Origin of the sequence: Jannaschia sp. GRR-S6-38, from assembly GCF_029853695.1 — a bacterium.
Classification (GTDB): domain Bacteria; phylum Pseudomonadota; class Alphaproteobacteria; order Rhodobacterales; family Rhodobacteraceae; genus Jannaschia; species Jannaschia ovalis.
This window is the reverse complement of the sequence record NZ_CP122537.1, coordinates 2,180,439-2,232,675: the sequence shown is the minus strand read 5'-3', so window position 1 is coordinate 2,232,675 and position 52,237 is coordinate 2,180,439. Positions and strand designations below refer to the sequence as shown.

Below are 52,237 nucleotides of genomic sequence, written 5' to 3'. Positions count from 1 at the left end.
CTGGATCTCGGCCAGGATGCCCAGCTCCTCCAGCAGCCACAGCACGCGAAACGACCGCGAGCCGGGGACGTGATGCAGCCGCACGGGGCCGCCGCTCGCGCCGTCGCTCATGCGTCCTCCTCCATCCGGATCAGCGCCGCGCCGGCCTCGACCTGTGCGCCCGCCTCGGCCAGCACCTCGGCCACCACGCCGTCGCGCGGGGCGGTCAGCGTGTGCTCCATCTTCATCGCTTCCAGCACGGCCATCCGGTCACCCGCCGCAACGGTCTGGCCGGCCGTCACGAAGACCGATTTCACCAGGCCCGGCATCGGCGCCTCGACGGTGCCCGCCGCGGCCCCCGCGGCGCGCGCGACGTCCAGCGGATCGGGTCGCCCGAAGGTGAAGGCGTCGTCCCAGAAGACATGCACCGCCCCCGGCCCGGCCACCACCTGCGCAGGGACCGCGCGGCCGTCGATCCGCCAGCCCTCCGCGCCGCCGGTCACCTCCAGCACGCCCTCGCCCGCGTCCACGCGCCAATTCCCGTGCCCGAGGCCCGTCACCCGGATCTCGACCGGGTCGCCGCGCCAGTCCAGCCGCGCGGTCCAGACCAGGGGCGCCCAGAGGTGGAAGCCGCCCCGCGCGCCGCCCGCGTCCAGCCCCAGCGCCCCGAGTGCGGCCAGAGCGCGTACGGCGTCCGACGGCTCGGGCCGGGCGGCCAGCGTCTCGACCTCGCGATCGATCAGCCCGGTATCGACCTCGCCCGCCGCGAAGCCCTCGTGGCGCGCGAGCCGCCGCAGGAAGGCGAGGTTCGTGACCGTGCCCGCCACCCGGGTGCGCGCCAGCGCCCGTTCCAGCGCCAGGAGCGCCGTGGCGCGGGTCGGGCCGTGGAGCACGAGCTTGGCGATCATCGGATCGTACCACGGGCTGATCGTGTCGCCCGCGCGCACCCCCGTCTCGGCCCGCGCCCCGGGAGCGAACTCCAGATGGGTCAGCGTGCCGGTCTGCGGCAGGAACCCCGCCGCCGCGTCCTCGGCATAGAGCCGGGCCTCGAAGGAATGGCCGCGGATCGACAAGTCCTCCTGCCGCGCGGGCAGCGGCTCGCCGCTCGCCACTCGCAGCTGCCATTCCACGAGGTCCACCCCGGTGATCGCCTCGGTCACCGGATGCTCGACCTGCAGCCGCGTGTTCATCTCCATGAAGTAGAACCGATTCGCCCGCAGCCCGTCCGAGGCATCGACGATGAACTCCACCGTGCCCGCGCCGGCATAGCCGATCGCCTCGGCGGCGCGGACGGCGGCGGCGCCCATCGCCGCGCGCATCTCGGGCGTCATGCCCGGGGCGGGCGCCTCCTCGATGACCTTCTGGTGGCGGCGCTGCAGCGAGCAGTCGCGCTCGAACAGGTGCAGCGCCGTCTCGCCGTCGCCGAAGACCTGCACCTCGATATGGCGGGGCGTCGCCACAAATTTCTCGATCAAGACGGTGTCGTTGCCGAAGGCCTTCTTCGCCTCCGAGCGCGCGGCCCCCAGCGCGTCGTAGAATTCGGCCTCGCGATCGACGCGGCGCATCCCCTTGCCGCCGCCGCCCGCCACGGCCTTGATCAGCACCGGCCAGCCGATCCGGGCGGCCTCCTGCGCGAGGCGTACATCGGCCTGGTCGCGTCCGTGATAGCCCGGCACGACCGGCACGCCCGCCTCCTCCATCAGCGCCTTGGCCGCGTCCTTCAGGCCCATCGCGCGGATCGCATCGGCCGAGGGGCCGATGAAGACCAGCCCCGCCGCCGCGACCGCCGCGACGAAATCGGGGTTCTCCGACAGGAAGCCGTAGCCCGGGTGGATCGCCTCCGCTCCGGTGGCCCGGGCGGCCGCGATGATCGCATCGCCGCGCAGGTAGCTGTCGGCCGGCGCCGCGCCGCCCAGCGACACCGCCTCGTCGGCCATTTCGACATGGCGCGCATCCGCGTCGATATCGGAATGGACGGCGACGGTGGCCACGCCGAGGCGGCGGCAGGTGTCGATCACCCGACAGGCGATCTCGCCGCGATTGGCGATCAGGATCTTGCGGAACATTCTCTTCCCTCTCCGTCACTGGCTGTGCGGATTTCGATTGCCCGACCCTCGCATCCAACGGGGGCGGCACCTTCAACCTTCGGCAATGGTGTCGGACGGACAGGCCGTCCGGTCAGGCAATCCCGCAGACGGGCCCCTTCATCGTCGACGACGACGATCCGAGCCTCGGTGTCATCAAACCGCGCGATCTCTCTGGCAACCGGGACGTTCCGAAGGTCTTCGGCCGGCTTCAAGGCCCGGCCGGTCGTCTCGCCCATCGGTTTGTCGGGAAACGCGACCAGCAAAAGCCGGTCCGGCGCATCGCCCAGCCTGGAGGCATCCAGGACGATCCCACCTACGGGCCGGTCGGGATCGGGTTCACCAGGGCGGATCACGGCTGTTTCTCCGCGTAATCCTCGACCACCCGAAACCGCTCGCACATGATCTTCATGTCCTCCGACCACCCGCCGGTCCGCTCGAAATAGGCGCGATAGGCGTCCCGCCAGTGCGCCAGATCGCGGAACTCGCCCTGCGCGGCAACGAAATCCTCGTCCATCTCTGACCAGCGCCGGGTCGAGACCTCGACCGTCTCGATCATGACCGCCGGGCGTCCATCCCATTCCAGAGCCACGTCGCGCCGCCCCACTTCGGGCCAGGCATCGCCATTCTCCCCGTAGTGGCGCGCGGCTTCGCAGGTCGCGGTTTTCACGCCGCTTCTGACCAGGCCGAGGATCTCGTCGCTGAGCGCCTTGCTGTCGCCGAAGCGGAAGGTCTCGGCCTCGGGATTGGCGTCGATGATCTCTTGCAAGCTGCGGCTCATGGAGCGGTGCTTCCCTCTCTGCTCTGCCAATATCCCCGCCGGAGGCGGATCCGCGCCCGCCCGGTCACGGCGTCCGATCCATCACGTCGCGCACGGCCTGCGGCAGGGGCCAGGCCTCGGGGTCGCCGCCCTCGGGGGCGAGTTCGGGATGCAGGCGCAGCGTCAGGTCGCGCAGCGCCGCGTCGGTGGCCGATTGCACGCGCGCGATCTCCGCCTCCAGCGTCGCGGCCGCGTCGGGCGGGGGCGTCGCCCCGCTTCGCCCGACCAACAGGCCCGACGCGCCCAGCAGCGCGCTGAGCGCCAGGCCCGCGGGCGTGGCGCGCAGCGCGATCAGCGTGCCCGAGGCGGCGAGCGTCAGCACCAGGCCCAGCCCCTTCCGGGCCTGCGCGTCCTCGGCCAGCGGCCCGCCGGCGGCGAGCTGCGCGCGCGCCGCCTCGACCTCGGCGGCGACGATCCGGCGCAGCGTGGCGCGCAGCCCGGCCGGGTCCAGATCGTCGCGTCCGGTCCAGACCAGCAGGCGCGGCGCGCCCCTCCGCGTCGCCTCCACGAAGCCCGCGAAATCGAAGATTGTCTCGTAGTAATCGGGGCGGTCGTCGGGATGGATCAGCCAGACGGGCACCTGCAGGCCGGTCCGGCCCGGGACGCGGGGGACGCGGGTGGGCGACGGGCCCCAGGGCGACTGCGCGCCGGTCACATCCGGAACACGCCGAACCGCGTGTCCTTCTGCGGGGCGTTCACCGCCGCGCGCAGGCTCAGCGCCAGCACGTCGCGCGACTTGCGCGGGTCGACGATGCCGTCATCCCAAAGCCGCGCCGAGGCATAGAGCGGGTGCGACTGCCGCGCGAACATCTCCTCGGTGGGGCGCCGGAACGCCGCCTCGGCCTCGGCGCTCCAATCCTCGCCCGCCCGCTCCATCGCGTCGCGCTTGACGGTGGCGAGCACGCCGGCGGCCTGCGCACCGCCCATCACCGAGATGCGGCTATTGGGCCAGGTCCACAGGAAATTCGGCTGATAGGCCCGCCCGGCCATGCCGTAATTGCCCGCCCCGAAACTGCCGCCCACCAGCATCGTGACCTTCGGGACGGCGGTGGTGGCGACGGCGGTGACCATCTTGGCGCCGTGGCGGGCGATGCCCTCGTTCTCGTATTTGCGGCCGACCATGAAGCCGGTGATGTTCTGCAGGAACACCAGCGGGATGTCGCGCTGTGAGCAGAGCTCGATGAAATGCGCGCCCTTCTGCGCCGCCTCCGAGAACAGCACGCCATTGTTGGCGATCAGGCCGACGGTGCGGCCCTCGATCGCGGCGAAGCCGGTGACCAGCGTCTCGCCGAACCGGGCCTTGAACTCGTCGAAGCGCGAGCCGTCGACCAGCCGGGCGATCACCTCGCGGATATCGTAAGGGGTGCGAAGATCGGCCGGCACCACGTCGAGAAGCTCCTCCGGGTCGTAGGCGGGCGGCTCGAAGCCAGCCGAATTTTCGGCGAGACTTCGCGCGCCCAGGCTCGCGACCGCGTCGCGCGCCAGCGCCAGCGCGTGGGCGTCGTCCTCGGCCAGATAATCGGCCACGCCCGACAGCCGGGTGTGCACGTCGCCGCCGCCCAGATCCTCGGCCGTCACCACCTCGCCCGTTGCGGCCTTCACGAGGGGCGGGCCGGCCAGGAAGATCGTGCCCTGCGCGCGCACGATGATCGACACGTCCGACATGGCGGGGACATAGGCGCCGCCCGCCGTGCAGGAGCCCATGACCACCGCGATCTGCGCGATGCCCTTCGCCGACATGCGCGCCTGATTGTAGAAGATCCGCCCGAAATGGTCGCGGTCGGGGAAGACCTCGTCCTGGTTGGGCAGGTTCGCCCCGCCCGAATCGACCAGGTAGATGCAGGGCAGGTGGCACTCCTCGGCGATCTCCTGGGCGCGCAGGTGCTTCTTGACGGTAATCGGGTAATAGGTGCCGCCCTTCACGGTCGCGTCGTTGCAGACCACCATGACCTGCCGGCCATGCACCAGCCCCACGCCCGCGATCGCGCCGCCGCCCGGCGCCGCGCCGTCATACATGCCGTGCCCGGCGAAGGTTCCGACCTCCAGGAAGGGCGAGCCGGGATCGAGCAGGTTCGCCACCCGTTCGCGCGGCAGCATCTTGCCGCGCGAGACATGGCGCGCACGCGCCTTCTCGCCCCCGCCGGCGGTCGCGACCTGCGCGGCCTCGGCGATTTCGGCCAGCGCGGCGAGATGCGCCTCCCGGTTGGCGCGGGCCTGTTCGGAGCCGGTCACGAGCGCGGAGGTCAGCTTCATCGGGCGGGGGTCCCTTCGATCGGGGCGGCGGGGCCGCGGCTTGCGGAATGCGGGCGGGTCATCGGCGGGAGATCTCCTCCAGCTCGCGCTCGAGCCGCAGGGCCTGTTCGCCGGTCAGCCGCATCAGGCAATCGGCGCTGGCCGGGCCGCCGCCGGTGCCGCCGCCCCATTGCGAGCGGGCATAAGCGCAGGCGGCGTCGCGATAGGGGATCCAGGCGCGCTGCATGTCGCGCAGCGCGTCGGCCATCGAGGGCGGGTTGCCGCCGGCGGACCGCATCTCGGCATCGGTCGCGGCATGCGCGGCGCGGAGCGTGCCGTAGGCGGCGTTCAGCCGGTCGTCCCAGTATTGCAGCTCGGAATAGAGGCAGGCGCCCATGCCGACCGTCGTCTCCCCGCCCGGCGTGTCCGCCACGCAGGCCCCGGCGGAGAGGCCGATGCAATCCGCGCGATCCCGTGGCGCGGTCGCGGCCAGGCAGGCTTCGGTCGCGGCCGGGGCGAAGATCACGTCCTGCGCCGCCGCCGGACCGGCGGCCAGCGCGGCGAGGAGGAGGGCGCGGATCATACGCGGTGCTCCGGGTTGGGCAGGCTCGGGTCGCAGCCCTCGGCCTGCCAGACGCGGCGATCGTTGCCGTGGTTCGGGATCCCGCCCTTCAGCATCTTCGCCAGGTGCATGCAATTCCAGGCCATGATGGTGGCGTTTCGCGCGGTGAAATCATTGTCGAACCCCACGCGCTTGCCGTCGACCGTGTCGCCATAGGAGGGGCCGGGCCCGGCCTCGCCGATCCAGCCGCAATCGGCCTGCGGCGGGATGGTGTAGCCCAGATGGCTGAGCGCGTAGCACAGCGTCATGGCGGCGTGCTTTACGCCATCCTCGTTGCCGGTGACCACGCAGCCGCCGACGCGGCCATAGTAGACCGACTGGCCCCGGTCGTTGAGCTGGCCCGACATGCCGTAGAGACGTTCGATCAGGACCCGGCAGACCGACGATTCCTCGCCCAGCCAGAGCGGCGTGCCGACGATCAGGATGTCGGCGGCCCGCACCCGGTCCCAAAGCGCGGGCCAGTCGTCGCGCTCCCAGCCGTGCGCGGTCATGTCGGGCTGCACCCCGAAGGCGACCTGGTGGTCGAGCATGTGCAGCCGGTCCACGGACACGCCCGCCCGCGCCATCAGCGTGCCGACCTGGCCCAGCAGGATGTCGGTGTGGCTGTCGGCGCTTCGCCGCTTCAGCGAGGTGTTCACCAGGAGCGCCGTGAGGCCCGTGTAATCGGGCGCGTCGCCGCCGCAGGTGGCCGCGGCCTTGGGGTGCAGATCCATCACATGCCCTCCGTCATCTGACGCAGGACGATAACACGCTCGGCGGTCATGTCGCCGACGCAGGACGCGGCCGCGAGGCTGCGCATCGAGCCCGAGCCCCAGGCGGCGTATTCCAGCCGGCATTGCGCGTCGCGAAAGGCGATCCAGGCGCGCTGCGCGGCGAGCAGCGCATCGGCGCGGTCCGAGAAGGCGTCGCCGAAGATCTCCGCCTCGGTAGCATCGGCGGCGCGGGCCCAGTCGCGGTGCCGCGGCCAGTCGGCGTTGAGCAGCTCGTCCCAGAGCGCGCCCTCCATCGCCGTGCATTCGGTCATGCCGAGCTGGGTCATCCCGCCCTCCGCCCCGTCCATGCAGGCCCGGGCCGCCAGCCCCTTGCAGGCGATCAGCGCGGTGGCGTCGGCGGCGCCCGCGACGCAGGCGTCGAAGCCGCCGCGCCAGGGCGCCGGGTCGAGGTTCTGCGCGCCAGCCGGGGCGGCCAGGCCCAAAAGCAGCCCGCAAAGCAGGCCGCGCAGGGCCGGCTGGCCCGTCACTGGTGCAGCTCCTTCTTCACCTCGGCCAGTTCGCGGTCGAGGAAGAAAGAAATGAGCGAGCGGATCACCACCAGCAGGCCCAGGAAGACGAGGTCCGACATGGCGAGGCTCAGCGCGGTGTGGATAATGTCGGAGACGATCAGCAACTCCAGCCCCGCGAGGATGTAGCGGCCCAGTTCGACCCGCTCGCGGTTCACGCCGCGCACGCGGATCGCGTCGTCGCGCGAGATCTCGGCCTTCAGGAAGCCCAGAACGAAGCGGATCCCGCCCACCAGCAGGATCAGGCAGGCGAAGATGTCGATCCCCGCCGCCGCGTATTCCAGCGCCAGCACCAGCCAGTCGACCTGTCCGTGCAGGATCGAATCCTCGCGCACGTAGTCGAGGAACCCGGAGCTGTCCGCGGCGGCCTCCATGTCAGCCCATCGCGCCCATCAATTCGCGGCCCACCAGCATGCGGCGGATCTCGGAGGTGCCGGCGCCGATCTCCATGAGCTTCGCGTCGCGGAAGATGCGGCTGACGGGCGTGTCGTTCATGAACCCCGCCCCGCCCATCGCCTGCACCGCCTGGTGGGCGACCTTCATCCCCTCCTCGGAGGCGTAGAGCACGCAGGCCGCCGCATCCTGACGCGTGACCTCGCCCCGGTCGCAGGCCTTGGCGACCTCGTAGACATAGGCGCGGGCGGAGTTCATCGCCGTGTACATGTCGGCGATCTTGCCCTGCATCAGCTGGAAGGACCCGATGGGCTGCCCGAACTGCCGGCGCTCGGCCATGTAGGGCATGATCTCGTCGAGGCAGGCGGCCATGATGCCGGTGCCGATGCCCGACAGGACGACGCGCTCGTAATCGAGGCCCGACATCAGCACGCGGACGCCGCCGCCTTCCTCGCCCAGCACGTTCTCGAACGGGACCTCGACATCGTCGAAGATCAGCTCGGCCGTGTTCGAGCCGCGCATCCCCAGCTTGTCGAAATGCGAACTGGTCGTGAAACCGGTCATCGTCTTCTCGATCAGGAAGGCGGTGATGCCCTTCGAGCCCGCCTCCGGATCGGTCTTGGCATAGACCACCAGCGTGTCGGCATCGGGGCCGTTGGTGATCCAGTATTTCGTGCCGCTCAGCCGGTAGTGGTCGTTGCGCTTCTCGGCGCGCAGCTTCATCGAGACCACGTCCGAGCCCGAGCCCGCCTCGGACATGGCCAGCGCACCCACATTGGTGCCGGCGATGAGGCCCGGCAGGTATTTCGCCTTCTGTGCCGCGTCGCCGTTCAGCGCGATCTGGTTGACGCAGAGATTGGAATGCGCCCCGTAGCTCAGCGAGACCGAGGCGGAGGCGCGGGCGATCTCCTCCACGGCGACAACATGGGCCAGGTAGCCCATCCCCGCGCCGCCATCGGCCTCGGGCACGGTGATGCCCAGAAGGCCCAGCTCGCCCATTTCGGGCCAGAGCTCGGGCGGGAAATGGTTCGAGCGATCGATCTCGGCCGCCATCGGCTTGACGCGGTCCTGCGCCCAGCGGTGGACCATCTCGCGCAGGGCGTTCACGTCCTCGCCCAGATCGAACTGCATGCTGGCGTTGAACATCCGGGAGCCTCCGCAGGAATTGAACACTTGTTCAGTAAATAGCCGAGGCCGCGGCGCGCGTCCAGCGCCCTGCCGGCCCGGAGAGGGGGCGGCGACGCGGCCCGGGTCGGGTTTCCCCGCCTTGACCCAGCGTCACGCCCGGCGCAGCCTCGAAGCACCTGCCTGCCAGCGGAGGGCCCCATGTCCAACTACTACGTCGCCTTCTACCGCGGCCGCGGCCGCTTCGCCGATTTCGCGACCCGGGTGGCCACCCGGTCGCCCTTCTCGCATTGCGAGCTGATCTACAGCGACACCGTGCCGCGCCGCGGGGACAGCGTGATCTGCATCTCGAGCTCGGGGCGCGACGGCGGCGTGCGGATCAAGGAGATCATGCTCGAAGATCCGAAATGGGACATCTACGCCGTGCCCTGGGCCGCCGAGGACACCTGGGCGCGCGCCGAGGCGAAGCTGGGCCAGCCCTACGAGCTCTGGACGATGCTGGTGAACCAGTTCTTCAACTTCCGCCGGCACGACCGCGGCAAGTGGTTCTGCTCCGAGCTGATCGCCCACGCGCTGGGCCTGTCGATGCCGCATGCGAAATCGCCGGGCGACCTCCTGCGCGCGATCCACGACCACCGCGGCACCTGGCGCGCGGCGCTCGACCGCGCGCGCGACGAACCTGTGCGCGCCGACCCCGATGACGAGGATCTGGGCGCGCTGACCTGAGACGGGGTGACTTGAGGCGGTGACGCGCCGCCTTGCCGTTCACGCCAGATGCGCCGCCGCCTCCTCGCGCACGATCCGGGCGATCTGCGCGCAATCGTCGAGGTCGAAGGTTAGCGGCACCCGCATGTCCAGAAGCCCCGCCAGCACCGCGTCCGTCCGCGGCAGCGCCTGGGGGTCGACATAGCCCCAGTGGCGATGCGCCGAGGTGAAGCCATGCGCCTGCGGGGCGCCGAACCATTTCCAGTCCACGCCCCGATCCGCGCAGCCCGCGACGAAGCCCGGGACCCGGCCCGGGTCGCGCGCCCGCAGCTGGATCGAGGAGCCGACATAGGCCTCCGCCTGCGGGCGCGGGATGGTCGCGAGCCCCGGCGCGTCGCGGAACCCCGCCTCCAGCGCGCGGTAGCGGCTGTTCCAGCGCTCCACCTGATCCGCCAGCCGGGCGAGCTGCGGCCGCAGGATCGCGGCGCGCAATTCGTCCATCCGCCCCGACACGTTGGGCGTCACGGCCTTGTGGCGCGCGAAGACCGTCTCGGGCGGCGCGGTGCCGTTGCGCGCATAGAGCATGTAGCTGCCCGACATCAGAACCATCTTCGCGGCGAGATCGGCATCGTCGGTGACGATGAGCCCGCCCTCGCCCGAATTGAGATGCTTGTAGGTCTGGGTCGAGAAGCAGCCGATCCGCCCCCAGCGCCCCGAGGGCCGCCCCGCCCAGGCCGCGCCCATCGTATGCGCGCAATCCTCGACCAGCGTGATGCCCTTCGCGGCGCACAGCGCGACCAGCGCCTCCATGTCGGCGATATGGCCGCGCATATGCGACAGCAGCAGGACCTTCGCCCGGTCCGCCTTGGCGGCCAGGTCGTCGAGGTCCAGCACCAGCCCCTCGGTCACCTCGACCAGCACCGGCCGCGCGCCCAGGGCGGCGATGGCGCCGGGCACCGGGGCCAGGGTGAAGGCGTTGGTCAGCACCGGGTCGCCCGGCCCCACGCCCAGCGCCCGCAGCGCGCAGCCCATCGCGTAGCCGCCCGAGGCGACGGCCACGCAATGCGCCGCATCGGTGGCGGCGGCGAACTCGGCCTCCAGCGCGGCGACCTCGCTGGGATCCGCGCCGTAGCGGTGCAACGCACCCGAGCGCATCACCGCGACGGCCGCCGCGATGGCATCCTCGGGGATCGGCTCCTGCCGGGTGAAGGGCTTCTCAAAACGCTCCATGCGGCCAGCTAGGGGGGCGGTCTGGACCGGGTCAACGGGGCGTGCATGAGTCCAGCGGCCCCGCGCGATCCGCTGGACGCGCCGCGCGCGTGCTGTAGGTGAAGGGCGTTCCGAGCCGGAGGCCACGCCCATGCAGATCATCCAGTCCCTGTCCGAAATCTCCGGCCGCTACCGCGCGCTCTTCGTCGATCTCTGGGGCTGCGTGCATGACGGCGTGCACCCCTTTCCCGGCGCGGTCGAGGCGCTGAAGGCATATCGCGCGACCGGCGGCAAGGTGGTGCTGGTCACCAACTCGCCCCGGCCCCGCGACGGCGTCGCAGAACAGATCGCCGGGATCGGCGTGCCCGCCGACGCCTATGACGCCATCGCCACCTCGGGCGATTCGGCGCGGCTCGCGATGTACCAGGGCGCGGTCGGCACCCGGGTCTGGCACATGGGCTATGCCGACGAGAGCGACGACGGCTTCTTCACCCCGCCCGCGATCCTCGACGACCCGCTGGCGATCGAGCGGGTGCCCCTGGAGCGCGCCGAGGGCATCGTCTGCACCGGGCCCGCCGACCCCTATGCCGACCCGTCCGAGATGCGGCCGCAATTCCTGGCCGCGAAGACCCGGGGACTGAAGCTGCTCTGCGCAAATCCCGATATCGTGGTCGATCGCGGCGGGCGGCGCGAATGGTGCGCGGGCGCCTATGCGCAGCTCTATACCGAGATGGGCGGCGAGAGCCTCTATTTCGGCAAGCCGCACCCGCCGATCTACGATCTCGCCCGCCGGCGGCTGGCCGCGATCGCCGATGTGGGCGACGCCTCGATCCTGGCCATCGGCGACGGGCCGCAGACCGACGCGGCGGGCGCGATGGGCGAGGATCTGGACCTTCTCTTCATCTCGGGCGGCCTCGGCGCCGAGGAGACGGGCACCGCGATCGGCGGCTCACCCGACCCGGCCCGGCTGGAGCGCTACCTGGCCGAGACCGGCGTCGCGCCGACCTATGTGATCGGAACGCTTCGGTAACGTCGTTACCGATCTGCCGCATCTGACGAATAATTGTTGCGTCTACGCTTGCCGCAGCGCAGCGGCTGCGCTATCTGTCCCGCGTCACTTCGGAGGATGCGCCATGCTCGACAACATGCCCCGCGGCACGATCTGCATCGAGGATATCGAGATCGGCATGACGCGCTCGCTGTCGAAGACGATCACCGACACCGACATCCAGCTCTTCGCCGAGATCTCGACCGACCATAATCCCGTCCATTTGGACGAGGCCTATGCGCAGGACACGATCTTCGCGGGTCGCATCGCGCATGGCATGCTCACCGCGGGCCTGCTTTCGGCGGTGATCGGCGAACAGCTTCCCGGCCACGGCACGGTCTATCTGGGCCAGACGCTGAAATTCCTGGCCCCCGTGCGCCCCGGCGACCGGGTCGAGGCCTCGGTCACCGTGACCGCGATGGATATCGGCAAGCGCCGGGTGACGATGGACACGGTCTGTCTCGTCGACGGCAAGCCCGTCCTGAAGGGCGAGGCCACGGTCCTCGCGCCCTCGCGCAAGTTCGACTGAGGGGGCGGCGGGCAGCTGCCCGAGATCCGTCCGGCCGTCCGACCTGAAGCCGCGTACAGCAGCGCCGCTCTCGCTCGACGGCACGGACCCAAGGGGCGCAGCCCCGCCGTGCCAGCGCCGGACCGGCCCCGCGGGAGTGATGGACATAGCGTCCCGCACCGCGCGCGCAGCCCCGCCCCCCGGCCCGGCGCTGCCACGGCGCCGCGACATGTCGTTCACACGGACGGAGCGTGACCCGCCATGCACCCCCACCCCCGCGCTTGCACCCGGCCCGGGGGCGGGCTAGCCCGCCCCCCATGCGGATTTTCCGGGATCATCGCGCCCTTCCCGCGGATGCGCGCGGCGCCTCCGCCGCGATCGGCAATTTCGACGGCGTCCACCGGGGCCACCAGCACGTGCTGGACCTCGCGCGCCGCGACGACGCCCCGCTCGGCGTCGTCACCTTCGAGCCGCATCCCCGCGAGGTGTTCCGCCCCGACGACCCGCCCTTCCGGCTGATGTCACCCGCCGCCCGCGCCGCGCGGCTGGAGAAGCTGGGCGTGGACCTCCTGTTCGAACTGCCCTTCCCCGAAATCGCGCCGCTGAGCGCGGAGGCCTTCATGGCCGACGTCTTGGCCGGCGGGCTGGGCCTTTCCCATGTCGTGGTCGGCGCCGATTTCCGCTTCGGCAAGGGCCGCGCGGGCGACGTGGCCGCGCTGCGCGAGGGCGGCGCGCGGCTGGGCTTCGACGTGACCACGGCGGAGCTGCTGGGCGGCGAGACCCCCGTCTCCTCGACGGCGATCCGCCGCGCGCTGAGCGAGGGCCGCCCCCGCGACGCCGCCGCGATGCTGGGTCATTGGCACCGGGTCGTGGGCCCCGTCCTGCACGGCGAGAAGCGCGGCCGCGACCTGGGCTACCCGACCGCCAACCTGAGCGTCGACGGGCTGCACCTGCCGCGCCTGGGCGTCTACGCCGTGCTGGTCGACGTGCTCGAAGGCCCCCAGGCGGGCAGCTATCGCGGCGTCGCGAGCCTCGGCGTGCGCCCGATGTTCGGCGAGAACACCCCCAATCTCGAAACCTTCCTCTTCGATTTCGCAGGCGATCTCTACGGCCGTCCGATCTCGGTCGCGCTGGTCGAGTTCCTGCGCCCCGAGGCCAGCTTCGACGGGCTGCCCGCGCTCATCGCGCAAATGGATGACGACAGCGCCCGCGCCCGCGCGGCGCTCGCCGCCGAGCCCGGCGATGTCTGAGGACCCGATCGACCGCACCGGCCTGCGCGCCCGCTTCTGGGAGGGGCCGCTCGACCGCATGACGCCGCAGGAATGGGAGGCGCTCTGCGACGGCTGTGGCAAGTGTTGCCTCAACAAGCTCGAGGACGAGGAGACGGGCGAGGTCGCGCTGACGCGCATCGCCTGCCGCCTCTTCGACGACGCGACCTGCCGCTGCGCCAATTACGCCGACCGGCTGCGCCACGTGCCCGAATGCGTCGTGCTGACGCCGAAGACCCTGCCCGACGTGGTATATTTCTTCCCCGTGACCTGCGCCTATCGCCGCCTGCACGAGGGCCGCGGCCTGCCCGAATGGCACCCGCTCCTGACCGGCGATCCGATGTCGCCGCACCGCGCGGGGGCCAGCCTTATGGACGAGACCGTGTCCGAGACGCAGATCCCCGAGGAGGATTGGGAGGATTTCGTGATCGAGGAACCGACCGGAGGCGCCGCATGACCCGACAGGCCGCGACCGAGATGAACCTGAACTTCGCCTCCGACAACACCGGCCCCGTGGCCGGGCCGATCATGGACGCCATCCTCGCCGCAAATCGCGGCGGGGCCATGCCCTACGGCGCCGACCCCTGGATGCCCGAGGTCCGCGCGCGGCTGCGCGAGATGTTCGACTGGCCCGAGGCGGAGGTGCTGCTGGTCGCCACCGGCACCGGCGCCAACGCGCTGGCGTTGGCCGGGCTGGTCCGCCCGTGGGAATCGGTGCTCTGCCACCGCATCGCCCATATCGAGGTCGACGAATGCGGCGCGCCGGAATTCTACACCGGCGGCGCGAAAATGATCCTGATCGACGGCCCCGACGCCAAGATGAGCCCGGATGCGCTCGCGGCGGCGCTGGCGGGGATGGAGGGCTCGGTCCACAACGTGCAGCGCGGCGCGCTGAGCCTCTCCAACGTCACCGAGGCGGGCACGCTCTACACGCTCGACGAGCTCGCCGCGCTGACCGACCTCGCCCATGCCGAGGGCCTCGTGACCCATCTCGACGGCGCGCGCTTCGCCAATGCCTGCGCGGCGCTGGAGTGCACGGCGGCCGAACTGGCGCGCGGCTTCGACATGGTCAGCTTCGGCGGCACCAAGAACGGCTGCATGGGGGTCGAGGCGATCGTCATGCGCGACCCCGCCCGCCTGCGCGAGATGGAGCTGCGCCGCAAGCGCGCCGGGCAGCTCTGGTCGAAGCACCGTTTCCTGTCGGCGCAGATGGCGGCCTATCTGCGGGACGATCTCTGGCTGGCCAATGCCCGCGCCGCCAACGCCGCCGGCCGCCGCCTGGCCGCGGGTCTGGAGCGTCTGGGTGCGGAGCTGGTGCATCCCGTGCAGGCCAACATGATCTTCGTCCGGCTCGACCGCGACCAGCACGCAAGGGCGATGGCCGAGGCGCAATTTGTCCAATACGACGACGCGCCGCGCCCGCTCTGCCGGATGGTCTGCGATTTCACGAAGACCGGGGCCGAGGTGGACCGTCTACTGGAGCTGGTCGCGGGGTAGGGCAAAGGGCGTCGGCCCCCGCACATCCCGATCCAAGGGCACCGGTCCCACGGACAACCCCAAGACATCTCGGATCAGAGAAAGCCCGGGCCGCGGACCGGCCGGGGCCTGGACCGGCGGTCAGTCGGTCTTCGGCGCCGCTTCCATCGCGTCGAGCCGGGCCTTCAGCGCCTCGTTCTCCTCGCGCGCCTTCTGCGCCATCGCGCGGACGGCGTCGAATTCCTCGCGGGTGACGAAATCGCGATCGGCCATCCAGCGGTCGAGAAGCGACTTCATCGCCGTCTCCGCCTCGTTGCGCGCGCCTTGGGCCACGCCCATCGCGTTGGTCATCAGCTGGCCGATATCGTCCATGAAACGGTTGCGGGTCTGCATGCTTGGGCCTCCGGGCTCGTGTCCCAGCCCATATGGGGCCAAAGCCGCGCCGTCTCAAGCTTGACCCCCCGGGGGCGCGCGGGCAGAGCGGGGCCATGATCCTCGCCATCCCCTTCCCCGACATCTCGCCCGAGCTGTTCTCGGTCTCGCTGGGCGGGTTCGACTTCGCGCTGCGCTGGTACGCGCTGGCCTATATCGCGGGCATCGTCGGCGGCTGGGCCATGGCCCGCCACGTCACCCAGCAGGCGCATCTGTGGCCCCGGAGCGAGGTCTTCGTCACCCGCGCCCAGATCGAGGACATCATGACCTGGGTGATCCTCGCCATCGTGCTGGGCGGGCGGCTGGGCTACGTGATCTTCTACCAGCCCGGCTATTACCTGCAGAACCCGCTCGAGGCGCTGGCGATCTGGCAGGGCGGGATGAGCTTCCATGGCGGCATGATCGCCACCGGCCTCGTCGTGATCGTCTACGCGATGCGCCACGGCATCCCGATCCGCTCGCTTCTCGACGTGGGCGCGCTGGCCGCGCCGCTGGGGCTGGGGCTGGGGCGGCTCGCGAATTTCATCAATGCCGAGCTCTGGGGCCGGCCCAGCACCGTGCCCTGGGCCGTGATCTTCCCCGGTGCCGACGCGCAATCCTGCGCCAACCTGGGCGAGCTCTGCGCCCGGCATCCCAGCCAGCTCTACGAGGCGGTGCTCGAGGGGCTGGTCCTTCTGGTCGTGCTCTGGGTGCTGGCCTATCGCGGCGCGCTCAAGGTGCCGGGGCTGATTTGCGGGCTGTTTCTCGGCGGCTACGGGCTCGCGCGCTTCGTGGTCGAGTACTACCGCCAGCCCGACGCGCAATACATTACGGCCGCGAACCCGGCGGGCCACGTGATCGGCTGGGACGGCTGGGGCCTGACCATGGGGCAGGTCCTGTCGCTGCCGATGCTCGTCGCGGGCCTCGCCGCCGCCGCGCTGGTCTGGCGCAGCGCGCGCGCCCGCGCCGCCTGAGCGGGGCGGCATGGGTCTCGCGGCGCAGCTTCTCCGGCGCATCCGCGCGACGGGCCCGATGACGCTGGCCGATTACATGGCCGAGGCGCTGCTCGATCCCGCGGCCGGCTATTACGCGACCCGCGACCCGCTGGGTGCCGCCGGCGATTTCACGACCGCCCCCGAGATCAGCCAAATGTTCGGCGAGATGCTGGGGCTCTGCCTCGCGCAGGCCTGGCTGGACCAGGGCGCGCCCGCGCCGGTCACGCTGGCCGAACTCGGGCCCGGCCGCGGCACGCTGATGGCCGACCTCCTGCGCGCCACGCGGGGCGTGCCGGGCTTCCACGACGCGGTCCGGCTGCACCTGGTCGAGGCCTCGCCCCCGCTCCGCGCCCGCCAGGCCGAGGCGCTGGCCGGCCACGCGCCCGAATGGCACGACACGGTCGAGGGGCTGCCCGAGGGCCCGCTCCTGCTGGTCGCGAACGAATTCCTCGACGCGCTGCCGATCCGGCAATGGATCCGCGCCGATGCCGGCTGGTCCGAGATCCTCGTGACCGAAGCCGAGGGCGAGCTGGCCTTCGCGCGCGGCCCGGCCATGCCGGTGCCCGAGCTCGACCATCACGACGTCCCCCCGGGCACCGTCGTCGAGCGCTGTCCGTCCCTGCCCGGCATCGTGGCCTCGGTCGGCGACCGGGTCGCGCAGGGCGGCGCGGCGATCTTCGTCGATTACGGCCACTGGCGATCCCGCGGCGACACGCTGCAGGCGCTGCGCGCGCATCGCCCCGTCCATCCGCTGGACGCGCCCGGCACCGCCGACCTGACCGCGCATGTCGATTTCGAGGCCGTCGCCCGCGCCGCCGCCCCCGCGCGGGCCAGCGCGATGATGCGCCAGGGCGTGCTCTTGGAACGGCTGGGCATCACCGCCCGCGCCCAGGCGCTGGCGCAGGCGCTCTCGGGCGCGGCGCGCGACGCCCATGTCGCCGCCCATCGCCGCTTGACCCATCCCGCCGAGATGGGCGACCTGTTCAAGGCGATGGCCCTTGCGCCGCGGGGCGCCCCCCTGCCGCCGGGCTTCGACGCGGAGGACCGCGATGACGCTTGAGATCCTGCGATCCGACCTGCTGGGCGACGTGGCCCACGGCTTCTTCACGCGCCGCGGCGGGGCGTCCTCGGGCGTGTTCGCGGGGCTCAATTGCGGGCCCGGCTCGTCGGACCAGGCCGACGCGGTGGCGACCAATCGCGCCCGCGTGGCCGAGGCGATGGACGGCCCGCTGCGCGCCGTCCATCAGGTCCATTCGGCGACGGTCTTCACCGTGACCGGCCCCGTCCCGCAGCCCCAGCCCCAGGCCGACGCGCTGGTCACGGCCATGCCGGGCGAGGTGCTGACGGTGCTCACCGCCGATTGCCAGCCGGTCCTGTTCCACGACCCCGAGGCGGGGGTGATCGGCGCCGCCCATGCCGGCTGGAAGGGCGCGCTTTCAGGCGTTCTGGAAGCCACCGTTGCCGAAATGGCCGCGCTGGGCGCGGAACCCGGCCGGATCCGTGCCGCCATCGGCCCGTCGATCAGCCAGCGCGCCTACGAGGTCGACCAAGGCTTCCTCGACACCTTCGAAGCCGAGGATCCCGACGCCCTGCGCTTCTTCGCAGGCGGCCGCGACGCGGCGCATTACCAGTTCGACCTGATCGGCTACGGGCTGCACCGGCTGCGGTCCGCCGGGGTGGATGCGGAATGGACCGGGCATTGCACCTATTCCGACCCCGACCGCTTCTATTCCTACCGCCGCACCACCCATCGCGGCGAGGCCGATTACGGGCGGCTGATCGCGGCAATCCGGCTCTGACGCCGGGCCCCGCACGGCGCGATCCGCCCGGCCCCGTCCGCGCCACAATCAGACCTTGGAAAGACCCGGAACAGGGCCCGGTCCCGCCCCGCCGCCGCGAGATCACGTCCTCGAGAGATACGAGGAGACGCAGATGGCCCGCACGACCTGGATGGACCGCACGATCGAGGAAGCCCGCATTGCGCAGATCCGGATGCCCTGGTCGCGCAAGCCCGTGCCGCAACCCGCCCCCTCCGAGCCGCAGCCGATCCGCGCCCGCTCCTGACATTCGGATCTGGCCGGGTCGAGAAATCTGCCACACCTCCCCGGTCCGGTAGGGCGCGGCCTCCACCTGCCCGGAGGCCGCGCCCAAATTTTTTGCGGGGCTCGCAAGCCGGGCCGCCGGCACTAGCTCTCGCGGCGATCCCTTCGCGCAGGAGCATCGACGATGTCCAATCTCCTCGGCCTCTGCGGCTCGCTCCGCGCGCCGTCCTTCAACCGCAAGCTGATGATCGAGGCCGGCCGCATCTGGGGCGGACTGGACGAGGCCGATCTGCGGCTGCCGCTCTATGACGGCGATTCCGAGACCGCCGAGGGCATCCCCGAAGCCGTGACCCGGCTCGCCGGACAGATCGCCGCCGCGCCCGCGGTGATCGTGGTGACGCCCGAATACAACAAGGCGCCCTCCGGCGTGCTCAAGAACGCGCTGGACTGGATCAGCCGGACCGACGGCAAGCCCTTGGCGGGCAAGCCGGTCGCGATCATGTCGGCCACCGCCGGCCGCTCGGGCGGCGAGCGGACGCAGGCCGTCCTGCGGCTGATGCTGCAGCCCTTCGGCCCGGACCTGCTGCAGGGCCCCGAGGTCCTGGTTGGACAGGCCCAGGCGCAGTTCGACGCGGGCGGGCGGCTGACGAACGAACGCAACCTCGAGGCCCTGAAGGCGCTGATGGCGGCGCTGAAAGCGCGCGCCGGGGTCTGAGCCCCGTCAGAGAAGGCTGCGCAGCAAAAGCACCGTCGCCGCCGCCGCGGCCAGCCCAAGCGCCCAGGGCCGGATCGCGCCCCGCGCCATGCGGCCCGCCAGCGGCCGGACCCCGAGCAGCGTCACGCCCACCACCGGCAGAAGCGTCGCCGCGAAGACGAGATGACGCGCGCCGATCAGGCCCGAGACCGCCAGCGCCGTGATCGACACCGCCATGCCGAAGGCGAAGAACACGTTCTGCGTCGCCGCCGATCGCCGCGTCTCGACATCGGCATAGACGATCGCCATGGGCGGCGCGCCGATGCCGGTCAGCGTGCCCATCACCCCCGCCACCGTGCCCGCCCCGAAGAGCGTGGGCGCGCGCGGCGCGAGGCGCAGGCCCGCGACCGACAGGATCACGCCCAGCCAGACGAAGCCGCCCACCACCAGCGGCAGCGCGGGCGTGCCCACGACGCGCGCCGCGATCCAGGCGGCGATCCCCGCGCCCAGCGCGCGGCCCGCGAAGCCCGGCGGCAGATCGCGCAAAACGACGGCCCGGCGATCCGCCACGAAGCTGCCCGCGCCCACGGCCAGCCCCGCCAGCAGGATCGCGCCCGGCAGGAAGCCCGGCGCGGCCAGCGCCATGACCGGGGCCGCGACCATGCCGAAGCCCTGCCCCGCCAGCCGCTGCAGCGCGCAGCCGAGGCTCGCCGCCAGCGCACAGGCGAGCCACGGCCCGAGCCCAGGCAGCAGATCAGTCACGCGTGGCGATCTCGATCAGGTTCCCGTCCGGGTCGCGCAGATAGATCGAGGTAATCGGCCCCGTCGCGCCGGTGCGCCCGACCGGGCCCTCCTCGACCGCCACGCCCAGCCCCGCCAGATGCGCCTGCCAATCCGGGATCGGCGTCTCGGTCAGGAAGCACAGATCGGCGCTGCCGGGGACCGGCCGCGCGGCCTTGGGCTCGAACTCGGCCCCGGCGGCGTGGAGATTGATCTTCTGCGACCCGAAGGCCAGCGCCGTGCGGGTCGTGCCGTCGGCGGGTCGGAAGCTCTGCGCCTCCATCCCAAGCACCTCCGCGTACCAGCGGGCCGTCGCAGCGATATCGGCGACGGTCAGGACGAGATGATCCAGCGATGCGACCTTCATTCCGGCATCCTCCTGCGGCATGGTCGCGCCATGTCGCAACCGCCCGTCACCCGCGTCAAAGACGCGCTCGACCCCGCCCGCGCCGCCGCGATGGCCGCCACGCTGGACCGCCCGCGCCCGGGCCCGCACCTGCCGCCCTTCTGGCACCATGCCCATTTCTGGGAGGCCCGCCCCCCGGCGGAGCTGGGCCGCGACGGCCATCCGCGGGTCGGGCTGGGCGCGATCCCCGACATGGGCCTGCCGCGGCGGATGTGGGCCGGCGGACGCCTCGACTGGCACCGGCCCCTGCGACTGGGCGTCCCGGCCGAGCGGGAGACGCGGCGTCTACGCGCCGAGGCCAAGACCGGGCGGACGGGTCCGCTGGCGCTGGTCGTGCTGGAGCACCGGATCACGCAGGAGGGCGGGCTCGCCCTCGTCGAACGCCAGGACCTCGTCTACCGCGAGGACCCGGATCCCGACGCCCCGCGCCCCGTCCCGCCCACGGCCGGCCCGGCGCCCATCGAGGAGGCGCGCAGCTTCGACGCGGTGACGCTCTTCCGCTTCTCGGCGCTGACCTTCAACGGCCACCGCATCCATTACGACGAAGCCTATGCACGCGAGGTGGAGGGCCACGCGGGCGTCATCGTCCACGGGCCGCTTCTGGCCGAGGGGCTGATCGACCTCGCCACCCGGCATCTGGGCACGCTCGCCGCCTTCGAATACCGCGCCACCGCCCCCGCGATCCTGGGCGAGCGGCTCGCCTTCTGCCTCGACGGGACGCGGGCCTTCGTGCGCGGCGCGGATGGGCGGACCTGCCTGGAGGGGATGGCGCACGCCGCCTGAGGCGGCCGCGGCCTATGTCAAAATATGTCGGACAGAGATCACCCGTAGATCACCCGTGGATCACCCACGAAATCCGGGGCCGCTTCAGACCCCCGCCGCGACGATGGCATCGGCCAGGACCGGCACCGTCTCGCGGTTGAGCCCGGCGATGTTCGTCCGCGAATCGCCCACCATGTAGACCCCGTGATCGCGCCGCATCGCCTCGACCTGCGCGGGGCTCGCACCCAGCAGCGAGAACATCCCCCGATGCGCGGCGAGGAAGCCGAACCGGTCCGAACCCGTTCGCTCGCGCAGCGCGAGGGCCAGCTGTTCGCGCAGCTCCCGCATGCCCGTCCGCACCGCCTCCAGCTCGGCCTTCCAATCGGCGCGCAGCGCATCGTCGGTCAGGATCGTCTGCACCACCCGCGCGCCGTGATCGGGCGGGAAGGAGAAGTTGAGCCGGTTCAGCGAGGCCAGCGCGCCCTGCACGATCCCGAGCCGCGCGGGCGAAGGCGCCAGCGCCATCAGGAGCCCCGTCCGTTCGCGATAGATGCCGAAATTCTTCGAGCAGGACGCCCCGATCAGCGCCTCGGGCACGCGCGCGACCAGCTCGCGCAGGCCCGCCGCATCCGCCTCCAGCCCGTCGCCGAAGCCCTGGTAGGCGATGTCGACGAAGGGGATCAGGCCGCGCGCGACGCAGAGCTCGGCCACGTCGCGCCATTGGTCCCGCGTCAGGTCCGCGCCGGTCGGGTTGTGGCAGCAGCCATGCAGCATCACGACGTCGCCCGGCGCCGCCCCGCCGAGATCGGCCATCATGCCGTCCCAGTCGACCGCGCCCGCCTCCGCGTCGAAATAGCGGTAGGTCCGCACCGGGATGCCCAGGTATTTCGCGATCGCCGGGTGGTTGGGCCAGGTCGGGTCCGACAGCCAGAGCGTGGCCTCGGGCGCGGCCATGCGCATCAGCTCCAGCCCCTGCCGGATCGCGCCGGTGCCGCCCGGCGTCGCGGCCATGGCCAGCCGGTCGGCGGGCGTCGCGGGCCCGAGCACCAGCAACGACAGCGCCTCGGCGAAGGCCGGGTCGCCGGCGAGGCCGGTATAGGTCTTGGTCGTCTGGTCCGCGACCAGCCGCCGCTCCGCCGCCTTGACGGCGCGCATCACCGGCGTCTGGCCGGTCGCGTCCTTGTAGACGCCGACGCCGAGGTCGATCTTCGCCGCGCGCGGGTCGGCGGCGAAGGCGGCCATCAGGGCGAGGATCTTGTCGGGGGGCTGTTCGGCCAGGGCGTTCAGCATCTCAGGCGTCTCCGGTGGCGATGGCGAGGTCGGGATACATGCCCCATTCGGCCCAGGACCCGTCATAGAGCGCGTGATCGGCGTGGCCGAGCCGGGCGAGCGCGAGGTTGATGATCGCCGCCGTCACGCCCGACCCGCAGGAGGTGATGACGGGGCGGTCGAGATCGACGCCGGCATCGGCGAAGGCGGCGCGGAGGGCGTCGCCCCGCTTCATCGTGCCGTCGGCGGCGAAGAGCGCCCGGTAATGCAGGTTGCGCGCGCCGGGGATGTGGCCCGCGCGCAGGCCTGGCCGCGGCTCCGCCTCCTCGCCCCGGAAGCGGGCGGGCGAGCGGGCATCGACGATCTGGGCGTGGCCCAGCTTGGCCGATTGCGCCACCTGCGTGACGTCGCGCATCAGCTGCGGCTCGGGGCGGACGGTCATGTGCCGGTCCTTGATCGTGGGCAGCTCCGAGGTCACGGGCCGCCCCTCGGCCAGCCATTTGGGCAGGCCCCCGTCCAGCACCGCCGCGGTCTGGCCGAACAACCGGAACAGCCACCAGACCCGCGCGGCCGAGAAGATACCCGCCCCGTCGTAGATCACCACCGTGTGCCCGTCGCCCACGCCCATCCGGCGCATCCGCGACATGAACTTGGCCGCCGTCGGCGCCATGTGCGGCAGCGCCGAGCGCGCGTCCGACACGTCGTCGAGATCGAGGAACCGCGCGCCGGGGATGTGCCGCTCGCCGTATTCCTCGCGCGGGTCGCGATTCATGTCGGGCAGATACCAGGACGCGTCGATGATCCGCAGATCGGGCGAGGTCAGCCGCGCGGCCAGCCACTCGGTCGATACCAGCGTCGCGGGATCGTCAGTCATCGGGCACCTCCTGTCGGGCCGGGTCGGATTATCGCTCACCGCCCGGTTCCGCAACGCAAACGGGGTTGCATGCCTCGAAGGCCCCGTCTATTCGGCGGCCTTCAAACGCGGGCGGACACCCTTGGAGGCCGCTCCCACAGACAAATTGGAGACACACATGGCTGGTGAGATTCCCGATCTCGTCGCACATGCCCGGACGGGGACAGGCAAGGGGGCCGCTCGTCAATCGCGCCGCAACGGGATGGTCCCAGGCGTCGTCTACGGCGGGGGCGCCGATCCGCTGCCGATCGAGATCCCCTTCAACGACCTGCTGGCGAAGCTGAAGGCCGGCCGCTTCCGCGCCCGGCTCTGGAACCTGAAGGTCGAGGGTCACGACGACGTCCGCGTCATCGCCCGCGACGTCCAGCGCGACGTGGTCAAGGACCTGCCGACGCATCTGGACCTGATGCGCCTGCGCCGGACCTCGAAGGTGAACTTGTTCATCCCGGTCGAGTTCACCGGCTTCGAAGGCTCGCCCGGCGAACGCCAGGGCGGCGTGCTGACCGTGGTCCGCCCCGAGGTGGAGCTGCGCGTGACGGCGGGCGACATCCCCGAGAAAATCACCGTCGACTGCTCGCAGATGAATATCGGCGACACCGTCACGATCTCGGCCGTGAACCTGCCCGCGGGCGCCAAGCCCACGATCGACCGCGACTTCGTCCTGGCCAACATGCAGGCCCCGTCGGGCCTCGCCTCGCAGAAGGATGAGGACGAGGAGGAGGTCATCGAGACCGAGGTCATCAACCAGACCGACGACACCGTCGAGGCGGAGAAGACGGAGGAGTGATCCCTCCCCTTCGCTGACGCGAGATCCCGAACGCCCGCGCGCCCGACCGGCCCGCGGGCGTTTTCGCGTCCGGGTGACGAAAAGAGCGCGCGGAGACGATCCGCGCCCGTTCGAGGGACAGGCCGGCGAGGCGCGGCCGGCAGAGCCTCGGCGGCCTCGGGTCGGACGGTCGCCCGTCAGTTCCCGGAGGCGCGGCGAACGACGGCGCCGCCGCCCTTCACCACCACCTTGCCCGCGCCGACGCCGGTCTTGACCAGCGTGCGGGTGGCGAACAGCCCGGTATCGACGCTGCGATCCACGACCTTCTCGGTCGAGCAGGCGGCGAGGCCGGCGATCAGGGCGAGAGCGGCGGCGGATTTGGCGAAACGGGTCATGGCAGACCTCCTTGATGGCACGATCGGGGCCGTGCGGCCCCTTCGACGACCCGTCTACGCCGCCGCCATGCAAGAGCATAACGAATAGGAATGGTGTTTCAGGCGAGTTCTGCTTATCATTGGCCATGGATCTCGCGCTCATCCGCACCTTCCTCGCCGTGGCCGAGACGGGCAGCTTCGTCGCGGCCTCGGGCCGGCTCTTCGTAACGCAATCGGCGGTCAGCCTGCGGGTGCAGCGGCTGGAGGACAGCCTCGGCCGGACGCTCTTCACCCGCTCGAAGGCCGGCGTGCTCCTGACGCCCGCGGGCACGGCCTTCGAGCGCTACGCGCTCTCGCTCTTGAAGCTCTGGGAGGAGGCGCGCCAGCAGGTCGCCGTGCCCGAGGGGTTCGGCCGCGCGCTGACGATCGGGGCGCAATACTCGCTCTGGCCGCGGCTGGGCTTCCGCTGGATCGACGCGATGCGCGCCGCGGCGCCCGATCTCGCGCTGCGGGCCGAAATCGGGATGCCCGACCGGCTGACGCGGTTCCTGATCGAGGGCGTGGTGCAGGTCGCGCTGACCTATACGCCGCAGGCCCGGCCCGGCCTGACCGTCGCGCCGCTGATCGAGGACGAGCTGCTGCTGGTCGCGTCCTTCCCCGCCGCCGGTCCGGGGGACGTGCGCGACGCCTATGTGTTCATGGATTGGGGGCCGGAATTCACGCAGGCCCATGCGACCGACCTGCCCGATCTGGCCGCCTCGGGCCTGACGCTGTCGCTGGGCGCGCTGGGCGCCGATTTCTTGGTGAACCGCCGCGCCGCCGCCTATCTGCCCGCGCGGGCCGCGCAATCCCATATCGAGGCCGGCCGGCTGCATCTCGTCCCCGACGCGCCGGTCTTCCCCTACCCGGCCTGGGTGGTCTGGCGGGATGATATCGAGCCCGACCTGGCCGAGCTGGCCGCGCGCACCCTGCGCGAGACGGCCGCCCGCGCCGATGCGGCGCAGGACGGCGTGCTGGAGCACCTCGCCCGGCTGAGCGAGGGCGCCGCGGTGACGGTCCTGGGCGAGGGCTGACGCGGGCCTTAGCCCAGCATCTCCTTCAGCACCGCGTCGGGCCCCGACACCGCGTCCGGCTCGGGCCGGGAGATCGCGGGCGTTTCGCGGATATGCAGGTCGTCCTCGGCGCAGCGCAGCATGAAATCGGCCAGATCGCCGGTCCGCGTGCGGATCAGGTCGGGCGGGATCACGTCGGGGAAGACCTGGTAGTCGCCCGACGGCCCCTCATCGAGCAGCCAGCCCGGCCGAACCGCTGTCCAGCGCAGGTCGGGCGCCGCCTGCAGGATGCGCTCCATCTCGGCCATCTGGTCGAAGATCGACTTCAGGCCCAGCTCTGCCGCGACGCGGAACCAGATCGGCCCGCGGGCCATGGTCTCGACGAAACTGGCCGAGATCGTCACCAGCCGGTCCACCCCGGTGGCGCGCATCGCGGCGATCAGGTTCGCCGTCCCCTCGGTGTGCAGCTCGGGCGGGTCGAACACGGTCGAGGGGCCGGCATCGATGCCCACCGCGTTGAGGACGGCATCGATGCCCTGCAGGTCCGCGTCGAGCCCGTCACGGGTCATCAGGTCGCTCTGCACCCATTCGAGCCGTTCGTGCCGGGTGGCCGGCGCCTCGGGGGCGTGGTGGCTGGCGCGGATCCGGTGGCCGCGCTGCAGCCCTTGCGACACCAGCCGCCCGCCCGTCGCCCCGTCGGCGCCGTAGATCAGAAGATGCTTGGTCATGTGCGAGTTTCCTTTGGGGATTTAACGATGCCGCGGCGCGGCGCGTTCCGGCGTCAGGCCGGGGGACGACCGCCTGCCGCGGCATAGGCCATGTCGATCACCGCCTGCGTGCCGCGGGCATCCTCCAGCGTCCAGGGGAAGGCGGCGGCGCCGCGGATCGCGGCCCCGAAGGCCTCGACCTGAAGCCGGTAGTGATCCGCGCCCGGCCAGGTCTCGATCCGGGTGACGCCCGAGCGGTCGCGCAGCTCCAGACGCGCTTCGCCGAAGACGCGCGGATTGAAGGGTGCGGTCAGGCGGATCAGGCCGGCCTCGCCGTGAAACAGCATGAGCTGCTCGGGCAGCAGGCGCATCGAATTGACCCAATGCGCCGTGAACCCGGGAAACCGGGCCGCCACGCGCGCCAGCACGTCGCAGCCGTCTTCCCAGTCGATATCGGCATGGGTGACGGCCTCGGGCTCGGCACCCGTGGCCCAGCGCGTGGCGCCGTAGGTATAGACGCCGATATCGGGCAGCGCGCCGCCGCCCATCTCCGCCTGGTTGCGGATGTTCCCCGGATCGGCCGAATTGTCGTAGGTGAAGACCCCCTCGACATGCCGCAGCCGCCCGATCGCGCCCTCGGCCAGCAGCGCGCGCAGCCGCTGCCACTGCGGATGGTGGACCATCATGTAGGCCTCGGCGCATTGCAGACCGGTCCGGTCGCGCGCCGCGATCAGCGGGGCGATCTGGTCGGCCCGGAGCGCGACCGGCTTCTCGACCAGCACGTGCTTGCCGGCCTCCAGCGCCTTCAGCGCCCATTCGATATGCAGGTGATGCGGCAGGGGGATGTAGACCGCGTCGATCGCCGCATCCTCGAGCAGCGCCGCGTAGCCGTCATAAACCTGCAGCCCGGGGGCCATCGCGGCGAAGGGCGCGGCCTTCTGCGGGCTGCGCGTGGCCAGCGCGGCGAGCGCGTGGCCGGGGGCGGTGTGGATCGCGGGGCCCATCAGCTCGCGGGCGAATTTCGACGCCCCCAGCACGCCCCAGCGGATCGTCTCGCCCATCATCCCCTCCCCCGTCATCCGGGCCGGAGTGGGCCACGGATCGCCGCGGCCCGCAAGCGGGTCACCTGAGCTGGCTGTCCTTCGAGCCGCGCCGGTTGATCCCGCCGCGCGGCGTGGCGCGGGTGTCGCGCTCGGCCGCGCAGTCGACGCAGAGCTTCACGCCCGGCAAGGCCGTGCGCCGCTTCTCGGGGATCGGCTCCTCGCATTCGGCGCAATGGGTCAGGCTTTCGCCCGCCGGCCGCCGCCGCGCGCCCATCCGCGCCAGCTCGTCCTGGATCGAGGCCTCGATCTGCTCGCTCACCGCGCCGTCACGCGTCCATCCACCGGCCATGCCACGCCCTTTCTCAAATCCGTTCGGAGACCAACGTCTCGAAGCCGCCGAAGATCATCCGCTTCCCGTCGAAGGGCATCGCGCCCATGTCGAAATCATCCTCCGACAGCTTGGCCCAGGCCGCGTCGCGTGTCGCCTTGTCGGGCCATTCGACCCAGGAGAGGACGACCGCCTCGTCCGGGCCCGCCTTCACCGCCATCGGGAAGGAGGTGAGCTCGCCATCCGGCACGTCATCGCCCCAAGTTTCCGTCATGGCGCGCGCGCCCAGCGGGCGCATCATCGTCTCCCAGCTCCGGCGCGCGAAAGCCGTGTAATCGGCGCGCGATGCGATCGGCACCGCCGCGACGAACCCGTCGAAATAGGCCATTATCCCGCTCCCATATCGATTGCGGGAGCAGGATAGCACGAAACCGGGCGATTTTCGCGGGAGGCGCGGGACCCATGGGCCCCGCGCGGGAAAGCCCCCGTCAGGCAGTGACGAGGCCCTTTTCTCGGGCCAGTTCGCGGACGCGCTTCGACAGTTTCTCAAAGGCGCGCACCTCGATCTGGCGGATGCGCTCGCGCGAGACCTTGTACTTGGCCGACAGGTCTTCGAGCGTCACCGTCTCCTCGTTCAGGCGGCGCTGGGTCAGGATGTCCTTCTCGCGATCGTTGAGCACATCCATCGCCTCGGCCATCATGCCGATCCGGGTCTGGTACTCGTCGCGCTCGGCGTAATCCTCGGCCTGGTCGGCATCGTCATCGGCCAGCCAGTCCTGCCATTGCGTGCTCGAGTCGCCGTCCGAGCCGACCATGACGTTGAGCGACGCATCGCCGCCCGACATCCGCCGGTTCATCGAGGTGACCTCCGCCTCGGTCACGCCCAGATCGTGGGCGATGCGCTGGACGTTCTCGGGACGCAGATCGCCTTCCTCCAGCGCGCCGATGCGGTTCTTCGCCTTGCGGAGGTTGAAGAACAGCTTCTTCTGCGCGCTCGTCGTGCCCAGCTTCACCATCGACCAGGATCGCAGGACATATTCCTGGATCGCGGCGCGGATCCACCACATCGCATAGGTCGCGAGGCGGAAGCCCTTCTCGGGGTCGAATTTCTTGACCGCCTGCATCAGCCCGACATTGGCCTCCGAGATCACCTCGGCCTGCGGCAGGCCGTAGCCGCGATAGCCCATCGCGATCTTGGCGGCGAGGCGCAGATGCGAGGTCACCATCTTGTGCGCGGCCTCGGTATCGCCCTCCTCGACCCAGCGCTTCGCCAGCATGTATTCTTCCTCCGGCTCCAGCATCGGAAACTTGCGGATTTCCTGCAGGTAGCGGTTCAGACCCTGTTCGGGCGAGGGCGCCGGAAGGTTGGCATAGGTCGCTGCCATGATCTGTGTCTCCCTCATGTTAATGGGCTTAACACCCTTACCGCGACGATATGGGTGACGCCCGCGTCAGCTTCAAGATGCGGGGGCGGCGGTTCTGCCGGACCCCAGCGGTTGCGGTCGTTCTACCGGATTCGCGTCCGGCGGCACAGGGCCCGAACGGCGGGTTGCCTGTGCCCTCTTGCACGGAAAACCGGGGGCGCGGCTGCGGGGTTCCGTCGCCGCCTGCGGCTCAGCCGCGCAGGGTGGCCAGGAGATCGGCCATGTCGTCCGGCAGCGGCGCCTCGAAACGCATCTGCGCGCCCGTCACGGGGTGTTGAAATCCCAGCGTCTGGGCGTGCAGCGCCTGGCGCGGGAAGGCGGCGACCCCGGCGGCGGCCGGGTGGTCGCGGGGCAGCCGCCGCTTGCCGCCATAGACCGGGTCGCCCACAAGCGCGTGGCCGGCATGGGCCATGTGCACCCGGATCTGATGCGTCCGCCCGGTCTCGAGCCGGCATTCCACCAGCGCGGCGGCGCCGAAATCCTCCAGGAGCCGGGCACGGGTGACGGCGTGGCGGCCGCCCTCCCAGCAGACCGCCTGCCGCTGCCGGTCGGTGCGGTGCCGCGCCAGCCGGGTCTCGATCTTCATTGTGTCGCCCGCCTCCCAGCTGATGCCGCGCGTGCCCCGCAGCCGCGGATCGCCCGCCGAGGGGACGCCGTGGCAGACCGCCATGTAGCGGCGGTCGACGTCATGGGCCTCGAACTGCGCGGCCAGCCCGTGATGGGCGGCGTCGGACTTGGCCACGACCAGCAGGCCGCTCGTGTCCTTGTCGATCCGGTGCACGATGCCGGGCCGCCGTTCGCCGCCGACGCCCGACAAAGCGCCGTCGAAATGGTGCAGCAGGGCGTTGACCAGCGTCCCCCCGGGCGAGCCGGGGGCGGGATGCACCACCATGCCCGCCGGCTTCATCACCACGATCAGGTCGGCATCCTCGTGCAGGATCTCCAGCGGGATGGCCTCCGCCCGGGTCTCGGGATCGGCGGCCACCGGCACCGCGACCTCGATCGCGTCGCCTTCGGCCACGCGGTCCTTCGCGCCGGCCACCGCGCCGTTGCGGGTGACCCGGCCCTCGGCGATCAGCCGCGCGAGGCGCGAGCGGCTGAGATGCGCATCGTCTGGAACGTCGCGGGCGATTGCCTTATCGAGACGCGGCGGCGGGTCGGCCGCGACGCGGAAGGCAACGACGGAAATGGAGTCTGGCGTGTCGGACATCGAGCCCCCCGAGCCCCCGAACCTGAGATTCCTGCGGATCCTCGTCACGGTCCTGACGGCGGTGATGATCGCGGGGCTGATAGCGGTCGTCGCCACCTTTGTCATCCGGCTTCCCGGCGCGATGATCCGCGCGCCTGAGGCGCTGGAGCTGCCGCCCGGCACCGAGATCCTCGCCGTCACCCAGACCCCGGCCTACTGGATCGTGACCACCCGGGACGACCGGGTGCTGATCTTCGACACCGATGGCGGCTTCCGCGAGGCGCTGGTGCTGGGCCGCTAGCCCAGAAGCGCGCCGAGCGTCGGCCAGAGCGATGCCACCAGCAGACCGGCCATCGTCCAGTTGAAGCCCCGCAGGCGCGCGGGCGTGGAGAGCCAGCGGCGCATCTGCACGCCCATCAGCATCCAGACCGAGATCGAGGGCAGGTTGATCGCCGTGAAGACCGCCGTCACGGGCAGCACGGCCCAGGGCCCGCCGGCGGTGTAGAGCGTCACGGCCGTCAGTGCCATCGTCCAGGCCTTCGGGTTCACCCATTGGAACGCTGCCGCCTGCAGGAAGCCCAGCGGCCGTCCGCGGCCCGCCGGCCCCTCGGGCGCCGCGGCCCGCGCGATCCGCCAGGCCAGCCAGAGCAGATAGCCCACCGACAGGACCGCCAGCACGAGGCGCAGGGCCGGAACCGCCGCGAAAAGCCGCGCGAGGCCCAGCCCCACCAGCAGGATCATCACCCCGAAGCCGAGCGAGATGCCCAGCGCGTGCGGCAGGCTGCGGCGTACGCCGAAATTGGCGCCCGAGGCCATGATCATCAGGTTGTTCGGCCCCGGCGTGATCGAGGAGACGAAGGCGAAGCCCGCGAGGGCGAGGAGGAGGTCGGCGCTCATGCGTGGCAGAATGCGCCGATTGGGTCCGCATTTGCTTGCGTTTCGCCGCGCCGGCGCCGGATAATCGAAATCAATGACCGCAATCGACGCATATGACGACCGAATCCTGCGCGAGCTATCGCGGGACGGCCGAATGACCAACCAGCGGCTGGCCGAGCGGATCGGCCTGTCGCCCTCGGCGACGCTGCGCCGGGTGCAGGCGCTCGAAGCGTCGGGCGCGATCCGCGGCTACCGCGCGATCCTGGGGCCGGAGGCGACGGGCATCGGCTTCGTCGCCTATGTCGCGGTCGGGCTCAACGACCACACCAAGGCCGGGCAGGAGGCGTTTGAACGCGCCGTCGCGCGCGCGCCGGAAGTCCGCGAGTGCCATAACGTGACCGGCACGGTGGAATACCTGCTGCGGGTCGAGGTGCGCGATCTGGCGGCCTACAAGCACCTGCATACCGAGGTGTTGGGCGTCCTGCCGCAGGTGGCGGCACTGACCTCCTACGTCGTGATGGGCAGCCCGAAGGACGATCGCGCCTGACCCCGCCCGGCCCCCGCGTCACGCTTGACGTCGCGGTGGCGGGCATGTCCCGTTCCCTCCGAGGGAGGAGATCGCGATGCCGCTTTGGCTGCTGGGGCTTCTGGTCGTCGGGGGGATCGGCGGGCTGGTCGCGCTGATGCATGCGCTGGGCCTGTCCCGGGGGCTGACCTTCGCGGACGAGGCCGAAGCGCTGGCCCATTGGCGGCGCAACACCGGCGCCGCGGCACGCCGCGCGCTGCTCGGGCCCGACGGCCGGGCCGCATTGATCGACGGCGGCGCGGGCGTGGTCTGGACGATGGGCGCCGACAGCACCGCCCGCAGCCTCGACGGCGCTCGGATCCGGACGGGCGAGACCGGCCTCGTCATCCGCTTCCCCGATCCCGGCGCGCCCGTGCTGCGCCTGCCCCCCGAGACCGCCCGCGCCTGGGCCCCGATGCTGGCCCCAATCCTGGAGAAGCGCGCATGATGGACGACCTGACCTACCCGGACGTGGTGCAGCTGGCGGTGCCGCTGTTCATCGCGGCGATCCTGGCCGAGCTGCTCTGGATCGCGATCCGCGGCCGGGGCGGCCGCTACGAGACGCGCGACGCCGCGACCTCGCTGGTGATGGGCGCGGGCAATGTCGTGGCGGGGATCGCGCTTGGCTTTCTCGCCTGGGGGTTCTTCATGGCGCTCTGGCGGATCACGCCGCTCGACCTCGGGACGGCCTGGTGGGTGGTGGCGCTGTGCTTCGTGCTGGACGACCTGCGTTACTACTGGGTGCACCGCTTCGGACACCGCATCCGCTGGGTCTGGGCCAGCCACGTCAATCACCATTCCAGCCAGCATTACAACCTGACCACCGCGCTTCGGCAGACCTGGACCGGAACCTTCACCTTCATGATGGTGGTGCGCGCGCCGCTGATCCTGCTGGGCTTCCACCCGGCGATGGTGCTCTTCGTGGGCGGGCTCAACCTGGTCTACCAGTTCTGGATCCACACCGAGGCGATCGGAAAGATGCCGCGTTGGTTCGAGGCGGTGATGAACACGCCCAGCCATCACCGCGTCCATCACGGCCGCAACCCCGAATACCTCGACGCCAACTACGCGGGGGTGTTCATCGTCTGGGACCGGCTGTTCGGCACCTTCGTGGCCGAGCGCGCGCGGCCCGATTACGGGCTGGTGCAGAATCTCGGCACCTTCAATCCGCTGCGCGTGGCGTTTCACGAATGGGTCGCGCTGATCCGGGATGTGACGCGGCCCGGGCTGAGCTGGCGCGAACGAGCGGCCTATGCCGTCGCCCCGCCGGGCTGGAGCCATGACGGCAGCCGCATGACCAGCGCGCAGATCAAGGCGCGGGCCGCGGCCGACGGCGCCATCACCCCGCCCGGCGGGCCGCAGACCGGCTGAGCGTCTCACGCCCCCGGCGCGGCGGCCGGGGGCGCGGCCAGAGCCCGGCGACCCGGCAGACCGCCAGATAGGCGAGCCACGCGGCCCGCGTCCCGTGGGTGTCGTAGAAGGCCTGTTCGGCCGCGGCGTCGCTCCGTCGGGTCATCGCATCCTCCGTGGCGCGGGGTTGACGGGCTCCGGTCTAGCGGGGCCCTATCGCTTCAGGAATGCAACAGAACGAAAGCTTCGTTTCGTGGATGAAACGGCCGGAAACTGGGACGACCTGCGGCTGGTGCTCGCCGTGGCGCGGGCGGGCGGGCTGTCGCCGGCGGCCTCCGCGACCGGGCGCAGCCCAGCGACGCTGGGCCGCCGGATCCGCGCCTTCGAGCGGCGCATCGGGCAGGAGCTTTTCCTCCGCCACGACCGCGGCTACGAGCTGACCGCCGAAGGCGAGGCCTTCCTCGCCCGGCTCGCCCCGCTCGACGCGCAGATCGACGCGCTGATGCGGCCGGCGCGGCAGGAGGCGGCCCCGCTGGTGAAGATCTCCGCGGGGACATGGACAACGCTCGCGCTGCTCGACCGGGTGGCCGACATTGCGGGCGACCCGCCTGCCCTGCGGCTGCGCTTCGTCTCCGACGAGGTGCCGCGCGACCTGCCGCATCGCGAGATCGCCATCGGCATCCGCAACGCCCGCCCGACCGAGCCGACCCTCGCCGGGCGCCGGCTCGCCCGGGTGGGCTTCGCGCCCTATGCGCGGCCCGACGCGCCCGCCGACTGGATTGTCACGCGCGGCGCGGCGCCCTCCTCGCGCTGGCTGTTGGCGCGCGCGGGTGCCGGTGCCGCGCTCGAGGTCACCGCCCCGCGCAACGCGCTCGACCTAGCGCTGGCAGGCCGCGGCATGGCGCTTCTGCCGACCTTCCTGGGCGACGGGGTCCCGGGGCTGGTCCGGCGCGGCCCCGAAATCGACGAGCTGGCGCATGACCGCTGGCTCGTCAGCCACCAGGACGACCGGTACCTGCCCGAGATCCGCCGCGCGCTGGAGCGGATCGCCGCCATCCTCGGCAGCTGACGCGAGGGGACCGGAACCGCGCCCCTCCGCTGCCCGTTCACCCGGCGAACCCGCAGACAGAAGGAGGCTTTCATGCCCGCAATCACCGATGCCAAGATCCTGATTCTCGCCACCCACGGCTTCGAGCAGTCCGAACTGATGAAGCCGCTCGAAGACCTCAAGGCCAAGGGCGCCACCGTCCACGTCGCCTCGCCCTCGGGCGACGCGGTCAAGGGCTGGGACGGCGACGACTGGGGCGACAGCGTCGCCTCGGACCTGAAGCTCTCGGACGCGAAGGCCGACGACTACCACGCGCTCGTCCTGCCCGGCGGCCAGATCAATCCCGACCTGCTGCGCGTCGAGCCCGAGGCCATCTCGCTGATCCAGGCCTTCGTGAAATCCGGCAAGATCGTCGCCGCCGTGTGCCACGCGCCCTGGCTGCTGATCGAGGCGGGCGTGGCTCAGGGCCGCGACATGACCTGCTACAAGTCGATCCGCACCGACCTGAAGAACGCGGGCGCCAACGTGAAGGACGAGTCGGTGGTCGTCTCGAACGGCATCATCACGAGCCGCAATCCGGACGATCTGGACGATTTCGTCGCCAAGATCGTCGAGGAGGTCGAGGAAGGCCGCCACGCGCGCCCCGCCGCTTAACCCGACCGAAACGACCGGCATGCCAAGGGTCCCCCGCTGGAGAGGCGGAGGGGCCCTTGTCACGTCGCGGCTTGTCATCGGAGGGGGCGGAGGACCCGCTCAGCGTCGCGGTGAGCGAGCGGGACCGGTTCGTGCTGGACATGGTGCGCGCCGCGCTGGAGGCGGACCACGTCATGCTGGCCTTCCAGCCAGTGATCGGCGCGGCCACCGGGATGCCGGCCTTCCACGAGGGGCTGATCCGCGTGCTCGACGAAACCGGCCGGGTCATTCCCGCGGGCCAGTTCATGCCGGTGGTCGAGAGGCGGGAGCTGGGCCGCGAGATCGACTGCGCCGCGCTGCGCTGCGGCCTCGATGCCCTGGCGCAGACCCCCACGTTGCGGCTGGCGATCAACATGTCGGCCCGGTCGATCGGCTACCCCAGATGGACCCGGACGCTGCGTCGGGGCATGGCGCGCGACGCCACCGTGGGCGAGCGGCTGATCCTCGAGATCAGCGAGGCGAGCGCGATGCAGGTCCCCGAGCTCGTGAAGAGCTTCATGACCGACTGGCAGGACAAGGGCATCACCTTTGCGCTGGACGATTTCGGCGCCGGGCGGACCTCGTTCCGCGACCTCAAGGAATTCTACTTCGACCTCGTGAAGATCGACGGCAGCTTCGTGCGCGACTGCGACAGCGACCCCGACAACCAATGCCTGCTCGAGGCGCTGATCGGGCTGGCGCGCAGCTTCGACATGTTCACCGTGGCCGAGATGGTCGAGACGCGCGGCGAGGCGGAGTTCCTCGCCGGGGCGGGTATCGACTGCCTGCAGGGCTATTACTACGGCGCGCCGCAGACCAAACCGGGCTGGCTGCCGCCGCCGGCGGATGCGGTCGACGCCGGCTCGTCCTGACGGTCGGGCACCGGGGCGCGCGCGCGGGCGATCCGCGCTCAGGGCGCGATGACGCGCACCTCCGGCGCCTCGGCCGCCAGCGTCCGGCGGATCACCTGCGCCAGTTCGGCGAAGGCCTCGCCCCGCGCCGCCGTGGCGCGCCAGATCATGCCGATATCGCGCCCGGGCGCCGGGTCCGACAGCGGGCGGGCGACGACCAGCTTCTCGCGCGCCACTTCCGAGCGGATGTAGAGCGCCGGCAGGACCGACAGGCCCAGCCCCGTCGCCACCATCTGCCGCAGCGTGTCGAGCGAGGTCCCCTCGTAGTCGAGCGACAGCGTCGCGCCCACCTCCTCGGCCAGCGCGGCCACGGTGTCGTGCAGCCGGTGCCCGGTTTCCAGCGTCATCACCGTCTCGCCGCGCAGCGCGCCGCGCGGGATCACGGGGCGACGGGCCAGCGGATGCTCGGACGGCAGCACCATCAGGAGCGGCTCGTGGAAGAGCGGCTCGACATGCAGGCCCGGCCCCTCGACCGGGACGGGAAAGAACAGAAGGTCCAGCGCCCCGTCGCGCAACCGCCCCATCAGGTCGGCGGCCAGCCCCTCGCGGACATAGAAGGTCAGCCGGGGATAGGCCTCGTGCAAGGCGGGGATGACCAGCGGCAGGAAATAGCTGCCGAGGCTGCCGACCACGCCCACCCGCACCGTCCCCGCCAGCGGATCGGCCCCGGCGCGCGCCAGCCCGACGATATCCTCGACGTCGCGCAGCACCGCGCGGGCCCGGGCCGCGACCTCGGCGCCGACCGGCGTCAGCGTGACCCCGGCGCGCGAGCGTTCGACCAACTGGACGCCTAGCTTGCCCTCGAGCTCGCGCAGCTGCGCCGACAGCGTGGGCTGCGTGACATGCACCATCTCGGCGGCGCGGCGGAAATGCAGCGTGTCGGCCACGGCGACGAGATAGCGGAACTGCTGGAGCGTGGGCATGGCTTTGGCGATAGTCCTTCGCTATTGAAACTGACATATACTTATGGGTTGAACAATCAAACCCACCGCCTATCTTCCCGCGAAGGTTGAAAAGGGGCAGGCATGGCCGAGGCATCGAACCGCGTTCTGGGCGGGCCGGCGGGGGTGATCTCCGTACTGGTGCCGCTGGGGCTGTTCGCATGGCTTCTGCAATTCGTCCCCGCCGTCGCCGCGGGCGAGGTGCTGCTCTGGCGGCTCGACTGGGCGCCGTCGCTGGGAGTGACGCTCGGGATCCTGCTCGACGGGCTGTCGCTGTCCTTCGCGCTCCTGATCACCGGGATCGGCGCGCTGGTGACGCTTTATTCGACGCGCTACTTGGGCGGACACCCGCATTACACGCGCTTCGTAATCTACCTGCTGGGCTTCATGGGCGGGATGCTGGGCCTCGTGCTGTCGGACAACCTGCTGGCGCTGTTCGTCTTCTGGGAGATCACGACGATCACCTCCTACCTGCTGATCGGCTTCGACGCCGACCAGGCCAAGGCGCGCCGCAACGCGCTGCAGGCGCTTCTGGTGACGGGGATCGGCGGGCTGGCCTTCCTGGCGGGGATCGTGCTGATCGGCACGGCCGCAGGCACCTTCGAGATCAGCGAGATCGAGGGCAGCCTGACCGGTCACGCGCTCTACCTGCCGATCTTCCTGCTGGTCGTGGCGGGGGCCTTCACCAAGTCGGCGCAGGTGCCGTTCCATTTCTGGCTGCCCAACGCGATGGCCGCGCCGACGCCGGTCAGCGCCTATCTGCATTCGGCCACGATGGTGAAGGGCGGCGTCTACCTTCTGGCCCGGATGAACCCGTCGCTCGGCGGCAGCGAGATCTGGTTCTGGACGCTGATTCTGTTCGGCGGCGTGACCGCGGTCTTCGCCAGCGTGCTGGCGATCCGCCAGACCGACATCAAGCAGGTGCTGGCCTATACGACGCTGATGGCGCTGGGCACGCTGGTGATGTTCATCGGGCTGGGAACGGCCGCCGCCATCGAGGCGGCGATGACCTTCCTTCTGGTCCACAGCTTCTACAAGGCGGCGCTGTTCCTGATGATCGGCGTGGTCGATCACGGCACCGGCACGCGGGATGCGACGATTCTGCGCGGGCTGGCGCGGGCGATGCCGCTGACGGCGCTGGCGGCGGCGCTCGCGGCGCTCAGCATGGCCGGGCTGCCGCCGCTGTTCGGCTTCATCGGGAAGGAGTTCATGTACAAGGCCGCGCTGGACGCGCCCGTTGCCGTTTGGTGGGTAACCGGCTGCGCCTTCGCCGCCTCGGCGCTGATGTTCGCGGCGGGCGGCATCGTCGCCTGGCGGCCCTTCACCGGCAAGCTGGCCGCCACGCCCGTCACCCCGCATGAGGGGCCATGGCCAATGCTGGCCGGGCCGCTTCTGCTGGCCGCGCTCGGGGTGGCGGCGGGGCTAATGCCCGACCACGCCGAGCTTCTGGTCGCGCCCGCCACCGCCGCCGTTCTGGGCGCCCCGGCGGAGGTCGATCTCTACCTCTTCAAGGAGGTCAACGCCGCCTTCATCCTGTCGCTCCTGACCTTCGCGCTGGGCTTCGTGATCTACCTCGTCCACGCGCCGATGCGCGCGCGGCTGGCGCAGGTGCCCGCGCGGTTCGATCCGGGTTGGGACCGGTTGATGGACGGCGTATCGGACGGCTCGAAGGGGTTGACCGGCCTGATCCAGACCGGGCGGTTGCGGCGCTACGTCTTCGTGACCTTCGCCACGCTCGCCGCGGTGCTGGCCTGGGCGATCTGGCGCGGCGGCGTGCTGCCCGACCTGCCGCCGCTCGAGGATCTGCGCGCCAAGCACTGGTCGGTGCTGATCTTCATTCTGGTCGGCGCCCTGCTGACCGCGGCCACCAACAGCCGCATGACCGCCGTCGCCGCGCTGGGCACGGTGGGTATCGGCGTGGCGCTGATCTTCATCATGTTCGGCGCGCCCGACGTGGCGATCACCCAGCTTCTGGTCGAGGTTCTGCAGGTCGTCCTGGTGGCCGTCGCCATGCTCAAGCTGCCGCGCATGAAGATCGAGAACGTCTCGCGCCTGCGCGGTTGGGACATGGCGCTGGCGCTGAGCCTCGGGGCCCTGACGTCGCTGGTCCTGCTCGCCGTGATGCAGGCGCCGCTGGACCTGCGCCTGACCGCCTTCTTCGAGGCCACCTCGGCGCCCATCGCCCATGGCCGCAACATCGTGAACGTGATCCTCGTCGATTTCCGCGCGCTGGACACTTTCGGCGAGATCGCGGTCGTCGCCATCGCCGCGCTGGGGGCCTACGCGCTCCTGCGCGGAACCCGGAGGGCCCGGCCGTGAAATCCTCGCTCATCGTCCGCGCCGCCACCCGCGTGCTGGTCGGCCTTCTGCTGGTCTTCAGCTTCTACATGCTGATCCGCGGCCATAACGAGCCGGGCGGCGGCTTCATCGGCGGGCTGATCGGGGCCACGGGGTTCATCCTCTACGCCATCGCCCATGGCTGCCGCGCCGCGCGCGAGGCGCTGCGGATCGAGCCGCAGACCATCGCCGTGGTCGGGCTGGGCCTGGCGCTGCTGGCCGGCGTCTCGGCCTTCCTCGACCGCGACGCGCTCTTCGCCGGGCAATGGCTCTTCATCGGCGCCACCGAGGGCGACAAGGGCCTGCCGCTCTCGACGGTGCTGGTCTTCGATATCGGCGTCTACCTGGTGGTGCTGGGCTCGGTCCTGACCATCGTCCTCGGGCTGGAGGAGGAGGTCTGATGGAGACGCTGGTCGCCCTGATGGTCGGCGCGCTGGTCGCCGCCGCGGTCTACCTGATGCTGGCGCGCAACGTGCTGCGCTTCCTCTTCGGGCTGATCCTCATTTCGAACGCCGCGAACCTGCTGATCTTCGCCTCGGGCGGGCTGACGCCCGAATCCCCGCCGCTGATCGAATACGGCGCCGCCGCCCCGCCCGAAGGCGTGGCCAACGCGCTGCCGCAGGCGCTGGTCCTGACGGCCATCGTGATCGGCTTCGGCCTCTTCGCCTTCGCGCTGGTTCTGGTCTATCGCGGCTACCAGAACCTCGGCACGCTCGACTCGGACGAGATGCGGCTGGCCGAGCCGGAGGAGCGCGCGTGACCCCCGCGATCCTGCTGCCCCTGCCCCTGATCCTGCCCTTCGCCACCGCGGTCCTGGCCTTCCTGTTTCGCCGCAACCGCGAGGGGCGCTGGATCAGCGTGACCGGCGCGGCGCTGATGCTGCTGGCCGGTATCGCGCTGCTGGCCCGCGTGCTGGCCGAGGGGCCGATCGCCGCGCAGATGGGCGACTGGCCCGCCCCCTTCGGCATCACGCTGGTCGCCGACACGCTGTCGGCGGTGATGGTGGTCATCACCGGCATCACCGCGCTGGCCGTCGCCGTCTACGCCGCCGCCGACATCACCGCCGAGATGGAGGAGCAGGGCTACCACGCCCTGTTCCAGGTCCTGATCGCGGGCGTCTGCGGCGCCTTCCTGACGGGCGATCTGTTCAACCTCTATGTCTGGTTCGAGGTCATGCTGATCTCGTCCTTCGGGCTGCTGGTCATGGGCGGCAAGCGCATCCAGCTCGATGCGGGCATCAAATACGTCACGCTGAACCTGATCTCGACGATCCTGTTCCTGTCGGGGATCGGCCTGCTTTACGGGGTGACCGGCACGCTGAACCTCGCCGACCTGCATTTCGCCGTGCAGGACGCCGATCCGGGCCTCGTCACGGTGATCGCGGCGATGTTCCTCGTGGGATTCGGGGTGAAGGCCGCGGTCTTCCCGCTCTTCTTCTGGCTGCCCGCCGCCTACCACGCGCCGTCCTTTTCGGTCTCGGCGGTCTTCGCGGGGCTTCTGACCAAGGTGGGCGTCTACGCGTTGATGCGGATGTTCACGCTGGTCTTCACGCAGGACGTGGCCTTCACCCACGGGCTGCTGCTCTGGATCGCGGTGCTGACCATGATCACCGGAGTTCTCGGCGCCGCGGCGCAGAGCGATTTCCGCCGGATCCTGTCGTTCCACATCGTCAGCCAGATCGGCTACATGGTGCTGGGCCTCGCGCTCCTGACGCCGCTGGCGCTGATGGGGGCGGTGTTCTACCTCGTCCACCACATCATCGTGAAGGCTAACCTGTTCCTCGTCTCGGGCGTGGCCAACCGGATCGCGGGGGGCACCGATATCGAGCGGATCGGCGGGCTCTACAAGGGCGCGCCCCTCCTGTCGCTTCTGTTCCTGATTCCGGCCTTCAGCCTCGCGGGCTTCCCGCCGCTCTCAGGGTTCTGGGCGAAATACGTGCTGGTGAAGGCCTCGCTCGACCTGCAGCTCTGGTGGGTGGCCGCCGCCGCGCTGGCCGTGGGGCTGATGACCATCTATTCCATGACCAAGATCTGGGGCCGGGCCTTCTGGGCGCCGCATCCAACCGGGGCCCTGCCGCGCCTGTCCAGCCTGCCCCTGGGCGACCGGATGGCGCTGCTCCTGCCGATCGCGGCGATGGCGACGCTGACCGTGGTGATCGGCCTCTTCCCGGAGCCCTTCGTCCAGGTCGCGACCCGTGCGGCGGACGAGCTGCTGGACCCGACCGCCTATATCGCCGCCGTTCTGGGGGACCGCTCGTGAACCTGTTTCTGCTCAACCTGCTGCTGGCCGTTGCCTGGGCCGCCCTGACCGGGCAATTCACCCTGCCGGGCCTCGGGGTCGGGCTGGTCGTGGGCTTCTTCGCGCTCTGGATCATCCAGCCGCTTTTCGCCAATCGCGGCGGCGGCTATTTCCTGCGGGTCTGGCGCTGGCTGAAGCTGATCGTGCTCTTCCACTGGGAGCTCATCGTCTCCTCGCTCTCGGTTGCCTGGGACGTGCTGACGCCGCGCCACCGCGCCCGGCCGGGCATCATCGCCGTGCCGCTGAAGGCCAAGGGCGAGGCCGAGGTGCTGCTGGTCACCAACCTGATCTCGCTCACGCCGGGCACGCTCAGCCTCGACGTGACCGAGGATTGCAACACGCTCTTCGTCCACGCCATGTTCTCCGACGATCCCGAGAAGATCGTCAGCGACATCGAGAACGGGATGGAACGCTGGGTCCGCGAGGCCCTGTCATGAGGGAGGCCCGACCGTGACGCCCACGCTGACCGAGCAGATGCCAATCCTCGCCTTCTCCGTGCAGGCGGGCTTCGTTCTGGTGATGCTGGGGGTGATCCTGGCGATGTTCCGGCTGGTGAAGGGCCCGTCCCTGTCCGACCGGGTCGTGGCGCTGGACACCATGACCGTGCTGATCGTCGCCTTCTGCGGCCTCTTCGCCATTCAGACCGGCTCGACCGCCTTTCTCGACGTGGCGGTGGTGCTGGCGCTGATCGGCTTCCTCGCCACCGTCGCGCTGGCCCGTTTCGTCGAGCGGGCCGCCCGCCGCGCCCCCGAGGCGGAGCTGCGCAGCCTGGGGGACGATCCATGATCCTCGAGATCTTCCTGTCGGTCGCGGTGATCCTTGGCGGCTTCTTTTCCTTCATCGCCGGGCTGGGCATCCTGCGCCTGCCCGACGTGCTGATCCGGATGCACGCGACGACGAAGGCGGGCACGCTGGGCTCGGGGCTGATCATGCTGGCGGTGGTCGTGGGCTTCGGCGACGTGCCGACCGTGGCGCGCGGCGTGGCGATCATGCTGTTCCTGCTGCTGACCGCGCCGGTGGGCGCGCATATGATCGGGCGCGCGGCCTTCCGCGCGGGCGTGCCGCTCTGGCCGCCGACCAAGGTGGACCCGACCGCCGCGCGCAAATTGGGCGTCCCCGACCGCGACCCCGACGGCTGAGGCGGGCGCGCGCCTGGCGCGCGATGTCGCGGATGGGACAGCACGGCGCGAAGCGGGGCGCGAGCCTGCGGGCCATGGACCCGATCGCCTTCGCCCGCGACACCACCCCCCTGCCCGCCGCCGCGCTGCACCAGGCCCGGCGCTGCCTGCTGGACCTGGGCGGCGTGGGCTGGGGGGGCGCGGGCCTGCCCATGGCACGGATCGCGCGGGACCACGCCGCCGGGGACCTGCCGGGTGCCGTACCGCTGGCCTTCGACACGCGCATGGCCTCGCCCATGGGCGCCGCGCTGGCGGCGGGCATGACCATCGACGCGCTGGACGGGCATGACGGGTTCAACCCCGCGAAGGGACATTGCGGCTGCGGCCTTCTGGCGGGGCTCATCGCGGTGGCGCCGGACGACTTGCCCGGCGCGGCGCTTCTGGACCTGCTGGCGCGCGGCTACGAACTGGCCAGCCGCCTCGCCATCGTCCAGCACGCGAGCTGCCCCGATTATCACACCTCCGGGTCCTGGGTCGCACCGGCCCTGGCGCTGCTCGCCGGGCGGATCGCGGGGCTGGACCGGGACGCGATGGCCCATGCGGCGGGCATCGCCGAATATCACGGGCCCCGCAGCCAGATGATGCGCTGCATCGACCACCCGACGATGGTGAAGGACGGCTCGGGCCAGGGCGCGATGGTCGGCGTGCAGGCTGCGCTGCTGGCCGCCCGCGGGTTCACCGGCGCGCCCGCGCGGACGCTGACCGGCGCGGCCTGGGCCGATCTGGGCCGCCGCTGGATGATCGCCGAGCAGTATTTCAAGCCCTACCCGGTCTGCCGCTGGGCGCAGCCGCCGGTCGAGGCCGTGCTGTCGCTGCGCGCCGATCTGCGGGGCCCCGTCACCGAGATCGTGATCGAGACCTTCCACGAAAGCACCCGGCTCGCGACCTGCCATCCCGCCACGCCGGAGGAGGCGCAGTATTCCACGGCCTTTCCCGTGGCCATCGCGCTCGCCCGCGGCGGCATCGGCCCGGCGGACCTGCACGGCGCGGCGCTCCACGACCCGGAGGTGCGGCGCCTCGCCGCCTGCCTGCGCTTCGAGGAAAGCGCCGAGGCCAACGCGCTCTTTCCCGGCACGCGCATCGCCCGCGCCCGCATCACCGCCGGCGGCCGCAACCATGTCAGCGACTGGCACCGCCCCCGCTGGGACGCCGAGGCCCCGCCCTCGGATGCCGAGCTGCGGGCCAAGTTCGACGCGTTCACCGACGGCATCCTGCCGCCCGCCCGGCAGCGCGCGGTCGCCGCGACGCTCTGGGATCCGGCGGATGCGCGCGCGGTCCGGGACGCGCTGCGCCCCGCTCTATCAGCCTCGGATCGGGGCGATCACAGCCCCAGCCCCTCCAGCACCGCTTCCAGCTCGGCGTAATCGTCGAGCAGCGCCTCGGGCTCCAGCGCGCGCACCCGGTCGGCGCCGGGCCCGAAGGTGACGAGCACCGACGGCACGCCCGCGCGCCGCGCCGTCTCGCGGTCGGTCTGGGTGTCACCGATCAAGACCGAGCGGCCCGGATCACCACCGGCGCGGGTCACGGCCTGCACGAAATGCTCGGGATGCGGCTTGCGGACCTCCAGCGTGTCGGCCCCGACCAGGCTGTCGAACCGCTCCAGCGCGCCCAGCGCGCGCATCAGGCTGACCGCCAGCCCCTCGGGCTTGTTGGTGCAGATGCCCACCGCGTCGCCGCGGTCGCGCAGCCGCTCCACCGCCTCAAGCGCGCCGGGATAGAACACGGTCTGCGAACAGATGTCGCGCGCGTAGGCATCGAGGAGCGGCTGGTAGCCGGCATCGACCTCCGCCTCGTCGACCTCGCCCAGCCGGCCCAGCCCGAGCCGCAGCATCGCCCGCCCGCCGCGCAACGCGGTGGCCCGGTCCTCGGTCGCCGAGGGATCCAGCCGCACCGCGCGGCCGAGATGCGCGAAGGCCGCGTTCGCCGCCGCCAGCAGGTCGCCCGACGTGTCGCAGAGCGTTCCGTCGAGATCGAATATGACACTTCGTTTCATCCGCGGGTGTCCTTTCGCCGAGGCCGGGCTTGTGGCAGATCACCGGGGAGGTAGAACGACGACCATCCCGGGGAAAGGTGCATCATGGCCGTCGCGTTGATCGTTTTGGCCGCCGGACAGGGCAGCCGCATGCAATCGGACCTGCCCAAGGTCCTGCACCGCGTGGCCCACGCGCCGCTTCTGGTCCATGCCCTGCGCGCCGGGGCGAGCCTGTCGCCCGCGCGCACGATCATCGTCGCCGGCCATGGCGGCGACGCGGTCGAGGCCGCCGCGACGGATCACGACCCGGGTATCCGGGTCGTCCGCCAGGAGGCGCAGAATGGCACCGCCCAAGCCGTCGCGCAGGCCCGCCCCGCGCTCGACGGCTTCGCGGGCGACGCGGTCGTGCTCTACGGCGACACGCCCTTCATCCGCCCCGGGACGTTGCAGGACATGCTGGCGGCCCGCGCTGCGGGCGCCGATATCGTCGTGCTGGGCTTCGAGGCGGCCGTGCCCGGGCGCTACGGGCGGCTCGTCACCGATGGCGACCGGCTGGAGCGCATCGTCGAGGCCAAGGACGCCACCGAAGCGGAGCTGGCCATCCGGCTGTGCAATTCCGGCGTCATCGCCGCCGATGCGGGCGTGCTGTTCGACCTGATCGACCAGGTCGGCAACGACAACGCCGCGGGCGAATACTACCTCACCGATATCGTGGGCCTCGCGCGGGCGGCGCGCCTCTCCGCCCGCGTCGTCACCTGCCCCGAGGCCGAGACGATGGGCGTAAACACCCGCGCCGACCTCGCCGCCGCCGAGGCCGCCTTCCAGGCCCGGGCCCGGACCGCGGCGCTGGCGGACGGCGTGACCATGACCGCGCCCGAAACCGTCTTCCTGGCCCATGACACGGTCCTGGGCCGCGACGTGACGGTCGAGCCGCATGTCGTCTTCGGCCCCGAGGTCACCGTCGAATCCGGCGCCACGATCCGCGCCTTCAGCCATCTCGAGGGCTGCCACGTCTCGGATGGCTGCGTGATCGGGCCCTACGCGCGGCTGCGCACCGGGGCCGAGCTGGACCGCGGCGTGCGGGTCGGCAATTTCGTCGAGGTGAAGGCCGCGCAGGTGCATGAGGGTGCGAAGATCAACCACCTCTCCTATATCGGAGATGCCGAGGTGGGCGCGCGGGCCAATATCGGCGCGGGCACCATCACCTGCAATTACGACGGCGTCTTCAAGCATCGCACCGTGATCGGCGCGGATGCCTTCATCGGCTCGAACAGCGCGCTGGTCGCGCCGGTGCGCGTGGGCGAGGCCGCGATGACCGGGTCGGGCAGCGTGGTCACCGGCGACGTGCCCGATGGCGACCTGGCGCTGGGCCGGTCGAAACAGGTCAACAAGCCCGGGCTGGCGCGCCGCATGATGGCGCGGCTCCGGGCGGCGAAGGAGGCAGGCTGATGTGCGGGATCATCGGGATACTGGGCAACCACCAGGCCGCGCCGATCATGGTCGATGCGCTGAAACGGCTGGAATATCGCGGTTATGACAGCGCGGGCATCGCCACCGTCCACGACGACCGGCTGGAGCGCCGCCGCGCCGTGGGCAAGCTCGTGAACCTCGCCGATCTTCTGGTCTCCGAGCCGCTCGCGGGGCGCGCGGGCATCGGGCACACGCGCTGGGCCACCCATGGCGCCGTGACCGAGGGCAACGCCCACCCCCACCGCTCCGGCCGCGTGGCCGTCGTCCATAACGGCATCATCGAGAACTTCCAGGAGCTGCGCGCCGAGCTCGACGGCCCGTGGGAGAGCCAGACCGACACCGAGACCATCGTGCGCCTCTGCGAGCACTACCTCGCGGCGGGCAAGTCCCCGCGCGAGGCCGCCTTCGCCACCATTGATCGTCTGCGCGGGGCCTATGCGCTGTGCTTCCTGTTCGAGGGCGAGCCGGACCTGCTGATCTGCGGCCGCCAGGGGCCGCCGCTGGCGATCGGGCACGGGCAGGGCGAGATGTATGTCGGCTCGGACGCCATCGCGCTCTCGGGCCTGACCGACCGGGTCACCTATCTCGAGGATGGCGACCGGGCCGTGGTGACGCGGGCGGGCGCGCAGATCTTCGACGCCGCGGGCCACCAGGTCGGCCGCGAGATCCGTCGCGTCTCGGTCGAGGCGCGGCAGATGGAGAAGGCGGGCCACCGGCACTTCATGGCCAAGGAGATCCACGAGCAGCCGCAAACCCTGGCGCAGGTGATCGACGCCTATACGGAGGGCGACCGCATCGTCCCGCCCGTCGCCTATGACTGGGCGGCCACGGACCGCGTCCAGATGGTGGCCTGCGGCACGGCGCATATCGCCTGCATCGTGGCGAAATACTGGTTCGAGAGCCTCGCGCGGCTGCCGGTCGATGTCGATATCGCCTCGGAATACCGCTACCGCGAGGGCCCCGTCGGCACCGACAACACCGCGCTCTTCGTCAGCCAGTCGGGCGAGACGGCCGACACGCTGGCCGCGTTGCGCTATGCCCGCGGCAAGGCCCGGGCCATCGTCTCGGTGGTCAACGTGGCCGAGAGCAGCATCGCGCGGGAAAGCGACGTCGCGCTGCCGATCCTCGCCGGGGTAGAGGTGGGGGTGGCTTCGACCAAGGCCTTCGTCAACCAGCTGGCCGTCCTGCTGGCGCTTGCCATCCGCGCGGGCGTCGACCGGGGCCTCGTGGATGCCGCACGCGAGGCGGAGCTCGTCGCGGGGCTGCGCGCCCTGCCCGGCCTCGTCAGCACGGCGCTCGGGATCGAGGACCGCTGCGAGGCGCTGGCGCACGAGCTGGCGGAGGCCTCGGACATCCTGTTCCTGGGGCGCGGGCCGATGTATCCGCTGGCGCTGGAAGGCGCGCTGAAACTCAAGGAAATCAGCTATATCCACGCAGAAGGCTACGCGGCGGGCGAACTCAAGCACGGGCCGATCGCGCTGGTCGACCAGTCGATGCCGATCATCGTCTTCGCGCCGAAGGACGGGCTGTTCGACAAGGCCGTCTCGAATATGCAGGAGGTCATGGCCCGCGAGGGGAAGGTGCTCCTGGTGACCGATGCGCGGGGCGCGGAGACCGCGTCAGACGGGGTCTGGCAGGTGCTCTCGATGCCCGCGGTCGCGCCGGTCTTCACGCCGATCCTCTATGCCGTCCCGGCGCAGCTCCTGGCCTATCACGTGGCCGTCGCGAAGGGCACGGACGTCGACCAGCCGCGCAACCTGGCGAAGTCGGTGACGGTCGAATGAGGGGCCGGAATTTCGTGGGTGATCCACGGGTGATCTACGGGTGATCCATGTCGGACGTGATTGACGCGACCCCGCGACCCGAGGATGTGCTGGACCGGCTGCGCGAAGCGGGCGACCCGGCCCGCGCGGCCCGCGATCGCGCCGCCAACCGGACCGCGCGCGAGACGCTGGGCGTCGCCCCCGAGACGCTCCGCGCGCTGTCGGACGAGATCCGCGCGAGGACGGATGTGGACCGACGCGTGCTGCTGGCGGATGCGCTGTGGCGGTCGGAGCTGTTCGACGCGCGGATGCTGGCGCTGCGGCTGCTGACCCAGGCGCGGATCCGGCCCGATCACGGGCCCTGGGCGCTGCTGGAGCGCTGGGTGCACGGGTTCGATTGCCGCGCCATCGCCGATGCCGGCGCGGCGGCCATCGCGCGGCGGCTGCAGGCCGATCCGGCGCGGCTGGAGGTGGTCGCGGACTGGACCGGCGCGGCGAATGTCTGGACCCGGCGCACGGCGCTGGCCGCGACCGCGCCCTGGGCCAAGATGAACCATCCCTCCGAGGCCGATCTCGCGATCCGCGAGCGGGTGCTGGGCTGGGCGGCGGCGATGCGGGACGACAAGCGCCCGGTCATCGCGCAGGCCGTCGCGAGCTGGCTGCGCGATCTGGCGCGCCACGACCCGGAGCGGGCGGCCGCCTTCCGCGCCGCGTGACGACCCATGACGCGATCGTGCTGGGCGCCGGTGGCGCCGGGCTGATGGCCGCCGCCATCGCGGGCCAAGGCGGCGCGCGGGTGCTGGTGATCGACCATGCGCCGAAGCCCGGCAAGAAGATCCTGATCTCGGGCGGCGGGCGCTGCAACTTCACCAATACCGGCTGCGAGCCCGCGAATTTCCTGTCCGAGAACCCGCATTTCGCGAAGTCGGCGCTCAACCGCTACACGCAATGGGATTTCCTGGCGCTGATCGAGGCGCACGGCATCGCCTGGCACGAGAAGACGCTGGGGCAGCTGTTCTGCGACGGCTCGGCCCGGGCCGTGGTGGCGATGCTGCTGGAGGAATGCGCCAAGGGCGGCGTCGAGATCCGGCTGGAGACGGCGATCGGCGAGATCGGGCATGGCGACGGGCTGTTCCGCGTGGCGGGCGCCGTGGCGCCGGCGCTGGTGATCGCGACCGGCGGGCCGTCGATCCCGAAGATGGGCGCGACGGGCGTGGCCTATGACATCGCGCGCCGCTTCGGGCTGGCGGTCGTGCCGCCGCGCCCGGCGCTGGTGCCGCTGACCCTGTCCGAGACCGAGCGGCTGGAGCTGTCGGGCGTCGCCGTGCCCGCGGTGGCGGAGGCGGGCGGGGCGCGCTTCGCGGAGGCCGCGCTCTTCACCCATCGCGGGCTGTCCGGGCCGGCGGTGCTGCAGGTGTCGTCCTATTGGCGGCCGGGCGAGGCGGTGGTGCTGGAGCTTCTGGCCGATGCGGGCCGGCTTCTGCGCGAGGCGCGGGCCCGGATGCCGCGCGCGGGGCTGAAGGCCGCGCTGGCCGAGCATCTGCCCAACCGGCTGGCCGAGGCGCTGGCCGCACGGATCGGCATCGCCCGCGAGCTGGGCAACACGCCCGATGCGGAGCTGGACCGCGCCGCCGGGATGCTGGGCGCGCTGACCTTCCACCCGACGGGGACCGAGGGCTATGCCAAGGCCGAGGTCACGGCGGGCGGCATCGCCACCGACGCGCTGTCGTCGAAGACGATGGAGGCGCGGGCGGTGTCGGGGCTCTACGCCATTGGCGAGGCGGTGGACGTCACCGGCTGGCTGGGCGGCTACAATTTCCAATGGGCCTGGTCGTCGGGCTGGGCCGCGGGGGTCGCGCTGGCGGAGCGGGCTGCGCGCTAGCGTCCGGGCGGGGCGCGCGTCGGCGGGCCGCGGTTCGGCGATCCGCGGTGGGGCGGCGCGCTTTATGGTCGCCACATCCGGATGACCCTGCTGCGGCGCGCCATGGCCAGCCAGATCGCCGGGCCGGGGGGCGGCCCGGCGATGCGCGGCATCGGCCGGAGGCCGATGCTGTTTCGCGCCACGGAGACTGGATTGGGCTGCTACACCCCCGAGCGGCGGTAGAGATGCCAGCTCGCATGGCCCAGCACGGGCAGGACCACCAGAAGCCCCAGGAACCAGGGCAGCATGGCGAGGAAGAGCGAGGTGCCGATCAGCGCGGCCCAGGCCAGCATCACCACCGGGTTGTCGCGCACGAGCGCGAGGCTGCGCAGCATGGCGGTGACGAAATCGATCTCGCGCTCCAGGAGCATCGGCAGGCTGACCACGGTCAGCGCGAAGAGCAGGAAGGCCCAGAGCGCGCCCACCCCGAGCTCGACCAGCAGTGCGGTCAGGCCGCGACCGGAGAGGTAGCTCGCCAGGTCGCCCGGCGGGCCCGACAGGACCGAGGGACCCATGATGAGCGCGAAGAGCATATGGGCGAAGAAGCTCCAGAACAGGAAGTAGATGACGATCACCGCCCCCGCCCAGGGGATCTGGCGGGTGCGTTCCTGCCAGACCACGCCGAGCACGTTGGAGAAGGTGAGCGGCTCGCCCGATTGCCGCCGCCGGCTGACCTCGTAGAGCCCGACGGCGAGGAAGGGAGCGACCAGCGGGAAGCCCAGCGACATGGTCAGCGTCCAGGTGAAGAGCCCGGCGCCGAGCTGCGTCAGGACCAGCCCGGCGATCACGTAGATGCCGGCGAAGAACAGCCCGTATTGCGGCGCGGCGCGGAAGTCGCGCCAGCCCGCCGCCAGCGCGGCGCGCAGGTCGGCGAAGGCCAGGTGGCCATGGGCGTCGTCATGGGGTTCGGTCTGCAGGGCCATCGGGACGCGATCCCAGAAGATGCTTATCACTTCTCCAGACGCGCACCGGTTTTCAAAGTTACAGCGGTGCCCGTCGCAACGACCAATACCATATTCCACCCGCTGTCGCCTATCTGCGTGTAGTCGAGGTCCAAACCGACGACGGCGTCGGCGCCAAGGCTATGGGCCTCGCGACGCAATTCCTCTACCACTGTTGCGCGCGCTTCCCGCATCGTGTCCTGGATCGCGGATGATCGGCCTCCAACGATGTTTCGGACACCAGCGAAGAGGTCCTTGAAGATGTTCATTCCATAGGCGCATTCAGCGCCAACGACCCCCAGACGTTCGGCAACCAAGCCGTTTAGGCAGGTCTCTGTCGTGACCATAATCGCTGCGATGTCGGCGTCCTGCTTTTGCCGCGAGATATGCTGAACTGGATCTTGTTCCGCCTTCAACCGACTTGCATTGCAGCGTTTGCACAATGACCCGGAGGGTCCGTAGGAATTCAAGAACCCGATCTCCTCACCGCACTCCGCGCATTTCGCCATTTGGCTACCCCTTCGTCTCTCTCTCCCTCTTCTATCAACATGGCTGATGGTGAAGGCGAGGCCTGTCCACCCCACCTTGCCCCCGCGGCGCCCCTCCGCTAACCGGCGCGCGACCCTTGAGACAGCCGGAGCGCGCCATGCCCCGCCTCGTGATGAAGTTCGGCGGCACCTCCGTCGCCAATCTCGACCGCATTCGCCGCGTCGCCAAGCGCGTGGGCGTCGAGGTGGCCAAGGGCTACGAGGTGATCGTGGTGGTCTCGGCCATGGCCGGCAAGACCAACGAGCTGGTGGGCTGGGTGGACCAGACGGGGCCGTTCTACGACGCGCGGGAATACGACGCGGTGGTGTCCTCGGGCGAGAACGTGACCGCGGGGCTCTTGGCGCTGGTGCTGCAGGAGAACGGCATCGACGCACGGTCCTGGCAGGGCTGGCAGGTGCCGGTGCGGACGAGCTCGGCGCATAGCTCGGCGCGGATCGAGGAGATCGGGACCGAGAATTTCAACGCGCGCTTCGCGGGGGGCATGCAGGTCGCGGTGGTCGCGGGCTTCCAGGGGATCAGCCCGGAGGGCCGGATCACCACGCTGGGGCGCGGCGGCTCGGACACCACGGCGGTCGCCTTCGCGGCGGCCTTCGCGGCGGAGCGCTGCGACATCTATACCGACGTGGACGGGGTCTACACGACCGATCCGCGGATCACCTCGAAGGCGCGCAAGCTGGACCGCATCGCCTTCGAGGAGATGCTGGAGCTGGCATCGCTGGGCGCGAAGGTGCTGCAGACGCGGTCGGTCGAGCTGGCGATGCGCTACAAGGTGAAGCTGCGGGTGCTGTCGAGCTTCGAGGAACAGTCGGACGAGGCCGGGACGCTGGTCTGCGACGAGGAGGACATCATGGAAAGCAACGTGGTCGCGGGGGTCGCCTTCGTGCGCGACGAGGCGAAGATGACGCTGGTCTCGGTCGCCGACCGGCCGGGCGTGTCGGCGGCGATCTTCGGACCGCTCGCCGAGGCGGGCGTCAACGTGGACATGATCGTGCAGAACATCGCCGAGGACGGGCGCACCGACATGACCTTCTCGCTGCCGGTCGACCAGATCGCGCGGGCCGAGAAGGCGGTGCGCCAGGCGATGGAGACGGGCTCGATCGAGTTCCACGACCTGATCGCCGACAAGGACGTAAGCAAGGTCTCGGTGGTGGGCATCGGGATGCGCAGCCATGCCGGCGTGGCCGCGCGGATGTTCGAGGCGCTGTCGGCCGAGGGGATCAACATCAAGGTCATCACCACCTCGGAGATCAAGATCAGCGTGCTGATCGACCGCAAGTACATGGAGCTGGCCGTGCAGGCGCTGCATGACGAGTTCGGGCTGGAGAAGGCCTGAGCCGGGCGCGCATCGGATAACAGCCGCGCGTTATCGCGTTCTTCAGGGGTCGCGCGGCAAATTCGCGCCATGACCCAGCTTCCCCAATCCGCCCCTTTCTGGTTGCTCGTCTTCGTGGCGATGGCCCTGATCCTGCCGGCCTTCGGCGCCGATCCGACGCCGATGATCGCCGCGCAGTAGCGCGGGCGCTCAGCGCGACAGGATCGCCC

The 52,237-nt window shown here is 71.0% G+C and carries 66 protein-coding genes (2 of these 66 only partly in view); 35 read left to right on the top strand and 31 right to left on the bottom strand.

What is annotated here, in order from left to right:
- The 11 genes from P8627_RS11370 to P8627_RS11320 all read right to left on the bottom strand — a co-directional run.
- Positions 1–111, bottom strand: the 5' portion of a protein-coding gene (locus P8627_RS11370; RefSeq protein WP_279964221.1) for a glutathione S-transferase family protein. It extends 576 nt beyond the left edge of the window; the window shows 111 of its 687 coding nt (coding positions 1–111); its start codon is at positions 109–111; its stop codon lies off the left edge, out of view.
- Positions 108–2,045 (bottom strand): ATP-binding protein, encoded by a 1,938-nt coding sequence (locus P8627_RS11365; RefSeq protein WP_279964220.1) that lies wholly within the window; start codon positions 2,043–2,045, stop codon positions 108–110. Before P8627_RS11365 ends, P8627_RS11370 begins: the two co-directional genes overlap by 4 nt.
- On the bottom strand, positions 2,027–2,419 hold the full coding sequence (locus P8627_RS11360; protein WP_279964219.1) for a hypothetical protein: 393 nt from the start codon (positions 2,417–2,419) through the stop codon (positions 2,027–2,029). Before P8627_RS11360 ends, P8627_RS11365 begins: the two co-directional genes overlap by 19 nt.
- Positions 2,416–2,844, bottom strand: a complete 429-nt coding sequence (locus tag P8627_RS11355) for an ASCH domain-containing protein (RefSeq protein WP_279964218.1) — start codon at positions 2,842–2,844, stop codon at positions 2,416–2,418. Before P8627_RS11355 ends, P8627_RS11360 begins: the two co-directional genes overlap by 4 nt.
- Positions 2,845–2,908: 64 nt before the next feature.
- The gene (locus P8627_RS11350) at positions 2,909–3,463 is read right to left on the bottom strand and encodes a hypothetical protein (RefSeq protein ID WP_279964217.1); all 555 of its coding nucleotides are present in this window, start codon (positions 3,461–3,463) and stop codon (positions 2,909–2,911) included.
- A gap of 71 nt (positions 3,464–3,534) precedes the next feature.
- Positions 3,535–5,136 carry a carboxyl transferase domain-containing protein gene (locus tag P8627_RS11345; protein ID WP_279964216.1) on the bottom strand — a complete coding sequence of 534 codons (1,602 nt, stop codon included), beginning with the start codon at positions 5,134–5,136 and terminating at the stop codon, positions 3,535–3,537.
- A 58-nt stretch (positions 5,137–5,194) separates the two neighbouring features.
- The gene (locus P8627_RS11340) at positions 5,195–5,698 is read right to left on the bottom strand and encodes a lysozyme inhibitor LprI family protein (RefSeq protein ID WP_279964215.1); all 504 of its coding nucleotides are present in this window, start codon (positions 5,696–5,698) and stop codon (positions 5,195–5,197) included.
- On the bottom strand, positions 5,695–6,450 hold the full coding sequence (locus P8627_RS11335; protein WP_279964214.1) for a flavodoxin family protein: 756 nt from the start codon (positions 6,448–6,450) through the stop codon (positions 5,695–5,697). The genes P8627_RS11340 and P8627_RS11335 overlap by 4 nt, the downstream gene beginning before the upstream one ends.
- Positions 6,450–6,977 carry a lysozyme inhibitor LprI family protein gene (locus P8627_RS11330; RefSeq protein ID WP_279964213.1) on the bottom strand — a complete coding sequence of 176 codons (528 nt, stop codon included), beginning with the start codon at positions 6,975–6,977 and terminating at the stop codon, positions 6,450–6,452. Before P8627_RS11330 ends, P8627_RS11335 begins: the two co-directional genes overlap by 1 nt.
- Positions 6,974–7,390, bottom strand: coding sequence for a DUF1622 domain-containing protein (locus P8627_RS11325; protein ID WP_279964212.1), 417 nt, complete (start codon positions 7,388–7,390; stop codon positions 6,974–6,976). Before P8627_RS11325 ends, P8627_RS11330 begins: the two co-directional genes overlap by 4 nt.
- Position 7,391: 1 nt before the next feature.
- The gene (locus P8627_RS11320) at positions 7,392–8,555 is read right to left on the bottom strand and encodes an acyl-CoA dehydrogenase family protein (RefSeq protein WP_279964211.1); all 1,164 of its coding nucleotides are present in this window, start codon (positions 8,553–8,555) and stop codon (positions 7,392–7,394) included.
- Positions 8,556–8,735: 180 nt separating this feature from the next.
- On the opposite strand from P8627_RS11320, the gene P8627_RS11315 reads away from it, so the two are divergent.
- Positions 8,736–9,260 carry a hypothetical protein gene (locus tag P8627_RS11315; protein WP_279964210.1) on the top strand — a complete coding sequence of 175 codons (525 nt, stop codon included), beginning with the start codon at positions 8,736–8,738 and terminating at the stop codon, positions 9,258–9,260.
- Between the two features lie 39 nt (positions 9,261–9,299).
- Here the strand turns inward: P8627_RS11315 and P8627_RS11310 are convergent, their stop codons facing one another.
- Positions 9,300–10,469, bottom strand: coding sequence for a DegT/DnrJ/EryC1/StrS family aminotransferase (locus P8627_RS11310; RefSeq protein WP_279964208.1), 1,170 nt, complete (start codon positions 10,467–10,469; stop codon positions 9,300–9,302).
- Between the two features lie 130 nt (positions 10,470–10,599).
- Between P8627_RS11310 and P8627_RS11305 the strand changes: the two genes are divergently transcribed.
- The 5 genes from P8627_RS11305 to P8627_RS11285 all read left to right on the top strand — a co-directional run bounded on the left by P8627_RS11305 (position 10,600) and on the right by P8627_RS11285 (position 14,769).
- Positions 10,600–11,478 carry a TIGR01459 family HAD-type hydrolase gene (locus tag P8627_RS11305; RefSeq protein WP_279964207.1) on the top strand — a complete coding sequence of 293 codons (879 nt, stop codon included), beginning with the start codon at positions 10,600–10,602 and terminating at the stop codon, positions 11,476–11,478.
- A gap of 103 nt (positions 11,479–11,581) precedes the next feature.
- Positions 11,582–12,025 (top strand): MaoC family dehydratase, encoded by a 444-nt coding sequence (locus tag P8627_RS11300; RefSeq protein ID WP_279964205.1) that lies wholly within the window; start codon positions 11,582–11,584, stop codon positions 12,023–12,025.
- Positions 12,026–12,321: 296 nt separating this feature from the next.
- Positions 12,322–13,254 (top strand): bifunctional riboflavin kinase/FAD synthetase, encoded by a 933-nt coding sequence (locus P8627_RS11295; protein ID WP_279964204.1) that lies wholly within the window; start codon positions 12,322–12,324, stop codon positions 13,252–13,254.
- Positions 13,247–13,729: a YcgN family cysteine cluster protein gene (locus tag P8627_RS11290; RefSeq protein WP_279964203.1), complete on the top strand. Its 483-nt coding sequence runs from the start codon at positions 13,247–13,249 to the stop codon at positions 13,727–13,729. Before P8627_RS11295 ends, P8627_RS11290 begins: the two co-directional genes overlap by 8 nt.
- Positions 13,726–14,769 (top strand): threonine aldolase family protein, encoded by a 1,044-nt coding sequence (locus P8627_RS11285; RefSeq protein WP_279964202.1) that lies wholly within the window; start codon positions 13,726–13,728, stop codon positions 14,767–14,769. The genes P8627_RS11290 and P8627_RS11285 overlap by 4 nt, the downstream gene beginning before the upstream one ends.
- A gap of 120 nt (positions 14,770–14,889) precedes the next feature.
- On the opposite strand, the gene P8627_RS11280 is transcribed toward P8627_RS11285, so the two are convergent.
- The gene (locus P8627_RS11280) at positions 14,890–15,141 is read right to left on the bottom strand and encodes an accessory factor UbiK family protein (RefSeq protein WP_279964201.1); all 252 of its coding nucleotides are present in this window, start codon (positions 15,139–15,141) and stop codon (positions 14,890–14,892) included.
- Positions 15,142–15,236: 95 nt separating this feature from the next.
- Between P8627_RS11280 and lgt the strand changes: the two genes are divergently transcribed.
- The 5 genes from lgt (at position 15,237) to P8627_RS11255 (ending at position 18,911) form a co-directional block, all read left to right on the top strand.
- Positions 15,237–16,133 carry a prolipoprotein diacylglyceryl transferase gene (gene lgt, locus P8627_RS11275; RefSeq protein WP_279964200.1) on the top strand — a complete coding sequence of 299 codons (897 nt, stop codon included), beginning with the start codon at positions 15,237–15,239 and terminating at the stop codon, positions 16,131–16,133.
- 10 nt (positions 16,134–16,143) lie between these two features.
- Positions 16,144–17,214: a class I SAM-dependent methyltransferase gene (locus P8627_RS11270; RefSeq protein WP_279964199.1), complete on the top strand. Its 1,071-nt coding sequence runs from the start codon at positions 16,144–16,146 to the stop codon at positions 17,212–17,214.
- Positions 17,204–17,953: a peptidoglycan editing factor PgeF gene (pgeF, locus tag P8627_RS11265; protein ID WP_279964198.1), complete on the top strand. Its 750-nt coding sequence runs from the start codon at positions 17,204–17,206 to the stop codon at positions 17,951–17,953. Before P8627_RS11270 ends, pgeF begins: the two co-directional genes overlap by 11 nt.
- A gap of 133 nt (positions 17,954–18,086) precedes the next feature.
- A complete protein-coding gene (locus P8627_RS11260) occupies positions 18,087–18,218 on the top strand; it encodes a hypothetical protein (RefSeq protein ID WP_279964197.1) in 132 nt (43 codons plus the stop codon).
- A gap of 162 nt (positions 18,219–18,380) precedes the next feature.
- Positions 18,381–18,911, top strand: a complete 531-nt coding sequence (locus P8627_RS11255) for an NADPH-dependent FMN reductase (protein ID WP_279964196.1) — start codon at positions 18,381–18,383, stop codon at positions 18,909–18,911.
- Positions 18,912–18,917: 6 nt separating this feature from the next.
- On the opposite strand, the gene P8627_RS11250 is transcribed toward P8627_RS11255, so the two are convergent.
- Both P8627_RS11250 and P8627_RS11245 read right to left on the bottom strand, forming a co-directional pair.
- Positions 18,918–19,652, bottom strand: coding sequence for a TSUP family transporter (locus P8627_RS11250; RefSeq protein ID WP_279964195.1), 735 nt, complete (start codon positions 19,650–19,652; stop codon positions 18,918–18,920).
- A complete protein-coding gene (locus tag P8627_RS11245) occupies positions 19,645–20,037 on the bottom strand; it encodes a VOC family protein (RefSeq protein WP_279964194.1) in 393 nt (130 codons plus the stop codon). Before P8627_RS11245 ends, P8627_RS11250 begins: the two co-directional genes overlap by 8 nt.
- Before the next feature lie 30 nt (positions 20,038–20,067).
- On the opposite strand from P8627_RS11245, the gene P8627_RS11240 reads away from it, so the two are divergent.
- Entirely contained in the window at positions 20,068–20,859 is a 792-nt protein-coding gene (locus P8627_RS11240) for an acyl dehydratase (RefSeq protein WP_279964193.1), read from the top strand.
- Positions 20,860–20,943: 84 nt separating this feature from the next.
- Here the strand turns inward: P8627_RS11240 and P8627_RS11235 are convergent, their stop codons facing one another.
- Both P8627_RS11235 and sseA read right to left on the bottom strand, forming a co-directional pair.
- Positions 20,944–22,128 carry an amino acid aminotransferase gene (locus P8627_RS11235; protein WP_279964192.1) on the bottom strand — a complete coding sequence of 395 codons (1,185 nt, stop codon included), beginning with the start codon at positions 22,126–22,128 and terminating at the stop codon, positions 20,944–20,946.
- Position 22,129: 1 nt separating this feature from the next.
- Positions 22,130–22,981, bottom strand: coding sequence for a 3-mercaptopyruvate sulfurtransferase (gene sseA, locus P8627_RS11230; RefSeq protein WP_279964191.1), 852 nt, complete (start codon positions 22,979–22,981; stop codon positions 22,130–22,132).
- A gap of 157 nt (positions 22,982–23,138) precedes the next feature.
- Between sseA and P8627_RS11225 the strand changes: the two genes are divergently transcribed.
- Positions 23,139–23,807: a 50S ribosomal protein L25/general stress protein Ctc gene (locus P8627_RS11225; protein WP_279964190.1), complete on the top strand. Its 669-nt coding sequence runs from the start codon at positions 23,139–23,141 to the stop codon at positions 23,805–23,807.
- A gap of 176 nt (positions 23,808–23,983) precedes the next feature.
- Here P8627_RS11225 and P8627_RS11220 read toward each other — a convergent pair whose 3' ends face one another.
- Positions 23,984–24,181: a hypothetical protein gene (locus P8627_RS11220; RefSeq protein WP_279964189.1), complete on the bottom strand. Its 198-nt coding sequence runs from the start codon at positions 24,179–24,181 to the stop codon at positions 23,984–23,986.
- Between the two features lie 125 nt (positions 24,182–24,306).
- On the opposite strand from P8627_RS11220, the gene P8627_RS11215 reads away from it, so the two are divergent.
- Positions 24,307–25,233 carry a LysR family transcriptional regulator gene (locus tag P8627_RS11215; protein ID WP_279964188.1) on the top strand — a complete coding sequence of 309 codons (927 nt, stop codon included), beginning with the start codon at positions 24,307–24,309 and terminating at the stop codon, positions 25,231–25,233.
- A gap of 8 nt (positions 25,234–25,241) precedes the next feature.
- Here P8627_RS11215 and P8627_RS11210 read toward each other — a convergent pair whose 3' ends face one another.
- From P8627_RS11210 to P8627_RS11185, 6 genes are all read right to left on the bottom strand, one after another.
- Positions 25,242–25,940, bottom strand: a complete 699-nt coding sequence (locus tag P8627_RS11210) for an NAD(P)-dependent oxidoreductase (RefSeq protein ID WP_279964187.1) — start codon at positions 25,938–25,940, stop codon at positions 25,242–25,244.
- A 53-nt stretch (positions 25,941–25,993) separates the two neighbouring features.
- Positions 25,994–26,980: a Gfo/Idh/MocA family protein gene (locus P8627_RS11205; protein ID WP_279964185.1), complete on the bottom strand. Its 987-nt coding sequence runs from the start codon at positions 26,978–26,980 to the stop codon at positions 25,994–25,996.
- 61 nt (positions 26,981–27,041) lie between these two features.
- The gene (locus P8627_RS11200; protein WP_279964183.1) at positions 27,042–27,311 is read right to left on the bottom strand and encodes a DksA/TraR family C4-type zinc finger protein; all 270 of its coding nucleotides are present in this window, start codon (positions 27,309–27,311) and stop codon (positions 27,042–27,044) included.
- Positions 27,312–27,324: 13 nt separating this feature from the next.
- The gene (locus P8627_RS11195; RefSeq protein WP_279964182.1) at positions 27,325–27,678 is read right to left on the bottom strand and encodes a DUF1428 domain-containing protein; all 354 of its coding nucleotides are present in this window, start codon (positions 27,676–27,678) and stop codon (positions 27,325–27,327) included.
- Positions 27,679–27,778: 100 nt separating this feature from the next.
- Complete coding sequence (gene rpoH / locus P8627_RS11190; RefSeq protein WP_279964181.1) at positions 27,779–28,675, bottom strand: RNA polymerase sigma factor RpoH; 897 nt, start codon at positions 28,673–28,675, stop codon at positions 27,779–27,781.
- A 229-nt stretch (positions 28,676–28,904) separates the two neighbouring features.
- Positions 28,905–29,924, bottom strand: a complete 1,020-nt coding sequence (locus tag P8627_RS11185; protein WP_279964180.1) for an RluA family pseudouridine synthase — start codon at positions 29,922–29,924, stop codon at positions 28,905–28,907.
- Between P8627_RS11185 and P8627_RS11180 the strand changes: the two genes are divergently transcribed.
- Positions 29,914–30,204 (top strand): DUF6476 family protein, encoded by a 291-nt coding sequence (locus tag P8627_RS11180; RefSeq protein ID WP_279964179.1) that lies wholly within the window; start codon positions 29,914–29,916, stop codon positions 30,202–30,204. The two genes, P8627_RS11185 and P8627_RS11180, sit on opposite strands and share 11 nt — an antisense overlap.
- Here the strand turns inward: P8627_RS11180 and P8627_RS11175 are convergent.
- On the bottom strand, positions 30,201–30,800 hold the full coding sequence (locus tag P8627_RS11175) for a LysE family translocator (RefSeq protein ID WP_279964178.1): 600 nt from the start codon (positions 30,798–30,800) through the stop codon (positions 30,201–30,203). The genes P8627_RS11180 and P8627_RS11175 overlap by 4 nt on opposite strands.
- 73 nt (positions 30,801–30,873) lie before the next feature.
- Between P8627_RS11175 and P8627_RS11170 the strand changes: the two genes are divergently transcribed.
- The 3 genes from P8627_RS11170 to P8627_RS11160 all read left to right on the top strand — a co-directional run bounded on the left by P8627_RS11170 (position 30,874) and on the right by P8627_RS11160 (position 32,715).
- Entirely contained in the window at positions 30,874–31,326 is a 453-nt protein-coding gene (locus P8627_RS11170) for an Lrp/AsnC family transcriptional regulator (protein WP_279964177.1), read from the top strand.
- A gap of 76 nt (positions 31,327–31,402) precedes the next feature.
- Positions 31,403–31,792, top strand: a complete 390-nt coding sequence (locus tag P8627_RS11165) for a hypothetical protein (RefSeq protein WP_279964176.1) — start codon at positions 31,403–31,405, stop codon at positions 31,790–31,792.
- The gene (locus tag P8627_RS11160) at positions 31,789–32,715 is read left to right on the top strand and encodes a sterol desaturase family protein (RefSeq protein WP_279964175.1); all 927 of its coding nucleotides are present in this window, start codon (positions 31,789–31,791) and stop codon (positions 32,713–32,715) included. The genes P8627_RS11165 and P8627_RS11160 overlap by 4 nt, the downstream gene beginning before the upstream one ends.
- Here the strand turns inward: P8627_RS11160 and P8627_RS11155 are convergent.
- Positions 32,684–32,860 (bottom strand): hypothetical protein, encoded by a 177-nt coding sequence (locus P8627_RS11155; protein WP_279964174.1) that lies wholly within the window; start codon positions 32,858–32,860, stop codon positions 32,684–32,686. The genes P8627_RS11160 and P8627_RS11155 overlap by 32 nt on opposite strands.
- 87 nt (positions 32,861–32,947) lie before the next feature.
- Here P8627_RS11155 and P8627_RS11150 point away from each other — a divergent pair, with 87 nt between their 5' ends.
- The 3 genes from P8627_RS11150 to P8627_RS11140 all read left to right on the top strand — a co-directional run bounded on the left by P8627_RS11150 (position 32,948) and on the right by P8627_RS11140 (position 35,286).
- Positions 32,948–33,763 (top strand): LysR family transcriptional regulator, encoded by an 816-nt coding sequence (locus P8627_RS11150; protein ID WP_279964173.1) that lies wholly within the window; start codon positions 32,948–32,950, stop codon positions 33,761–33,763.
- Positions 33,764–33,835: 72 nt separating this feature from the next.
- Positions 33,836–34,396, top strand: a complete 561-nt coding sequence (locus tag P8627_RS11145) for a type 1 glutamine amidotransferase domain-containing protein (RefSeq protein ID WP_279964172.1) — start codon at positions 33,836–33,838, stop codon at positions 34,394–34,396.
- A 71-nt stretch (positions 34,397–34,467) separates the two neighbouring features.
- Positions 34,468–35,286, top strand: a complete 819-nt coding sequence (locus P8627_RS11140) for an EAL domain-containing protein (RefSeq protein ID WP_279964171.1) — start codon at positions 34,468–34,470, stop codon at positions 35,284–35,286.
- A 38-nt stretch (positions 35,287–35,324) separates the two neighbouring features.
- On the opposite strand, the gene P8627_RS11135 is transcribed toward P8627_RS11140, so the two are convergent.
- Positions 35,325–36,248: a hydrogen peroxide-inducible genes activator gene (locus P8627_RS11135; RefSeq protein WP_279964170.1), complete on the bottom strand. Its 924-nt coding sequence runs from the start codon at positions 36,246–36,248 to the stop codon at positions 35,325–35,327.
- A gap of 102 nt (positions 36,249–36,350) precedes the next feature.
- Here P8627_RS11135 and P8627_RS11130 point away from each other — a divergent pair, with 102 nt between their 5' ends.
- From P8627_RS11130 to P8627_RS11095, 8 genes are all read left to right on the top strand, one after another.
- Entirely contained in the window at positions 36,351–38,585 is a 2,235-nt protein-coding gene (locus P8627_RS11130) for a putative monovalent cation/H+ antiporter subunit A (protein WP_279964169.1), read from the top strand.
- Positions 38,582–39,004, top strand: a complete 423-nt coding sequence (locus P8627_RS11125) for a Na+/H+ antiporter subunit B (RefSeq protein WP_279964168.1) — start codon at positions 38,582–38,584, stop codon at positions 39,002–39,004. The genes P8627_RS11130 and P8627_RS11125 overlap by 4 nt, the downstream gene beginning before the upstream one ends.
- Positions 39,004–39,363 (top strand): Na+/H+ antiporter subunit C, encoded by a 360-nt coding sequence (locus P8627_RS11120; protein WP_279964167.1) that lies wholly within the window; start codon positions 39,004–39,006, stop codon positions 39,361–39,363. The genes P8627_RS11125 and P8627_RS11120 overlap by 1 nt, the downstream gene beginning before the upstream one ends.
- Positions 39,360–40,862: a Na+/H+ antiporter subunit D gene (locus P8627_RS11115; RefSeq protein ID WP_279964166.1), complete on the top strand. Its 1,503-nt coding sequence runs from the start codon at positions 39,360–39,362 to the stop codon at positions 40,860–40,862. Before P8627_RS11120 ends, P8627_RS11115 begins: the two co-directional genes overlap by 4 nt.
- Entirely contained in the window at positions 40,859–41,338 is a 480-nt protein-coding gene (locus P8627_RS11110) for a Na+/H+ antiporter subunit E (RefSeq protein ID WP_279964165.1), read from the top strand. The genes P8627_RS11115 and P8627_RS11110 overlap by 4 nt, the downstream gene beginning before the upstream one ends.
- Positions 41,339–41,351: 13 nt before the next feature.
- The gene (locus tag P8627_RS11105) at positions 41,352–41,687 is read left to right on the top strand and encodes a cation:proton antiporter (RefSeq protein ID WP_279964164.1); all 336 of its coding nucleotides are present in this window, start codon (positions 41,352–41,354) and stop codon (positions 41,685–41,687) included.
- Positions 41,684–42,040 carry a monovalent cation/H(+) antiporter subunit G gene (gene mnhG / locus P8627_RS11100; RefSeq protein WP_279964163.1) on the top strand — a complete coding sequence of 119 codons (357 nt, stop codon included), beginning with the start codon at positions 41,684–41,686 and terminating at the stop codon, positions 42,038–42,040. Before P8627_RS11105 ends, mnhG begins: the two co-directional genes overlap by 4 nt.
- A 74-nt stretch (positions 42,041–42,114) precedes the next feature.
- The gene (locus tag P8627_RS11095; RefSeq protein ID WP_279964162.1) at positions 42,115–43,443 is read left to right on the top strand and encodes an MmgE/PrpD family protein; all 1,329 of its coding nucleotides are present in this window, start codon (positions 42,115–42,117) and stop codon (positions 43,441–43,443) included.
- Here P8627_RS11095 and P8627_RS11090 read toward each other — a convergent pair.
- Positions 43,401–44,072 carry an HAD-IA family hydrolase gene (locus tag P8627_RS11090; RefSeq protein ID WP_279964161.1) on the bottom strand — a complete coding sequence of 224 codons (672 nt, stop codon included), beginning with the start codon at positions 44,070–44,072 and terminating at the stop codon, positions 43,401–43,403. The two genes, P8627_RS11095 and P8627_RS11090, sit on opposite strands and share 43 nt — an antisense overlap.
- Before the next feature lie 84 nt (positions 44,073–44,156).
- On the opposite strand from P8627_RS11090, the gene glmU reads away from it, so the two are divergent.
- The 5 genes from glmU (at position 44,157) to P8627_RS11065 (ending at position 49,388) form a co-directional block, all read left to right on the top strand.
- The gene (gene glmU / locus P8627_RS11085; RefSeq protein WP_279964160.1) at positions 44,157–45,500 is read left to right on the top strand and encodes a bifunctional UDP-N-acetylglucosamine diphosphorylase/glucosamine-1-phosphate N-acetyltransferase GlmU; all 1,344 of its coding nucleotides are present in this window, start codon (positions 44,157–44,159) and stop codon (positions 45,498–45,500) included.
- Positions 45,500–47,305 (top strand): glutamine--fructose-6-phosphate transaminase (isomerizing), encoded by a 1,806-nt coding sequence (gene glmS / locus P8627_RS11080; RefSeq protein WP_279964159.1) that lies wholly within the window; start codon positions 45,500–45,502, stop codon positions 47,303–47,305. The genes glmU and glmS overlap by 1 nt, the downstream gene beginning before the upstream one ends.
- Before the next feature lie 47 nt (positions 47,306–47,352).
- The gene (locus tag P8627_RS11075) at positions 47,353–48,000 is read left to right on the top strand and encodes a DNA alkylation repair protein (RefSeq protein ID WP_279964158.1); all 648 of its coding nucleotides are present in this window, start codon (positions 47,353–47,355) and stop codon (positions 47,998–48,000) included.
- A 44-nt stretch (positions 48,001–48,044) separates the two neighbouring features.
- Entirely contained in the window at positions 48,045–49,166 is a 1,122-nt protein-coding gene (locus tag P8627_RS11070; RefSeq protein ID WP_407932984.1) for a BaiN/RdsA family NAD(P)/FAD-dependent oxidoreductase, read from the top strand.
- 81 nt (positions 49,167–49,247) lie between these two features.
- Positions 49,248–49,388: a hypothetical protein gene (locus P8627_RS11065; protein WP_279964156.1), complete on the top strand. Its 141-nt coding sequence runs from the start codon at positions 49,248–49,250 to the stop codon at positions 49,386–49,388.
- Here P8627_RS11065 and P8627_RS11060 read toward each other — a convergent pair.
- The gene (locus P8627_RS11060) at positions 49,367–50,128 is read right to left on the bottom strand and encodes a DUF2189 domain-containing protein (RefSeq protein ID WP_279964155.1); all 762 of its coding nucleotides are present in this window, start codon (positions 50,126–50,128) and stop codon (positions 49,367–49,369) included. The two genes, P8627_RS11065 and P8627_RS11060, sit on opposite strands and share 22 nt — an antisense overlap.
- Positions 50,129–50,154: 26 nt before the next feature.
- Positions 50,155–50,616, bottom strand: a complete 462-nt coding sequence (locus tag P8627_RS11055; protein WP_279964154.1) for a YbjQ family protein — start codon at positions 50,614–50,616, stop codon at positions 50,155–50,157.
- Between the two features lie 176 nt (positions 50,617–50,792).
- Here P8627_RS11055 and P8627_RS11050 point away from each other — a divergent pair, with 176 nt between their 5' ends.
- Positions 50,793–52,028, top strand: coding sequence for an aspartate kinase (locus tag P8627_RS11050; protein WP_279964153.1), 1,236 nt, complete (start codon positions 50,793–50,795; stop codon positions 52,026–52,028).
- 189 nt (positions 52,029–52,217) lie between these two features.
- Here the strand turns inward: P8627_RS11050 and P8627_RS11045 are convergent, their stop codons facing one another.
- Positions 52,218–52,237 carry the 3' end of an alpha-glucosidase gene (locus P8627_RS11045; protein WP_279964152.1) on the bottom strand. 1,573 nt of this gene lie beyond the right edge of the window, so the window shows 20 of its 1,593 coding nt (coding positions 1,574–1,593); its start codon lies off the right edge, out of view — the gene reads right to left on this strand; the stop codon is at positions 52,218–52,220.

Bases quoted from the DNA above. Each gene is read 5' to 3' on its own strand.
- P8627_RS11195 (WP_279964182.1), bottom strand. From the start codon at position 27,678: ATGGCCTATTTCGACGGGTTCGTCGCGGCGGTGCCGATCGCATCGCGC.
- P8627_RS11335 (WP_279964214.1), bottom strand. From the start codon at position 6,450: ATGGATCTGCACCCCAAGGCCGCGGCCACCTGCGGCGGCGACGCGCCC.
- P8627_RS11050 (WP_279964153.1), top strand. From the start codon at position 50,793: ATGCCCCGCCTCGTGATGAAGTTCGGCGGCACCTCCGTCGCCAATCTC.
- P8627_RS11255 (WP_279964196.1), top strand. From the start codon at position 18,381: ATGTCCAATCTCCTCGGCCTCTGCGGCTCGCTCCGCGCGCCGTCCTTC.
- P8627_RS11170 (WP_279964177.1), top strand. From the start codon at position 30,874: ATGACCGCAATCGACGCATATGACGACCGAATCCTGCGCGAGCTATCG.
- P8627_RS11240 (WP_279964193.1), top strand. From the start codon at position 20,068: ATGTCGCAACCGCCCGTCACCCGCGTCAAAGACGCGCTCGACCCCGCC.
- P8627_RS11155 (WP_279964174.1), bottom strand. From the start codon at position 32,860: ATGACCCGACGGAGCGACGCCGCGGCCGAACAGGCCTTCTACGACACC.
- P8627_RS11295 (WP_279964204.1), top strand. From the start codon at position 12,322: ATGCGGATTTTCCGGGATCATCGCGCCCTTCCCGCGGATGCGCGCGGC.
- P8627_RS11340 (WP_279964215.1), bottom strand. From the start codon at position 5,698: ATGATCCGCGCCCTCCTCCTCGCCGCGCTGGCCGCCGGTCCGGCGGCG.
- P8627_RS11365 (WP_279964220.1), bottom strand. From the start codon at position 2,045: ATGTTCCGCAAGATCCTGATCGCCAATCGCGGCGAGATCGCCTGTCGG.
- P8627_RS11245 (WP_279964194.1), bottom strand. From the start codon at position 20,037: ATGAAGGTCGCATCGCTGGATCATCTCGTCCTGACCGTCGCCGATATC.
- P8627_RS11175 (WP_279964178.1), bottom strand. From the start codon at position 30,800: ATGAGCGCCGACCTCCTCCTCGCCCTCGCGGGCTTCGCCTTCGTCTCC.
- P8627_RS11210 (WP_279964187.1), bottom strand. From the start codon at position 25,940: ATGACCAAGCATCTTCTGATCTACGGCGCCGACGGGGCGACGGGCGGG.
- P8627_RS11060 (WP_279964155.1), bottom strand. From the start codon at position 50,128: ATGGCCCTGCAGACCGAACCCCATGACGACGCCCATGGCCACCTGGCC.
- P8627_RS11160 (WP_279964175.1), top strand. From the start codon at position 31,789: ATGATGGACGACCTGACCTACCCGGACGTGGTGCAGCTGGCGGTGCCG.
- P8627_RS11135 (WP_279964170.1), bottom strand. From the start codon at position 36,248: ATGCCCACGCTCCAGCAGTTCCGCTATCTCGTCGCCGTGGCCGACACG.
- lgt (WP_279964200.1), top strand. From the start codon at position 15,237: ATGATCCTCGCCATCCCCTTCCCCGACATCTCGCCCGAGCTGTTCTCG.
- P8627_RS11120 (WP_279964167.1), top strand. From the start codon at position 39,004: ATGGAGACGCTGGTCGCCCTGATGGTCGGCGCGCTGGTCGCCGCCGCG.
- P8627_RS11290 (WP_279964203.1), top strand. From the start codon at position 13,247: ATGTCTGAGGACCCGATCGACCGCACCGGCCTGCGCGCCCGCTTCTGG.
- pgeF (WP_279964198.1), top strand. From the start codon at position 17,204: ATGACGCTTGAGATCCTGCGATCCGACCTGCTGGGCGACGTGGCCCAC.
- glmU (WP_279964160.1), top strand. From the start codon at position 44,157: ATGGCCGTCGCGTTGATCGTTTTGGCCGCCGGACAGGGCAGCCGCATG.
- P8627_RS11220 (WP_279964189.1), bottom strand. From the start codon at position 24,181: ATGACCCGTTTCGCCAAATCCGCCGCCGCTCTCGCCCTGATCGCCGGC.
- P8627_RS11225 (WP_279964190.1), top strand. From the start codon at position 23,139: ATGGCTGGTGAGATTCCCGATCTCGTCGCACATGCCCGGACGGGGACA.
- P8627_RS11215 (WP_279964188.1), top strand. From the start codon at position 24,307: ATGGATCTCGCGCTCATCCGCACCTTCCTCGCCGTGGCCGAGACGGGC.
- P8627_RS11325 (WP_279964212.1), bottom strand. From the start codon at position 7,390: ATGGAGGCCGCCGCGGACAGCTCCGGGTTCCTCGACTACGTGCGCGAG.
- P8627_RS11285 (WP_279964202.1), top strand. From the start codon at position 13,726: ATGACCCGACAGGCCGCGACCGAGATGAACCTGAACTTCGCCTCCGAC.
- P8627_RS11280 (WP_279964201.1), bottom strand. From the start codon at position 15,141: ATGCAGACCCGCAACCGTTTCATGGACGATATCGGCCAGCTGATGACC.
- P8627_RS11130 (WP_279964169.1), top strand. From the start codon at position 36,351: ATGGCCGAGGCATCGAACCGCGTTCTGGGCGGGCCGGCGGGGGTGATC.
- P8627_RS11260 (WP_279964197.1), top strand. From the start codon at position 18,087: ATGGCCCGCACGACCTGGATGGACCGCACGATCGAGGAAGCCCGCATT.
- mnhG (WP_279964163.1), top strand. From the start codon at position 41,684: ATGATCCTCGAGATCTTCCTGTCGGTCGCGGTGATCCTTGGCGGCTTC.
- P8627_RS11310 (WP_279964208.1), bottom strand. From the start codon at position 10,469: ATGGAGCGTTTTGAGAAGCCCTTCACCCGGCAGGAGCCGATCCCCGAG.
- P8627_RS11075 (WP_279964158.1), top strand. From the start codon at position 47,353: ATGTCGGACGTGATTGACGCGACCCCGCGACCCGAGGATGTGCTGGAC.
- P8627_RS11345 (WP_279964216.1), bottom strand. From the start codon at position 5,136: ATGAAGCTGACCTCCGCGCTCGTGACCGGCTCCGAACAGGCCCGCGCC.
- P8627_RS11095 (WP_279964162.1), top strand. From the start codon at position 42,115: ATGGACCCGATCGCCTTCGCCCGCGACACCACCCCCCTGCCCGCCGCC.
- P8627_RS11305 (WP_279964207.1), top strand. From the start codon at position 10,600: ATGCAGATCATCCAGTCCCTGTCCGAAATCTCCGGCCGCTACCGCGCG.
- P8627_RS11070 (WP_407932984.1), top strand. From the start codon at position 48,045: ATGGCCGCCGCCATCGCGGGCCAAGGCGGCGCGCGGGTGCTGGTGATC.
- P8627_RS11065 (WP_279964156.1), top strand. From the start codon at position 49,248: ATGACCCTGCTGCGGCGCGCCATGGCCAGCCAGATCGCCGGGCCGGGG.
- rpoH (WP_279964181.1), bottom strand. From the start codon at position 28,675: ATGGCAGCGACCTATGCCAACCTTCCGGCGCCCTCGCCCGAACAGGGT.
- P8627_RS11205 (WP_279964185.1), bottom strand. From the start codon at position 26,980: ATGGGCGAGACGATCCGCTGGGGCGTGCTGGGGGCGTCGAAATTCGCC.
- P8627_RS11355 (WP_279964218.1), bottom strand. From the start codon at position 2,844: ATGAGCCGCAGCTTGCAAGAGATCATCGACGCCAATCCCGAGGCCGAG.
- glmS (WP_279964159.1), top strand. From the start codon at position 45,500: ATGTGCGGGATCATCGGGATACTGGGCAACCACCAGGCCGCGCCGATC.
- P8627_RS11185 (WP_279964180.1), bottom strand. From the start codon at position 29,924: ATGTCCGACACGCCAGACTCCATTTCCGTCGTTGCCTTCCGCGTCGCG.
- P8627_RS11090 (WP_279964161.1), bottom strand. From the start codon at position 44,072: ATGAAACGAAGTGTCATATTCGATCTCGACGGAACGCTCTGCGACACG.
- P8627_RS11320 (WP_279964211.1), bottom strand. From the start codon at position 8,555: ATGTTCAACGCCAGCATGCAGTTCGATCTGGGCGAGGACGTGAACGCC.
- P8627_RS11300 (WP_279964205.1), top strand. From the start codon at position 11,582: ATGCTCGACAACATGCCCCGCGGCACGATCTGCATCGAGGATATCGAG.
- P8627_RS11235 (WP_279964192.1), bottom strand. From the start codon at position 22,128: ATGCTGAACGCCCTGGCCGAACAGCCCCCCGACAAGATCCTCGCCCTG.
- sseA (WP_279964191.1), bottom strand. From the start codon at position 22,981: ATGACTGACGATCCCGCGACGCTGGTATCGACCGAGTGGCTGGCCGCG.
- P8627_RS11270 (WP_279964199.1), top strand. From the start codon at position 16,144: ATGGGTCTCGCGGCGCAGCTTCTCCGGCGCATCCGCGCGACGGGCCCG.
- P8627_RS11315 (WP_279964210.1), top strand. From the start codon at position 8,736: ATGTCCAACTACTACGTCGCCTTCTACCGCGGCCGCGGCCGCTTCGCC.
- P8627_RS11165 (WP_279964176.1), top strand. From the start codon at position 31,403: ATGCCGCTTTGGCTGCTGGGGCTTCTGGTCGTCGGGGGGATCGGCGGG.
- P8627_RS11200 (WP_279964183.1), bottom strand. From the start codon at position 27,311: ATGGCCGGTGGATGGACGCGTGACGGCGCGGTGAGCGAGCAGATCGAG.
- P8627_RS11145 (WP_279964172.1), top strand. From the start codon at position 33,836: ATGCCCGCAATCACCGATGCCAAGATCCTGATTCTCGCCACCCACGGC.